General features: G+C 60.5%; 42 protein-coding genes and 3 pseudogenes (1 of these 45 cut by a window edge). 22 read left to right on the top strand and 23 right to left on the bottom strand.

Annotated elements, in window-relative coordinates; translation table 11 throughout:
- Together QF043_RS11845 and QF043_RS11840 are read right to left on the bottom strand one after the other, a co-directional pair.
- A protein-coding gene (locus QF043_RS11845; protein ID WP_307418609.1) for a DUF2252 family protein crosses the window boundary here: on the bottom strand, positions 1–1,177 show its 5' portion. Its footprint begins 8 nt before the window's first position; the window shows 1,177 of its 1,185 coding nt (coding positions 1–1,177); it begins with the start codon at positions 1,175–1,177; its stop codon lies off the left edge, out of view.
- Between the two features lie 73 nt (positions 1,178–1,250).
- Positions 1,251–2,129: a LysR family transcriptional regulator gene (locus QF043_RS11840; RefSeq protein WP_307418608.1), complete on the bottom strand. Its 879-nt coding sequence runs from the start codon at positions 2,127–2,129 to the stop codon at positions 1,251–1,253.
- Positions 2,130–2,260: 131 nt separating this feature from the next.
- On the opposite strand from QF043_RS11840, the gene ampC reads away from it, so the two are divergent.
- Positions 2,261–3,403 carry a class C beta-lactamase gene (gene ampC / locus QF043_RS11835; RefSeq protein ID WP_307418607.1) on the top strand — a complete coding sequence of 381 codons (1,143 nt, stop codon included), beginning with the start codon at positions 2,261–2,263 and terminating at the stop codon, positions 3,401–3,403.
- A 360-nt stretch (positions 3,404–3,763) separates the two neighbouring features.
- On the opposite strand, the gene dctM is transcribed toward ampC, so the two are convergent.
- From dctM to QF043_RS11795, 8 genes are all read right to left on the bottom strand, one after another.
- Complete coding sequence (gene dctM, locus QF043_RS11830; protein WP_017137472.1) at positions 3,764–5,044, bottom strand: C4-dicarboxylate TRAP transporter large permease protein DctM; 1,281 nt, start codon at positions 5,042–5,044, stop codon at positions 3,764–3,766.
- Positions 5,044–5,676, bottom strand: coding sequence for a TRAP transporter small permease (locus tag QF043_RS11825; RefSeq protein ID WP_305453740.1), 633 nt, complete (start codon positions 5,674–5,676; stop codon positions 5,044–5,046). The genes dctM and QF043_RS11825 overlap by 1 nt, the downstream gene beginning before the upstream one ends.
- Positions 5,677–5,851: 175 nt before the next feature.
- Entirely contained in the window at positions 5,852–6,835 is a 984-nt protein-coding gene (locus QF043_RS11820) for a TRAP transporter substrate-binding protein (protein WP_307418606.1), read from the bottom strand.
- A gap of 240 nt (positions 6,836–7,075) precedes the next feature.
- Positions 7,076–7,891, bottom strand: a complete 816-nt coding sequence (locus tag QF043_RS11815) for a CoA ester lyase (protein WP_307418605.1) — start codon at positions 7,889–7,891, stop codon at positions 7,076–7,078.
- A 15-nt stretch (positions 7,892–7,906) separates the two neighbouring features.
- Positions 7,907–9,100: a CaiB/BaiF CoA-transferase family protein gene (locus tag QF043_RS11810; protein ID WP_307418604.1), complete on the bottom strand. Its 1,194-nt coding sequence runs from the start codon at positions 9,098–9,100 to the stop codon at positions 7,907–7,909.
- 9 nt (positions 9,101–9,109) lie between these two features.
- Positions 9,110–10,459, bottom strand: a complete 1,350-nt coding sequence (locus QF043_RS11805) for an MmgE/PrpD family protein (RefSeq protein WP_307418603.1) — start codon at positions 10,457–10,459, stop codon at positions 9,110–9,112.
- 10 nt (positions 10,460–10,469) lie between these two features.
- A complete protein-coding gene (locus QF043_RS11800; protein ID WP_017137477.1) occupies positions 10,470–11,633 on the bottom strand; it encodes an acyl-CoA dehydrogenase family protein in 1,164 nt (387 codons plus the stop codon).
- A gap of 28 nt (positions 11,634–11,661) precedes the next feature.
- Complete coding sequence (locus QF043_RS11795; protein WP_307418602.1) at positions 11,662–12,480, bottom strand: MaoC family dehydratase N-terminal domain-containing protein; 819 nt, start codon at positions 12,478–12,480, stop codon at positions 11,662–11,664.
- A 264-nt stretch (positions 12,481–12,744) separates the two neighbouring features.
- On the opposite strand from QF043_RS11795, the gene QF043_RS11790 reads away from it, so the two are divergent.
- A complete protein-coding gene (locus QF043_RS11790) occupies positions 12,745–13,644 on the top strand; it encodes a LysR family transcriptional regulator (RefSeq protein ID WP_065931327.1) in 900 nt (299 codons plus the stop codon).
- On the opposite strand, the gene QF043_RS11785 is transcribed toward QF043_RS11790, so the two are convergent.
- Genes QF043_RS11785 through QF043_RS11770 form a run of 4 tightly spaced genes read right to left on the bottom strand, consistent with a single transcriptional unit; the run spans position 13,631 to position 19,868 of the window.
- The gene (locus QF043_RS11785) at positions 13,631–16,525 is read right to left on the bottom strand and encodes a bpX6 domain-containing protein (RefSeq protein WP_307418601.1); all 2,895 of its coding nucleotides are present in this window, start codon (positions 16,523–16,525) and stop codon (positions 13,631–13,633) included. The two genes, QF043_RS11790 and QF043_RS11785, sit on opposite strands and share 14 nt — an antisense overlap.
- The gene (locus QF043_RS11780) at positions 16,518–18,323 is read right to left on the bottom strand and encodes a hypothetical protein (RefSeq protein ID WP_307418600.1); all 1,806 of its coding nucleotides are present in this window, start codon (positions 18,321–18,323) and stop codon (positions 16,518–16,520) included. The genes QF043_RS11785 and QF043_RS11780 overlap by 8 nt, the downstream gene beginning before the upstream one ends.
- Complete coding sequence (locus QF043_RS11775) at positions 18,310–18,756, bottom strand: hypothetical protein (protein ID WP_307418599.1); 447 nt, start codon at positions 18,754–18,756, stop codon at positions 18,310–18,312. Before QF043_RS11775 ends, QF043_RS11780 begins: the two co-directional genes overlap by 14 nt.
- Positions 18,753–19,868: an AAA family ATPase gene (locus QF043_RS11770; protein ID WP_307418598.1), complete on the bottom strand. Its 1,116-nt coding sequence runs from the start codon at positions 19,866–19,868 to the stop codon at positions 18,753–18,755. Before QF043_RS11770 ends, QF043_RS11775 begins: the two co-directional genes overlap by 4 nt.
- 91 nt (positions 19,869–19,959) lie before the next feature.
- Between QF043_RS11770 and QF043_RS11765 the strand changes: the two genes are divergently transcribed.
- From QF043_RS11765 to QF043_RS11745, 5 genes and pseudogenes are all read left to right on the top strand, one after another.
- Entirely contained in the window at positions 19,960–20,448 is a 489-nt protein-coding gene (locus QF043_RS11765; protein ID WP_307418597.1) for a GFA family protein, read from the top strand.
- A 136-nt stretch (positions 20,449–20,584) separates the two neighbouring features.
- Complete coding sequence (locus QF043_RS11760; RefSeq protein ID WP_307418596.1) at positions 20,585–24,610, top strand: hypothetical protein; 4,026 nt, start codon at positions 20,585–20,587, stop codon at positions 24,608–24,610.
- Positions 24,611–24,632: 22 nt separating this feature from the next.
- Positions 24,633–24,788 (top strand): annotated as a pseudogene (locus QF043_RS11755) (GFA family protein); the annotation flags it as partial.
- Between the two features lie 94 nt (positions 24,789–24,882).
- On the top strand, positions 24,883–26,706 hold the full coding sequence (locus QF043_RS11750; protein ID WP_307418595.1) for a serine hydrolase: 1,824 nt from the start codon (positions 24,883–24,885) through the stop codon (positions 26,704–26,706).
- Positions 26,707–26,723: 17 nt separating this feature from the next.
- Positions 26,724–27,515, top strand: a complete 792-nt coding sequence (locus QF043_RS11745; RefSeq protein WP_307418594.1) for a MipA/OmpV family protein — start codon at positions 26,724–26,726, stop codon at positions 27,513–27,515.
- A 150-nt stretch (positions 27,516–27,665) separates the two neighbouring features.
- Here QF043_RS11745 and QF043_RS11740 read toward each other — a convergent pair whose 3' ends face one another.
- Positions 27,666–28,943 carry an ATP-binding protein gene (locus QF043_RS11740; RefSeq protein ID WP_307418593.1) on the bottom strand — a complete coding sequence of 426 codons (1,278 nt, stop codon included), beginning with the start codon at positions 28,941–28,943 and terminating at the stop codon, positions 27,666–27,668.
- Positions 28,944–29,651 (bottom strand): winged helix-turn-helix domain-containing protein, encoded by a 708-nt coding sequence (locus QF043_RS11735; protein ID WP_305453761.1) that lies wholly within the window; start codon positions 29,649–29,651, stop codon positions 28,944–28,946.
- Positions 29,652–29,807: 156 nt separating this feature from the next.
- Between QF043_RS11735 and QF043_RS11730 the strand changes: the two genes are divergently transcribed.
- The gene (locus QF043_RS11730; RefSeq protein WP_307418592.1) at positions 29,808–31,007 is read left to right on the top strand and encodes an MFS transporter; all 1,200 of its coding nucleotides are present in this window, start codon (positions 29,808–29,810) and stop codon (positions 31,005–31,007) included.
- Here the strand turns inward: QF043_RS11730 and QF043_RS11725 are convergent.
- Complete coding sequence (locus QF043_RS11725) at positions 30,963–31,565, bottom strand: tRNA-(ms[2]io[6]A)-hydroxylase (RefSeq protein WP_058421365.1); 603 nt, start codon at positions 31,563–31,565, stop codon at positions 30,963–30,965. The genes QF043_RS11730 and QF043_RS11725 overlap by 45 nt on opposite strands.
- 150 nt (positions 31,566–31,715) lie before the next feature.
- Between QF043_RS11725 and QF043_RS11720 the strand changes: the two genes are divergently transcribed.
- Positions 31,716–32,579, top strand: coding sequence for a universal stress protein (locus QF043_RS11720; RefSeq protein WP_307418591.1), 864 nt, complete (start codon positions 31,716–31,718; stop codon positions 32,577–32,579).
- Positions 32,580–32,718: 139 nt separating this feature from the next.
- Here the strand turns inward: QF043_RS11720 and QF043_RS11715 are convergent, their stop codons facing one another.
- Positions 32,719–33,189, bottom strand: coding sequence for a DUF1289 domain-containing protein (locus QF043_RS11715; protein ID WP_058421388.1), 471 nt, complete (start codon positions 33,187–33,189; stop codon positions 32,719–32,721).
- Between the two features lie 394 nt (positions 33,190–33,583).
- Here QF043_RS11715 and acnB point away from each other — a divergent pair, with 394 nt between their 5' ends.
- On the top strand, positions 33,584–36,193 hold the full coding sequence (acnB, locus tag QF043_RS11710) for a bifunctional aconitate hydratase 2/2-methylisocitrate dehydratase (RefSeq protein WP_069786358.1): 2,610 nt from the start codon (positions 33,584–33,586) through the stop codon (positions 36,191–36,193).
- Between the two features lie 260 nt (positions 36,194–36,453).
- On the opposite strand, the gene QF043_RS11705 is transcribed toward acnB, so the two are convergent.
- From QF043_RS11705 to QF043_RS11695, 3 genes and pseudogenes are all read right to left on the bottom strand, one after another.
- Positions 36,454–38,100, bottom strand: a complete 1,647-nt coding sequence (locus tag QF043_RS11705) for a SulP family inorganic anion transporter (RefSeq protein ID WP_307418590.1) — start codon at positions 38,098–38,100, stop codon at positions 36,454–36,456.
- On the bottom strand, positions 38,090–38,278 hold the full coding sequence (locus QF043_RS11700) for a ParB-like protein (protein WP_307418589.1): 189 nt from the start codon (positions 38,276–38,278) through the stop codon (positions 38,090–38,092). The genes QF043_RS11705 and QF043_RS11700 overlap by 11 nt, the downstream gene beginning before the upstream one ends.
- A gap of 125 nt (positions 38,279–38,403) precedes the next feature.
- Positions 38,404–39,682: pseudogene (locus QF043_RS11695) on the bottom strand (serine/threonine transporter).
- Positions 39,683–40,097: 415 nt separating this feature from the next.
- On the opposite strand from QF043_RS11695, the gene QF043_RS11690 reads away from it, so the two are divergent.
- From QF043_RS11690 to QF043_RS11655, 8 genes and pseudogenes are all read left to right on the top strand, one after another.
- A complete protein-coding gene (locus QF043_RS11690; RefSeq protein WP_307418588.1) occupies positions 40,098–40,598 on the top strand; it encodes a DUF4822 domain-containing protein in 501 nt (166 codons plus the stop codon).
- 57 nt (positions 40,599–40,655) lie between these two features.
- Complete coding sequence (locus QF043_RS11685) at positions 40,656–41,102, top strand: hypothetical protein (RefSeq protein ID WP_307421364.1); 447 nt, start codon at positions 40,656–40,658, stop codon at positions 41,100–41,102.
- A gap of 133 nt (positions 41,103–41,235) precedes the next feature.
- Positions 41,236–41,850 (top strand): TetR/AcrR family transcriptional regulator, encoded by a 615-nt coding sequence (locus QF043_RS11680; RefSeq protein ID WP_307418587.1) that lies wholly within the window; start codon positions 41,236–41,238, stop codon positions 41,848–41,850.
- Between the two features lie 182 nt (positions 41,851–42,032).
- A complete protein-coding gene (locus QF043_RS11675) occupies positions 42,033–42,557 on the top strand; it encodes a cysteine hydrolase family protein (RefSeq protein WP_307418586.1) in 525 nt (174 codons plus the stop codon).
- Between the two features lie 95 nt (positions 42,558–42,652).
- Positions 42,653–43,603: a 2-hydroxyacid dehydrogenase gene (locus QF043_RS11670; RefSeq protein ID WP_307418585.1), complete on the top strand. Its 951-nt coding sequence runs from the start codon at positions 42,653–42,655 to the stop codon at positions 43,601–43,603.
- A gap of 90 nt (positions 43,604–43,693) precedes the next feature.
- Positions 43,694–45,586 carry a pilus assembly protein TadG-related protein gene (locus QF043_RS11665; RefSeq protein ID WP_307418584.1) on the top strand — a complete coding sequence of 631 codons (1,893 nt, stop codon included), beginning with the start codon at positions 43,694–43,696 and terminating at the stop codon, positions 45,584–45,586.
- A 130-nt stretch (positions 45,587–45,716) separates the two neighbouring features.
- Positions 45,717–46,785, top strand: a pseudogene (locus QF043_RS11660) (phosphotransferase family protein).
- Between the two features lie 22 nt (positions 46,786–46,807).
- The gene (locus QF043_RS11655; protein WP_056860254.1) at positions 46,808–47,575 is read left to right on the top strand and encodes an SDR family oxidoreductase; all 768 of its coding nucleotides are present in this window, start codon (positions 46,808–46,810) and stop codon (positions 47,573–47,575) included.
- A 143-nt stretch (positions 47,576–47,718) separates the two neighbouring features.
- On the opposite strand, the gene QF043_RS11650 is transcribed toward QF043_RS11655, so the two are convergent.
- The gene (locus QF043_RS11650) at positions 47,719–48,348 is read right to left on the bottom strand and encodes a DNA-3-methyladenine glycosylase I (protein ID WP_307418583.1); all 630 of its coding nucleotides are present in this window, start codon (positions 48,346–48,348) and stop codon (positions 47,719–47,721) included.
- A 217-nt stretch (positions 48,349–48,565) separates the two neighbouring features.
- Here QF043_RS11650 and QF043_RS11645 point away from each other — a divergent pair, with 217 nt between their 5' ends.
- The 4 genes from QF043_RS11645 (at position 48,566) to QF043_RS11630 (ending at position 52,159) form a co-directional block, all read left to right on the top strand.
- Positions 48,566–49,891, top strand: a complete 1,326-nt coding sequence (locus QF043_RS11645) for a C4-dicarboxylate transporter DctA (RefSeq protein WP_169986452.1) — start codon at positions 48,566–48,568, stop codon at positions 49,889–49,891.
- A gap of 172 nt (positions 49,892–50,063) precedes the next feature.
- Positions 50,064–50,765: a FadR/GntR family transcriptional regulator gene (locus QF043_RS11640; protein ID WP_017136644.1), complete on the top strand. Its 702-nt coding sequence runs from the start codon at positions 50,064–50,066 to the stop codon at positions 50,763–50,765.
- 17 nt (positions 50,766–50,782) lie between these two features.
- Complete coding sequence (locus QF043_RS11635; RefSeq protein ID WP_307418582.1) at positions 50,783–51,481, top strand: GntR family transcriptional regulator; 699 nt, start codon at positions 50,783–50,785, stop codon at positions 51,479–51,481.
- Positions 51,482–51,538: 57 nt separating this feature from the next.
- Entirely contained in the window at positions 51,539–52,159 is a 621-nt protein-coding gene (locus QF043_RS11630; RefSeq protein WP_307418581.1) for a hypothetical protein, read from the top strand.
- Positions 52,160–52,347: 188 nt separating this feature from the next.
- Here QF043_RS11630 and QF043_RS11625 read toward each other — a convergent pair whose 3' ends face one another.
- A complete protein-coding gene (locus QF043_RS11625; RefSeq protein ID WP_307418580.1) occupies positions 52,348–57,216 on the bottom strand; it encodes an NAD-glutamate dehydrogenase in 4,869 nt (1,622 codons plus the stop codon).
- Between the last annotated feature and the right edge of the window lie 455 nt (positions 57,217–57,671).

Below are 57,671 nucleotides of genomic sequence, written 5' to 3'. Positions count from 1 at the left end.
CCAACGCATACCGCCGACAATGGTTGAGATACCCCTGCTCATGGCTGCCCACCAACTGCACCACACTGGTCCATAACCACGACGGCGCATCCAGTTGTCTGGAGCGGTTTTCCTGCAACACTGCCATCCACTCCTTGCGCGTATCGCGGTCCATCTGCCGCGCATGGGCGATGCCGACCACGCGGGCCAGGTAACCGGCGGCGTGCATGGCATCGATCTCGCTCAATTCGTCCAGTTCCAGTTTCATGTCCTGGGGCAACAGTTCACGGATGAAGAAACCGTGATCGAGAAAACGCGTGGCCAGCATGCGCTCGCCCAGGCCCGGTGACAGCTGGCGGGCGCCTTCCACCACGCGTCGGCCATTGTCGCGCGGCATTTTCGCGCGTGCCGCCCGGGGCGCGGCGGCGCCGACGGCTTCCTTGATGTCGATCAGGCAATATTCCTGGTCGTCCTTGTCGCCCACGCCCAGCAAGGCCGCATAACGCAGCAAGCCGAGGGAACTGCAGCCCTTGACCCAATAGGCCGAGTCGAGCAATTGCACCTTGGCGTCTTTGGGGCGACCTTTTAGCGAAGTCACTAACTGCTGGATTTCATCCGAGGCGCAGACGTTCTCCAGCGCGCTCTTTTCCGCCCGCGACAATGACCAGAAGTGCTTGCCCAGCGCAATGGTTGGCCGCGCACTTTCAATGCGTTCACGCGCCAGGTTTTTCCAGGTGCGCTCCACCGCGCTGCGCATGCCGGCCTTGACCTGGGAGGGACGCGGCGGCGCTTCATCGGGCTTGTCTTTGAAGGCTTGCTCGTAACCCACCATCATTTCTTCCAGCATGCGCGCGGTGGTCACGCCCGGCAGGTCCGAGCCGCGTGCGGCGGTGGCCAATGACAGCGCCAGGCGCACCAGGTCATGGGCCGGGTTGCCGATCACGGTTTGGTCGAGGTCGCGGATATGCATGTCGATACGGCCTTTGGTATCACCCGTCGGGCCGAGGTTGCCCGCGTGGCAATCGCCGCAGATCCAGATCGCCGGGCCATGGGGCAAGCGGCGACCGGGCTGGCTGTGCAACCACTCGTAAAACTGCACCGTGCTGCCGCGCACATAAGCATGGGCCGAGCGCGCCATCTTGAGGTTGCGCAGTTGGATAAGGTGGGGCATGCGGGCAGACGGGCGCGGAATTTTCATGGAAGCACTCGGTACGGGGTACGGTAGAGGCTGGCCCGCCACAAATGTTTCAATTTGTTTCAAGAATAAAACTTCAGGCTTGGGCGGTGTGCGCTTTCAACCAGCCTTTGAACGCGGCCATGGCTGAGGTTTCGGCCCGCGACTGCAAGCGCGTCAGCCAATAACTGCCGGTGCTGATGCCCACGGAGAACGGTTGGCGAATCACATCACTCTCCAGTTGCCGCGAGAACATCATCGCCGGTGCCAAGGCCACGCCGATGCCCTGCTGCGCGGCCTCCATCATCGCCAGGGACGAGTCGAATACGATGCTGCGCGGCACCGGCGTGTCGGCCGGCAGCCCGGCGGCCTGGAACCACAGGTTCCATTCATCGGCGCGGTAAGAGCGCAATAGTGTGTGCTTGAGCACGTCGTCCGGCGTGTGCAATTGCTCGGCAATCTGCGGCACGCACAGCACGGTCAACGGCGCTTCGAGCAGTTGGCAGGCCTCGGTGCCATGCCAGGCACCGGCGCCGAAGCGGATCGCGTAGTCGAGGCCTTCGGCGGCGACGTCGACGCGATTGTTGTGGGTCGACAGGCGCAGGTCGATAAACGGGTAGCGGCTTTGAAAGTCCGGCAAGCGCGGCAGCAACCAGCCCACGGCGAAGGTGCCCACCGCTCCGACTGTGAGCACTTCACGGTAATGGCCTCCTTCGAACTGGCCTAAAGTCAGCGCAATACGGTCGAACGATTCGCGTACGACCGGCAGCAGGGTTTCGCCTTCGCGGGTCAGCATCAGGCCGCGTGGCAGGCGCTTGAACAAGGTGACATTCAGGTGCGCCTCCAGGCTTTTGACCTGGTGACTGACCGCGGCCTGGGTCACACACAGCTCGATGGCGGCGCGGGTGAAGCTCAAATGCCGGGCGGAAGCCTCGAATGCCCGCAACGCATTCAACGGTAAATGGGAGCGCAGCATGCTTGACCCTAAATTAACTAATGGCTGATGCGAGATATCATCGTTTGCCCGCCGAACTAAATCCACCTAGATTTGCCCCGCCTGCGCAGGCCTTGATCGTCAGCACATCCTTTACATGGAAGCGAACCCGCATGAATCACAGCCTACAAAAAATTCTGTTCAGCGCCCTTTTAGTTAGTTCCGGCAGCTGCATGGCCGCCACTGACCTGCGCACGGTAGTCGATGCCGGCGTAAAACCGCTGATGCAACAGCAAGGGATTCCCGGCCTGTCGATCGCCGTGGTCAACCAAGGCAAGGTCCAATACTTTAACTACGGTGTAGCCTCCAAGGAAACCCAACAAGCGGTGAACCAAGACACCCTGTTTGAAATCGGATCGATCAGCAAAACCTTCACCGCCACCCTCGGCGGCTACGCCCAGGCCACCGGCAAACTCAAGCTCTCGGACACCGCCAGCCAGCACCTGCCCGCCCTGGCCGGCGGCGTGTTCGACCACATCAGCCTGCTGCAACTGGTGACCTACACCGCCGGTGGCTTGCCACTGCAGTTTCCGCAGTCGGCAGACACTGCCCAGGCCATGCTCGGCTACTTCCAGCACTGGAAACCGACTTACGCGCCGGGCGAACGACGCCTGTATTCGAACCCCAGCATTGGCATGTTCGGCTACCTGGCGGCGCAAAGCCTGGGGCAGCCGTTCAACGTGGCCATGGAGCAAACCCTGCTGCCCAAGCTGGGCTTGAGCAATACCCATGTGCGCGTTCCCACGGGTAAATCCGAGCACTATGCCCAAGGCTACGACAAGGACCAGAAGCCGGTCCGTGTCACCCCCGGCGCACTCGACAGCGAAGCCTACGGCATCAAAACCAGCACCCAGGACCTCGCCCGTTACGTGATCGCCAACCTGCACCCCGAGACCCTGGAAAAACCGCTGCAACAAGCGATCGCGACCACTCACGCGGGTTACTACACCGTCAATGGCATGACCCAGGGCCTGGGCTGGGAGCGTTACCCGTACCCGATCAAGCTGCAGGCCTTGCTGGATGGCAACTCCACCGAGATGGCGATGCAGCCGCACAAGGTCAATTGGCTGACCCCGGCACAGCCACAACCGGCCAACGTGCTGTACAACAAAACCGGCTCTACTGGCGGTTTTGGTGGGTATGTGGCGTATGTGCCGAGCAAGGACATGGGGGTGGTGATTCTGGCTAACCGCAATTACCCGAATGCCGAACGGGTGAAGCTGGCTTATGCGATCTTGAGCGCGATGGATAACTGAGACCTGACAAAAACCAAAGGTGGGAGCTGGCTTGCCTGCGATAGCGGTATATCAGTCACCGATTGGCTGACTGAACAACCGCTATCGCAGCATAGGTATCGAGACAACTGCCGGTTAAAACAATGCCTGTGGCACATCGCTTGTTGTGGCGAGCAGGCTTGCCCTGCGTTGGGCCGCGCAGCGGCCCCCAGCAAGGGCACTGAAGTTCTTTCCGAAAGAACTCAGCGCCTGGTTTTGGGGCTGCTGCGCAGCCCAACGCAGGGCAAGCCTGCTCGCCACAGGGGAACGGGGTGCCTTCGAACGTTGTGTAGATACTTATGGCTATCGCAGGCATGCCAGCTCCCACATTTTCAGACCGTATTACATGCCCAGCCAGTGCGGCAGCGCCAGCGAGATAAACGGCAAGTACGTGACCATGATCAAGAACACCAGCAGGATCATCAGCCACGGCAACGCCGCCCGAATCGTCTGCCCGAGGGTCAAGCCGGTCACCGCCGAGGTCACAAACAGGTTCAACCCTACCGGCGGGTGCACCAGGCCGATTTCCATGTTGACCACCATCACAATCCCCAGGTGAATCGGGTCAATCCCCAGCTTCATGGCAATCGGGAAGAAGATCGGCGCCAGGATCAGCACAATCGCGGAAGGCTCCATAAAGCTGCCGGCCACCAGCAACACCACGTTGACCATAATCAAAAAGCCGATCGGCGTGAGGCCTTCGGAGATCACCCAGGCAGTGATTTCCTGCGGGATCTGCTCGGTGGTCAGCACATGGGCAAAGAGCATGGCGTTGGCGATGATAAACATCAGCATGATCGCCAGGCGCCCGGATTCCAGCAGCACCTTGGGGCAATCGCGCAGCTTCATGTCCTTGTACACAAACAGCGCGACAAACGCCGAATACACCGCCGCCACGGCTGCCGCTTCGGTCGGCGTGAACATGCCGCTGTAGATGCCGCCGAGGATGATCACCAGCAACAACAAGCCCCAGAACGCGCGGCGTGCACAGGTCAGCCACTCGCGGAAGGTCGCGCGTGGCTGCGCCGGCAGCTTCTTGATGCGCGCGACGATGTAGATCGCGACCATCAGCATCAGGCCCAGCAGCAAGCCTGGAATCACACCGGCCATGAACAGCTTGCCCACCGAGGTTTCGGTAGCGGCCGAGTACACCACCATCACAATCGACGGCGGGATCAGGATGCCCAAGGTACCGGCGTTGCAGATGATCCCCGCACCGAACTCCTTCGGGTAACCCGAACGCACCATGCCCGCCACGGCAATCGAGCCCACTGCCGCCACCGTCGCCGGCGATGACCCGGACAGCGCCGCAAACAGCATGCACGCCAGCACGGCCGCAATCGCCAGGCCGCCTCGAATATGGCCGACACAGGCGTTGGCAAAGTCGATCAGCCGTTGCGCCACGCCGCCGGTGGTCATGAACGCACCGGACAGCAGGAAGAATGGAATCGCCAGGAAGGTGTAGGCGTCGGAGGTTTCGAACAGCTTGATCGCCAGCGAACTCACCGAGTCCTGGCTGAACATCAGGATCGACACCGCGCCGGACAGCCCCAGGGAAATCGCGATCGGCACGCCGAGGAACATGAACACGAACAACAGCAAAAACAGACAGAGCACGGCCATCAGTGACGCTCCTCATGGCTGCCGGCCAACTTGCTGGCCTCTCCGGCCTCGTCGGCCAGCCCCAACCCGACCTGACGGTGGGTAAAGATGCGATAGAAAATTTCCAGATAACGGATAAACACCAGGGCAAAACCGATGGGCACGATGATCACGATATCGCCCACGTCCACACCGTATTGGTCGAGGTCTTCGGCGCCGATATGCGCGGTCATCACGGCACTCACCCACTTGTAGCTGGCGACCATGAACAGCCCGGCATAGGCCAGGCAGCACAGGCAGGCGAGCATGCCCAGCAGGCGTTGCACCGGGCGTTTGGTCAGCTTGACCAGCGCGTCCACGCCGAGGTGGCCGGCGGTGCGCACGCCGTAAGAGATGCCGAAAAAAATCAGCCAGCCGAACATGGCCTTGGTCAGCGCCACGCTCCAGGTCATGTCCTGGGCCCAGGTCATGGTGTGGTCGCCCAGGGCGTTGAAGAAGTTGCTGCTCCACACCCACTTGTCCGCCAGGGAAAAGAACAGGGTGTAGATGTTGTTGAGCATGACGTAGACGAATGTCACCAGGGTCATGGCGGCCAGCAGGAAGGCGATAAACCCTTCCTCCAGGTGCTCCCAGACGCGCCTTAGCGTTTGCATGGCAAAACCTCGCGAAGCAGAGATAGGTAGGTGCAAGGCTCAGGGTCGAAACCGGGTTCAAATGTGGGAGCGGGCTTGCTCGCGAATACGGTGTGTCAGTTACCGAATGCATCAACTGAAAGACTGCATTCGCGAGCAAGCCCGCTCCCACATTGGATCTCGGTACAACCCGCAATTACTGGTTGGAGGCGTCCGCCGCCTTGATCAGGTCGGCGCCGATCTCACCCTCGAACTTCTGCCACACCGGGCGCATGGCTTCGCGCCACAGCTGGCGTTGCTCCGGGGTCAGTTCAATGATTTCGCTGGTCTTGGCGTCGATGATCTTCTGCCTGGCCGACTGGTTTAGCGCTTCGGCCTGCTTGTTCACCTCCACGGTGACTTCAACCATGATCTGCTCCAGGGGGGTGCGCACATCCGGCGGCAGGCCGTTCCAGAACTTGGCGTTGGTGATCACCATGTAGTCGATCAGGCCATGGTTGGACTCGGTGAAGTACTTCTGCACCTCGTTGACCTTCTGGCTTTCATAATTCGACCAGGTGTTCTCGGTGCCATTTACGGTGCCGGTCTGCAGGCCTTGGTACACCTCGGCAAAGCTCATCTTGCGCGGGTTGGCGCGGATCGCCTTGAACTGCTCTTCGAGTACGCTGGAAGCCTGCACGCGAAACTTCAGGCCACGGGCGTCCTTGGGTTCATGCAGGGCTTTGTTGGCGGAAAGTTGCTTGAGGCCGTTGTGCCAATAGGCCAGGCCGAGGATGTTCTTGTCCTGCATCGAGGTCAGCAATGCCTTGCCCTGAGCGGCCTGGAAACGGTCGACGGCGGCCAGGTCATTGAACAGGAACGGCAGGTCGTAGATCTGTACTTGCTTGGTGTATTGCTCGAACTTGGCCAGGGACGGCGCCAGCATCTGCACGTCGCCGAGCAACAGCGCCTCCATCTCTTTGCCATCGCCGAACAGCGAGGAGTTGGGGTACACCTCGACCTTGACCCGGCCCGGCAAGCGCTCTTCAGCAAGCTTTTTGAACAACAACGCGCCCTGGCCCTTGGGGGTGTTTTCGGCGACCACGTGGGCGAACTTGATCACAATCGGGTCGGCCGCCTGGGCCAGGCCCGCGGCAAATAAAGTGGCGGCGCACAGCAGCGCCCGAGAAAGCTTGAGCATGGGGAATCACCTTCTTATTGTTGTGTTACAGGGCAAGGTGCCTGATGTGACGCGTGTAGTGAATTTCGAATTTTAGATACCTGCGTTCGGCCAGGCCGAACGCCATACTTCAGAACAATGCAGATCGAGTGTGGGAGCTGGCTTGCCTGCGATGGCGGTGTGTCAGGCAGTCGATTCATGGGCGGGTCCATCGCTATCGCAGGCAAGCCAGCTCCCACATTTTGCTCTCGGTTGTGTCAGTTAGAGTTGGGCAGCGAGAAGCCTTTGTGCGCGCAGCAACACTGGCGCATCCACCATCTGCCCATCCATCTGATAAGCCCCGGCCCCATGGGCACCCGCCTCTACTACGCGCTTGGCCCAGGCCAGGTCTTCGGCGCTGGGCGCCAGTGCCGCATGAATCACCGCCACCTGCTTGGGATGGATGCACAGCGCCCCGGCAAAGCCCATTTCATACGCATGCCGGATCGAACGGCGCAAACCCTCAGGGTCGTCGATGGCCGGGTGCACGCCATCCAGTGGCGCCACCAAACCGGCAGCGCGCGAATGCACGATCAACGCCAGGCGTGCCTGGTCGAGCGCGAACTGCGCGGCGGCAGAGCCGCTGCTCAGGTTCAGGTCCAAGGCCAAATCCAGACCACCAAATGACAGGCGCTCAACCTGCGGCGCATGGGCAATCTCAGCCACCGCCAGCAAGCCCTTGGCGCTTTCGATAATCGGCCAGATCACCTTGCCGGCAGCCGCCACCACGGCAACCTGGGCCGCGCTCTCCACCTTCGGCAGCAGCACACCCGCCACATTGGCGTGAGCTTTACAGAACGCCACATCCTCAAAATGCTCGGCATGCTCCGGCGCATTGATGCGCACCCACACCTGAGCCTGTGGATGCGCGTGCAAAAACACCCCGAGGTTATCCCGCGCCTGGCGCTTGAGGGGTTCTTCTACCGCGTCTTCAAAATCCACAATCACCGCATCGGCGCCACTGGCCAGGGCTTTGGAAAACCGCTCCGGGCGGCTGCCGGGCACAAACAGGGCCGAACGAACTAAAGGCTTTGGCATCAGGTGAATTCCTTATTAAATAACGCCGCGTGCGCGCAGGCCGTCGATGGTGTGCGCCGAAAACCCAAGCTGATCGAGAATGCCCTGGCTGTGCTGGCCCAAGGCGGGAACAGCGTCCATGCGCGGGGTAAACGCGGCGTTGCGCGCCGGCGGCAACAGCGACGGCAGCGGCCCGGCAGGGCTTGCGACTTCACGCCAGCTGTCACGCGCCTTGAGCTGCGGGTGGTCCCACACGCCTTGCATGTCGTTGACCCTGGCACTGGCGATCTGCGCGTCTTCCAGGCGTTGGATCACGGCTTGCGCGTCCAACTGCGCAAAGCTGTCAACGATGATCTGGCGCAGCGCCTCACGGTTGGCCGAGCGCTTGAAGTTGGCCGAGAAACGCTCATCGGTGGCCAACTCAGGGGTGAGCAGCACCTTGTCGCAGAATGCCGCCCATTCGCGTTCGTTCTGCAAGCCGAGCATCACCGTGCCGCCGTCGCCGGTGGGAAACGGCCCATACGGGTAGATCGTCGAATGCGCCGCCCCGGCCCGTGGTGGTTGGGGCGCGCCGTCGAAGGCGTAATACATCGGGTAGCCCATCCACTCCACCAGGCTTTCGAGCATGCTTACGTCGATGCGGCTGCCCTGCCCCGTCTTGCCGCGCAGCAGCAAGGCCGAGAGGATGCCGCTGTAGGCGTACATGCTGGCGGAAATATCGGCGATCGAGCAACCGGCCTTGGCCATCTGGTCTTCACCCGGGCCACCGGTCACCGATAAAAAGCCGCCCTCGCTCTGGATCAGCAGGTCATAGGCTTTCTTGTTCTCGTAAGGCCCGCCTTCGCCATAACCGGAAATATCGCAGACGATCAGCCGTGGAAAACGCTCATGCAGCGCCTCAAACGACAGGCCCATGCGCGCCGCCGCGCCGGGCGCGAGGTTCTGCACCAGCACGTCGGCATCCGCCAGCAGGCGTTGGAGGATGTCGTCGGCCTCGTCCTGCTTGAGGTCCAGGGTCAGGCTTTCCTTGGAGCGGTTGGTCCACACAAAGTGCGAGGCCAGGCCGCGCACGCGCTCGTCATAGCCACGGGCAAAGTCACCGGCACCGGGGCGTTCGATCTTGATCACACGGGCGCCGAGGTCCGCCAGCTGGCGGGTGCAGAATGGCGCAGCAATCGCGTGTTCCAGGCTGACGACGGTGATGCCGTCCAGCGGTCGTTGGTTAGTCATAACGCTTCCTCAAAGCCAGTGGGCCATGGACGCTGCATCGCGCAGGTTCCAGACCTTTTCGATCAGTGCATTGGCCTGCGCCGGTGCGCGCGCGCCGCTGAATTGGGTAAGGCGCTGGAACTTATCCGCCAGCTCCACCCGGCTCAGGGTGTTGCCGGGGTCGCCCTTGGGTTCGTCAATGGCACCCTGCAGCGTGCGGCCATCGAGCGTGGTGACGGTGACGCGGCCCAGCCAGCGCTGCGGGTAGGCGCCATCGACTTCTGCATCGAGGGCCATGCTGACCTTGTCGCGAAACGCCGAGACGGCGGGGTCGGTCAGCGCGTGTTGGTGGAACTCGGTGAGCCCGGCTTTTCCGTGCACGGCGATCAGGCCAAGCACGGTGCCCATGGAGAATTTGGCCTGATGCACAGTCGCAGGCGTGGTCACGCGGCCGAGCACGTCGATGGCACCTTGATGGACACGTGTTTCGACCGTGGCGATATCTGCAGCGCACAGCCCTTCGCGCTGCATCAGATCCAACAACGCATCGGCGGCCGGATGAGTGTGACGGCACGAGGCGTGGAACTTGAACGAGGTTTCCAGCAGCGCCCAGCGGCTGCCGAGCTCGGCCGATAACTTGCGCGGCTCAGCGTCGCTGGACATGCCCGCCGCCAGGCCCTGGTCGCCTTCCAGAATATTGCGTGCGCCGGTGAGACCGTCCGCCGTCAAATACGCCGCGAGCAAGCCATCCGCCGAGGCCTTGGCCGTGTGCAGTTGCTTGGAGTCGGCGGCATCGCGCAAAAACTCCCACAACCCGGCGGCCTGGGTGCCGGCGCTGCCGAGCAGGTTGATGAACTGCTCCTGGCTAAAATCCATTAGCTTGCCCACGGCAACCGCCGCCGCCAGGGTGCCGACGGTGGCCGTGGTGTGGAAGATGCGGTAATGGGAACGGCCCATGAATTCACCGATGCGGATACCGGCTTCATAGCCCGCCACCGAGGCCAGCAGTAATTGGCGGCCGGATTTGCCAAGGTCCTGGGCGGCAGCCAGCGCGGCCGGAAACACCACGGTCGCCGGGTGCAGCACCGAGCTGTTGTGCAGGTCATCCTGCTCCACCAGGTGCGAGGATGCGGCGTTCACCAGCGCGGCAAAATATGCACTGGTGCTGCCGCCATTGACGATCACTTGGGCGGGGCCGCTGTTGGGGCCCATCTTTTGCGCATAACGTTCGAACAAGGGAATCGGGTGCGCGCCCTTGCTGGCCAGCGCCGAAGCCAACCAGTCCAGGTACAGGTCTTCGGTGCGTGCCAGGACCTTTTCCGGCAATTGTTCGTAGTTCAGGTCCGCAAGGAACCGACACAAGGCGTGGGTATGGCTCATGGTCAGGCCCTCAGAAGCTGCGTGGCAATTCGAGCAGGTGCTCGGCCACGTAGGACAGGATCAGGTTGGTGGAGATCGGCGCGACTTGATAAAGGCGTGTCTCGCGGAATTTGCGCTCCACGTCGTACTCGCAGGCAAAGCCGAAACCACCGTGGGTTTGCAGGCAGGCGTTGGCGGCTTCCCAGGACGCCTTGGCGGCCAGGTACTTGGCCATGTTGGCGCTGGCCCCGGCATTCTTGCCGCTGTCGTATTCCTCACAGGCACGCCAGCGCATCAGGTCCGCCGCTTCGATTTCGATATGCGCCTCGGCAATCGGGAACTGCACACCCTGGTTCTGCCCGATCGGGCGGCCAAACACCACGCGGTCGCGGGCGTAGGCACTGGCCTTTTCGATAAACCAGCGGCCGTCACCGATGCACTCGGCGGCAATCAGCGTGCGTTCGGCGTTGAGGCCGTCGAGGATGTATTTGAAGCCTTTGCCCTCCTCGCCGATCAGGCTGTCGAGGGGCAGCTCCAGGTTGTCGAAGAACAGCTCATTGGTTTCGTGGTTGACCATGTTGGCGATGGGTTGCACGGTCAGGCCGTTACCGATGGCTTCGCGCAGGTCGACCAGGAAGATCGACATGCCTTCAGACTTCTTCTTCACTTCGGCCAGCGGCGTGGTGCGCGCCAGTAGAATCATCAAATCGGAATGCTGGATGCGCGAGATCCAGACCTTCTGCCCATTGATCACGTACTTGTCGCCACGCTTGATCGCGGTGGTCTTGATTTTGGTGGTGTCGGTGCCGGTGGTGGGCTCGGTCACGCCCATCGATTGCAGGCGCAATTCGCCGCTGGCGAGCTTGGGCAGGTAGAAGCTTTTTTGCGCTTCGCTGCCGTGGCGCAGCAAGGTGAACATGTTGTACATCTGGCCGTGCACGGTGCCGGAGTTGCCGCCGCAACGGTTCACCTCTTCGAGGATCACCGAGGCTTCGGCCAGGCCCAGGCCGGAGCCGCCGTATTCTTCAGGGATCATCGCCGACAGCCAGCCGGCGTCGGTCAGGGCTTTGACGAAGGTTTCGGGGAAGCCTTTTTGTTCGTCGATCTTGCGCCAGTAAGCGGCATCGAACTCGGCGCACAAGGCGCGCACGCCTTCGCGGATGGCATTGAGTTCTTCGTTGTCATTGGGGTTCATTAACGGCTCTCCGCCTGTTGTTCTTGGACTATTCGAAGTGGATTTGAGCGGTCTGCGCCAGGCCGCCGGCGTTGCCCGCCCACACCTGCGCCACACCGGTTTCGGTCACGCGCCCACCGACCACAAATGGCTGCGGCGCAATCAGCGGGCGCACGCCGCGATAAGCGAAATGGCGCAGCGTCGCGTCGGGATGGGCGCGGCAAAACGCGCGCAGGCTCAAGGTAGCGATCAACGGGCCGTGCACCACCAGGCCTGAATAACCTTCGGTGTCGGTGACATAGGGGTAGTCGTAGTGGATGCGATGGCCGTTGAAGGTCACGGCGCTGTAGCGAAACAACAGGGTTGGCGTGGGGCTGATCGACTCCTGCCATTCACTTTCGGGCAAGGCGTCGTCGCTGCCCTGTTTGGGCGGCGTCGGTTCGCGGTAAACGATGTCCTGTTCTTCGCGGATCGCCAGGCGACCGTCCTGGGAATAGTCATGCCGCACGGTGACAAACAGCAGCGAGCCGGTTCGCCCGGTCTTTTCTTCGACCTGGGTGATGGTCGACACGCGCGTGGCGGCCTCACCGGCGCGCAAGGCGTACAGGAACTCGATGCGCCCACCGGCCCACATCCGATTGCGGTTGTCGGCCGGCGGCAGGAAGCCGCCACGGGCCGGGTGGCCGTCAGTGCCCAAGGCCGATTCCGGCAGTGGATCCTGGAAAAAGCACCACTGCCACAGCGGCGGCAAATCGGCGCCCTGTTCCGGCACAGCTTCGCCAAAAGTGGCGGCAATGCGTTTGAGCAGGTTATGGCTCAGGTGGTCGTGGGCGGTCTCGCTTCGGCCGATCCAATCAGTGGCGCTCATCGGGTGCAGGTCCTCGGGCAGTGAATGTCTGCCCCGGATCATGCAAGCGCCTGCCCGTTCTGAGAATTTGCATTTCAATAAACCAGCGTTCGGTTATGCTGAACGCCAACAGTTACGCCACCTATCCATTGTGGGAGCGGGCTTGCTCGCGAATGCGCAGTGTCAGTCGATACATCTGTAGCTGATACACCGCATTCGCGAGCAAGCCCGCTCCCACATTTAGATCTTTGTTGTGATGAAGTCCGTGTTCACACAGGAGCCGCCATGCATTTCGATCTCGCCGACCTGCGCCTGTTTATCCATATCGCCGAATCCCCCAGCCTCACTCAGGGCGCCAAGCGTGCGTTTCTCTCGCCGGCCGCCGCCAGTGCGCGGATCAAGGCGTTGGAGGGTCAGTTGGACACGCGCCTGCTGTACCGCGACAGCCGTGGCGTGGAGATCACCCCGGCGGGCGAGCGGCTGCTGCACCATGCGCGGCTGATCATGCGCCAGGTGGACTACCTCAAAAGCGAGTTCACCCAATACGGCGTGGATTCGGCCGGGCATATCCGCATCTTCGCCAACACCACCGCGGTGACCGAGTTTCTGCCGGAGGTGCTGGCGGGCTTTCTGTCCCAGCGCCCGGGCGTGACCGTCGACCTGCAGGAGCGTTTGTCCCGCGATATTGTGCGTGGCGTGCTTGATGGCACCAGCGACATGGGCATCATTGCCGGGCCGGTTGAGGCGGCGGGTTTGCAGGTGTTGCACTTCAGCACCGATGAATTGGTGCTGATGGTGCCCGTCGGTCATCCGTTGGCCGACCAGCCGTCGGTAACGCTGGAGCAAACCCTGGCCTACCAGCACATCGGTTTGCACGAAGGCAGCACGTTATTAAGTTTTTTGCGTGAACACGTTGATCGCCTGGGCAAGCATTTATCGCTGCGCATTCAGGTGTCGAGCTTCGAAGCGATCTGCCGGATGGTCGAGGCCGGCGTAGGCATCGGCATCATTCCCGAGTCCGCCGCCGTGCGACACAGCCGGACCATGCAGTTGGTGACGGTGAAGCTCGATGAGCCGTGGGCGATTCGCGAGCGCAGTATCCTGGTGCGCGAGTTGGAAGCGTTGCCCGGCACCATTCGGGCGTTGATCGCCACCTTGATGCCGGACACCCTCAGTGCAGGCTGATGTTGCGCTGGCTGGCGTTATCGGTATTGATATGGCTCAGTCGGCCCTGCCCATCGAACAGCAACAGATCAGACCCCAGGCGGCGAAGCTGGGCCGGCGCTTGCGGCCAGTGCAACGTGACGCAAAGCCGATCGCTGGCACGGTGGATCACGTGCCAGCACGTGTCCTGCTGCTCAACCCGATAACTGATCAGCAACCAGTCCTCAAATAGAAACGGGCTGACGGACTCATCCCATTCTTCATCCGGCAAGTTACCGGGCAACCTGTAGCCCTTTCGAATCCCGCGCTGCTTAAGTACCAGAACGGGCGTTTCATCATCGTGCTTGATCAGATACTGCGCCGATTCAGCGGTGGCACTGGGAACCTGGAAGTCCGTCGCTACGATGTCAAACGCGCTTTCGCGGCTGACCAGACGCCGCTCCGGCAGACGATAATGCCACAGCATCAGGCACCCGCCCGGCGCCGACAACCACAGGTATTCGTTGTGTTCATCCACCTTGATGGCCCGCACCGGCTCCGGTAGATCACTCACATGCCAGAGCGTTTCAAAGCCACGATCAACATCCACCACGCGCAACTGCGGGCCTTTGCCGATGGTCCAGTTGCTGCCATCAAAGGCGTTTGCATAGACATCCATGGCCAGCATACCGAGGTCTTTGGCGACTCGATTGACCAGGTCCAGTTTGCTCACGCGCCATACATTCCCCCGCCAGATCAGCACCAACGCAACCTGTCGGCTATGGGCAATAACGATTTTCTGCGCCGGTACAGCAAAGTGAAACAACGCTGTGCCCGCCGCATCCACCACCATCACGCCCGCCTCGCCCAGCGCCACCAGGTAACGCTGGTCTTCAAGCGGCGCGGCGTCGAAAATCGGCCGGCTGCCAGCGGCCGGCGCGGACCACTCGCGGGTTTCACCCAAACGCTCCAGCGAGACCACGGGCGTACGCTTGAGCGCCTGGCCCGGCAAATCCGCCGCAAGCGCTTTATCGCGACTCATCTTGACCAGCGCTTGTAGCTGGTTATGCGTCAGCTGGCCTTGATCGCTGAATTGATCAGCCAGAATCGCCTGCACGGTGGCACCGGCCAGCCAGGCCAGGGCGGTGGTGTTGGCCTTGTGCAGCAATAAGGTCTGCGCCAGGGCGGCGCGTTCGCTGGCGCGCGCGGGGTCGTCACGCAATTTCTCGACCCACGGCCCGTAAGCGTGCAGCGTTTCGGGCAACAGGATCGCGCGTTTAACCAGTGCCTCAATACCCAAGCGCCCGCCGGCCGCCTCGGCGTTGAGCAGCCATTGCGCGGCGCGTGGGCGCTCTGCGGTCAGGCTCCAAATAACATCGACGGCTTGCAACCACAGGCCTTTGGCGATCAACGACTCGGCCCATTCCAGGCGCAAGCGGTCGGCGGCTTCAGGCGACTTGGCCTGGAGCATCACCACGGCGTCGGCGAACGCATTGTCGCGCCGCGCCACCAGCACGGCGCGCTGCCACTGCTCGGCCAGGCACAGCAGGCGCACGATCACCGCAGCGGGCATGTCCCAGGCCAGAGCCAGGTCGGCGGCCTGCTGATAGCGCGCATGTTTCTCCAGGTAATCGAGGGCTTGCTGGTGCTCTTTGAGCAATTCGGCAAGGACAAACACCGCTTCCTCGATACGACCGGCACGGTCCAGGCGCTCAAAAGTCTGGCGGTAGACCTGGCGCAAATGCTCGGCCAAGTCGTCTTCAAACAGCATCGAGCGCGCCGGGCCATCCTGCTGGCTGAGGCTCAAATCCTCGCGACGCTGAGGCGTACCAAAGCTCTGTTCACCGCTGGAGGCCCCGCCGTTCAAAGGGATGGCGTGACGCAAGGCTTCTTCGAAATTGCCGTCTTCGAACATCTCCAACATGCGCTGCATGTAGGCGGCCTGGCGTTTGCCATACAGTTTGGAAAGCTGGGAATGCTGGGTCAGCCGGGTCAACAAGCGGCGCCATGCGGCAGGTTTGTGCCTGCGCGGGGTGGCACGCGCAGCGATGCCTGGGTTAGCGGGTGCGCTGACCACCGGCCGGGGCGCCGCTTTAGCGGGTGCCGATGCGCCACGGTGCAGAAAGCGGTTCAACCCGAACAGCAGCGCGGTAATCACAACCATCCAGATCAGCGCGCTCAGGAGCATACCGCTGAGGGACTGTGTGTGCGTGGCCAGCATGGCGGCAGCATCGCTCTGGCCGAAGAGGCGGATCAGCCCCCCCAACAGCAGCAAGCCAATCACGATTTTCAGCACCGGGGAAGAAACTTCACGGGTGCTATTCGTGTTGTTTTGCGCAGGCGATGCGCTGGCGCCAGCCCCTTTACTCGACGTGTGACGCGCACGCGCACGCAGCGCTTGCATGATTGCGTCACGCTCCGGGCTGACGGGCTCCAGCGGCCCACCGAGGATTTCACGCAGGTCGGTGATCACTGCATCCGGCAGCGTTGCCGGCAACGGGGTATGGCAGTCAAACGTGTCGAGCAGCGTGTAGGTGCTGATGTCGAGCCACAGCCCGGGCGTCAGCACGTGTGCATCGCGCAGCTGCAGTGCATGGATCTGGCTGCCGCGCACCAGCCACAAGTCGGCAACGGGCAGCCCGCGCAATTCCTCAGGGTGCAGCGCGGCAGACGACAAGCCCAGGCCCTGGCGGATCAGCGGCCAGCCGTGCAGGCTTTCGCAATGTACTGGGCAAGGTGTGTGGAATTGCAGCAAGTCGCCGTCGGCAAAGCGGTAGGCACGCGCGTCGATTTGCCAATACTTGAGGATCAGGCGCCTGCGCTCGCCTTCATCAAAACGCTCGGCGGCAAACCATAGGCCGTCAATCTGTTGGTGCCCGGTAAGTAGCGGGCGGCGAATCAGCATCCGTTCTGGCTCAAGCATTGGCCGCTTCCTGGGTGAGCTGCGGTGCCTGGTTGCACATCACTTGCAAACGCATGGAGCGCTCGGCAACCGAGTAAACCAGTAATTCGCGGTCAGTGGTCAGTACGGCGATCAAACCGCTCATGGGGCAAAAGCTCGCGCGGGCAATCGGCGCCGGAGTGGTAAACAACGTGCGCTGTTGCCCCTCGGCGTACAGCCCGACGCTGTGCTGGTTCGGCCCCAGCAGCACCAGTGAGTAGAGCTGTCGTTGGGCGAAAGCATGGTGCAGGCCGATGGCTTTCCAGCCCGGCGCCAAGTCGATCTGTTCGTGTTTCGCCGGAAAGCTTTCATGGGTCACCAGGCGCCAACTCTGGTGGCCGTCCTGGGTGGTCAGCAGCGCGCAACCACCGCAGTACTGGCGCCAGTAAAAGTTGGCAGCCAACAACACCTGGCTGACGCCCGCTGCCGAGCCGACCGCATGCCCATTGGCGCGTAAACCGTCAGCAGACCCGGAATACGCGACAATCTGCCCGCCTTCGCTGCGCGCATAAGCGATGGTCAAGGGGTCGACCTGCACCAGGCTCATTACGTCATCCGCCACCTGGCAGAGTTGACGCGACTTCCAGTAGGCGAGCCGCCCCTGGCTGTCGAGCACGTACACACGCACGGAGTTCTGACTGTGCAGCCAGACACTCGGCAGGAACGTCGCGGTGCCCGGTGGCAGTTGCAGCTGTTCACGGGGGGGCTTGTCGACGGTGGGCATACCGGGAATGTTCCAGAATGTCAGGCTGTCGTTGTCGCTCAACACAGCGCCGAGGCTGCGGTGGTGAAAGGTGGTGCTCAATACGCGCTGATGCTTGCCCCACAGACGGCGTCGAACCTCCAGCGACTTTTTCTGGTTTTTGTGCGGCAGCTTGATCACCACCATGCCCGCCTCATCGAGCAGGCGCAGCGCCACATAGTTACCGGCGCTGGAGATTACCGGCGGCAAAGTCAAGGCTACGCGTGGCACCGCACGTGCGAGGTTCGGCGGCGGCGCCTGGACTTCATCGTCAAACTGGCCTTTGAGCAGTTGCACCGCACGCGCCTCATCCGGCATAGGCAGCAGCACGCGCCGCACCGACCCGGCCTGCACCTCGAATGACAGGCTGTGCCCATCCAGGCTGCGCTGCACCTGCACCCGGTGCGTACAGGTCTTGGTCGAGTCCTTGGACAAGCGTTGCCCGACTGCCCAGCACTCACCCAACGTCTCACCCTGCGTGGCCAACCATTCCTGCCAGGCGTGCCAGTGCGCCGGGGCGACACTTTCATAGGTGCGCGCCTTGAGCAGCTGCTTGAGCTGCCCCGCGCTATCGAATTCATGCAGCAACGGCTCGCCTTGCAGGATGCCCCAACGCAACTGCGCCCCTGCCTCCTCGGCACGCCGGGCCAGCAGCATCAGCAAGGCAATATGCACCAGCCGCGCGGCGCCCCACTGCAACGGGCCGGCGTCGAATAGCACGACAATCAGGCGGTTGGCTTCACGGGCGCGGTACTGCGGCGCCAGGAACATATGCTCGCCGCCGACAGCGCGGCGCATAAACTCATCCGGCACTTCATCGGCCAGCAGCCATTCGCTGGAAAGCAGGCGCTCGTAAGGCCCGCGGCGTTGCAGGTCACCCACGCCATCCGGCTCAGGCACTCCGCCTTGCTGCCTACCGCGCAGTGGCCCCAGCACCGGGTTAAGGCGCCCAAGCAAGTCGGCGAACAGCGGCAGATGCTGCGGCGCAAACCACTCCAGCCACTGGCGCCAGGGTTGCAGGGCTTCAGGCAGTTGCATGGCTGGCTCCCCAATGCGTCGCGATGCGCTGAAGGTGTTCAACCGTGACCGGCAACAGGCGATCCAACGGCACTACGGCGTGTGGTTCGCGCCACAACAATAAGGGCGAGCGCTTGAAACGCGCCGACAGCGTCTGGCCGAGCAGGTCTACTGGCACTGTCGGCTCCCAACTGGTGGGCAGCCATACGCCAGGCGCGCCGGGGTGTACTGCAGCGTATTCGACGCCGTCGACCCACGGCAAATCCGCCGCCGGCCCAGTGACGACCAATACATCGCCGTTGGCGGTAGCGTGCAAGCGGGCAGCCTGTTCATCTGCGAGCAGCAGCAAGCGCGCATGCAAACGTCGCGCGGCGTCGCCCCATGCGACGGCGGCTTGAGGCTCGGCAGGCACCTGCCTTGGGCGCCAGGTCCAGGCGTAGTGGTCGGCACTCATGGCGTGAGCATTCGGGACAGTTGCCCGCGTACCTGCTGCAAGGGTTCCGGCATTGTCTGGCTATTGAAGTTGGCGTCGATCTCGCGCAGCAGCCCTTCGAGCGCCGGGCTGTCGGGCGGCTCGCTGCGGGCCAGGTAGTCTTGCGCAGTTTCCAGCAAGCGATTCAAGCGCGACATCGGTTGCAAGGTGGCCTCTTCGACTGCGCTGAACAAATGGCTGTTGCTGGACGCGGCAAACAGGTCGCGCAGCACCTCGCGGCCATGCTGCTGAGTCTCTTTAGTGGGCAGCACATACAGCAGCGGCCACAGATCTGCCTCGCTGGCTTGCAGCCGCCCGCCCAGCAACGCGGCGGCCGCGATCAGCCGTTGAGACTTGACGATACGGCGGTCCGACAACTGTATGCCGGCTTCGCGCAGGCGCCGAATCGCCTGGGCCAGGGCTGGACGCACCGCGCCCAGGTCGGCGTTTTTCAGGGCCTGGCTCAGCGTGTCCAACTGGGCCAGCCCCAGCAACTGTTGCACCGGCCGCTGCTCCGACTGCCAACCGCCCGCCAGCATGGCTTCCAGTTGATTGTCCGGCACCGACTCAACAAACAGGTGCAACAGGAAGCGGTCGCCAAACGCCGCCAGTGCTTCATCCTCCGGCAAGCCGTTGGCCGCGCCGACACACACCCGCAACGGGCATTGAATTTGAGTGTGGCCACGGCGAAAGCGGCGCTCGTTGAGCACGCCCAGCAAGGTATTAAGGATGGCGGTCGAACCCAGGAAGACTTCATCGAGAAACACGATATCGGCCTCCGGCAGCATGCCGCTGACGTCGGTTTCCACCGTGCCTTCGCGCAATTTCTTCAGGTCTACGGCACCAAAAAGCTCCGACGGCTCAGTGAAGCGCCCCAGCAAGTATTCGAAGTAACGCCCGCCCATGGACTGCGCCACACGGCGTACCACGGCGCTCTTGGCCGTGCCAGGCGGGCCGATCACCAGAATGTGTTCCTGAGCGACCGCCGCCAGCACAATCAACTCGGCCAATTGCTCGCGCCCGACCAAGCCCTCGGTCGCCTTACGCACAGCGTGGCGGATTTGCGTGGCAGCGCTTTGCAACTGAGCAATCATGGGTATCTTCCCTGAAACCAAAGCGGGGAATCTTGCCTGAGGCTAAGGTATTAGCAAAGCGTTGTTACAACCTGCCTTGAGGAGTCAGCTCATGCAACTCGAAGGATCCTGCCATTGCGGCGCCGTAACATTCACCCTGAACAGCCAGCATCCCTATCCTTATCAGCGTTGCTACTGCTCCATCTGCCGCAAAACCCAAGGCGGCGGTGGTTATGCGATCAACCTTGCCGGCGATACACAAAGCCTGAAGGTGCAGGGACGCAAGCATATCTCGATCTACCACGCCAGGCTCAAGCCCGAGGGCGCCAGCCGTGCGCATGCCAGCAGCGCCGAACGGCATTTCTGCTCGCAGTGCGGCAGCGCGTTGTGGCTGTTCAGCCCGGAGTGGCCGGAGTTGATTCACCCGTTTGCTTCGGCCATCGACACGCCGTTGCCGGTGCCGCCTGAGCATACGCACCTGATGCTCGGTTCGAAGGCGACGTGGGTGGAAGTCAGTGTGCGCAAGGGCGATTTGCAGTTCGACGAATACCCCGAAGAATCCATCGCCCAGTGGCATGAACGTTTGGGGCTGACGCGTTAACAGGCTTTAACTTCAGCGATAAGAGAACCATCTTGTGACAATCAAGCCGGAACCAAGGTTGGGGGTCTGACTACAGATAGCGCTATATCACGTAGGCAAAGCGTGATTAATACTGTCATCCTTACGGAGCCTATTTATGTCTGTGAACGCCCAATCCTTTGCGGCAACGTCTTCCACGCTCTCGGCATTCCCCAGCCAACAGCTACCACTAAATACAGTCTCATCAGACCCGCCTGACGTCCAAAAAACCGCTGTGTCCTCGCAGCATGGCTTGATCAAAACCACGTCGGGCAATACAGCCGACAAGGAGCTGGCAGCCTCTTATGCCACTGCGCTGGTCGATGCGGCGCAGAATCAAAATCCGGCTGACTTGAGCAAACCGACGATACCTGTGCCTGTGAGTTCTAAGTTCGGGCAGTGGCGCCAGCATCTCGATAACCTGCTCGCAGGGCCAGATTTTAAGCAATGGGCCGACCAGCATAATATTGACCTCACCAAACCTATTCGCATTACCCCTCCAACCGACACGTCGGCAGGACACATAACGGTCACCGTCAAATCCGTTAACGTCCATTACCCCGAGGACTATCTACGAACATTTTCAGCGGTTATCGGCCAACAACTGCCGGACTCGTGGCGGCTGATCATGCAGGCGGCCCGCGTCATGGCTCCCAACCAGCCCGTGGTCGAAGTGCAGCCCGCTGACAGGTCTTCGCCCAGCGCACACGCGGAGCGCCCTGCCACGCTGTCAGAGATCATGGCGTTTCACGGCGAGCATGTTCCTGTTAGCAAAGATAAGGCCGTTGAACGAGCCAATCAGCTTAAACAAACCGACATGTTTCCTATGCCTGATACCTCTCTTTCAACTGAGCAACTTAAGAAGGGCTCCGAGGAAGTGCTGGAGCAGCAGCAGAACACATTGGGCGATATCCACAACAAGTACCAATTGCTTCAGCAATTGAGTAAAGCTATCGATTTCGCAACCCCGCCACCTGAACCCGTTAATACGCTCCCGCACTTCAAAAGCTCACTGCCCACACCCGAGGACGCCGAGCGCAACGAAAAAGCCCGTATCCGGGAGTTCTTCAAGAACAATCACCTGCAGATCGACCCTGCTTCCCGGTACTTTCAAGATGAACAATTAGTGCCAGGGAACAAGGTCAGCGTTGAACAATTCCTCGCCAACATCGGCTCTAATATTCCAGAAACAATAGATGAAATAAACACTCTGATTGCGACCCTCAGGCAAGAGGTTCTGCCGTCTACGCCTCTTGGTAACTTGGCAGGCGCCTTAGGCTGGCAAGTACCCGTCACTTTGGATGAGAAAAAGCTGGCGCACTCTCACGTTACGTATAACAACCTGGGACTGCCAGGGCTGGGTACCGACACTAAAAAGGGTGATGTTCTTGATTACCTGACAGACGGTGATAACCGCAGTTTTCCTGAGTTTTCCGATCCGGCCGACCTACTCAATGCAATTGTCACGTCGCCCAAAGCCAAGGAACTGGAGGCTGCCCTGCAAAAGAAAATGGGGACGGCAGAGGATAAAAACAGTTCAGACTGGGTCTTGGCGACCATGTACCTCGGGCTGGCTCAACCCTCGTGGCTTGACCCCAACAAGAGAAATGAAGTAGCCGGGTTCGATCTGGCCGATAAGGCCTTTTACGGCAAACCGTTGGAGCAAATCCATACCAAGCTGTTCGTACACTTGAAGACCACGAAACGCGCCACACAAAAATACGCAGCTGTGGCGTCACATCTATTGCTCTCGCAGGCTGCACCTGAACTGTTGGTTAAAAACATACCCAGCAGTGTGACGTATGGTTCGCCGACCTGGTTCAGTTTGAAAACAACGGTAGCCTTCATAGAGGCGAAGAGCCCTGGAAGCAGCGCAAAGATGACGTTTGATCAAGTCGTCAAATACGGGAGCCTCGAACCCACTAACGCCGAAGATGAAGCGCTGATGAATAAGGTAAAACAGGAGGCACTGATCGATTGGGCGTTAATGTATGGAGTGCTAACCCCCTCCACCACAGGACACTACTCCGCCGCACAACTGAATGCTGCACAGGATACGTTCTCTGAGGTGATGACCGGGCTGACAACCATCAGCACGGACCTGAGTGCACCGTTGCCCACGTTGAAAGACAAGGCACTGGAAATAATGGGCAGGCAAATTAAAAATGTCGACCTTGAAGCCAACGTGATCACCAGTGACGCGGACAGAACCAGCAATTCGCTTGAATCATCGGTGTTGGACGTCAAGCATGGGCCCTACTCCATGTTGGACCTGAGCCTTTCCGAACACCTCCCGGACCTGAAAGACAACAAAAAATGGTATTCAACCGATCAGCAAAAAGTCCCAACCTCCGCGATCAGTGCGCTAGGCCTTATTCCTCAGAACATCAAAGAAAGTCACGCTGCTGAGCTTGCAGATTTCGACCGTAACAGGAAGAAATCGCTAACCAATCTTAACGCGCATTTGATTGCGCAATTGCCGCTGTCCGATCGACAGCAACTGGAATATGGGAGCCTTGAAATACTTCGCAAAAGGCCAATTCAGGAATTCAAACCCAACGGAATCGCAAGTGTCACGGCTACGTCGTACCCCGCCCCGGACAAAAGCAACATCGAGGAGCCCCTGTATATCAAAGCGACCTTTAATAAGAAAACAATTACCTATAAATTCGACCCTGCGAACAATTTTATAGGCAGGAGCCCTGTCACCGAAGGCTTACAGGAAGAATGGCAAGAGAAACACAAAAAATCGCCAGTCGGGTATACACGTACAAACGTAATCGTCGAACCGCTCGTCGATAGCCAGGTGAAAGACAGTGATTTACGCGGCACCGCTGCAGATGACGCCTCGATTCCCGCGTCGTATACCAGCCCACGTACTCGATTTCTCAGCGAACTGGTGACCCGATATTCCTACCAGGACGCTGACCTGAAAGCCCTGACGGAGGCCGCCCATCACACCACCAGGTTTGATGACGAAGACGATGAGCACAAGAGAAACACGGATCTTTTATTTAGCCCTCTACCGTTCGTAAACGGAATCAGGAGACTCGCCGAGGGCAATTGGAAAGAGGCAACGGTAGAGCTGGTATTTGACGGTGTCATGTTTCTGGCGGGCGGTGGTTTGCTGAAGAGACTGAGAGGCCTGCCGTCACTACCTGCTCAGCTTAGGCGAGCTCGATCGTTCGGTAGCCCGTTCTTCAAACGCATAAGGAACATCACTTCCTATACACCCAGTCCTCAAGTAAAAAACTGGCTAAGTAACAAAACCGGAAAATATGAACTGTCCAAGTTTGCGTCGCGCCCGGACATCGCCCAGGGCACCTACAAACACGGCACTGCAACACTGTCCACGCCTGCCCAGCTCGACGCAGAAACGGGCAAGTGGTATGCATTTGATCCCGTCAACGACAAGCGAATCGGAAAACCTCTCAATGACTTCAAGCCTGAGACAGCGAGGTATTTTGACAATACTTTAAATAAAGCTGATGACGTCGCCGACGCTACCAGCGGAGTGGTACGCAGGAGAAAAAAGCCTAACCACTTAGAGCAAGGGTTGGCCAGAGACAATGCAATTAACATCGGAGGAGATATAAAAGACTTTACCATCCTTGGCGATGATATCTTTATGTATATCGACAAATATAAAGGCGTTGAGAGACTCAACGTCGTCGCGCACGGAGCGAGACCAACCTATAGGCAACTGCTTGCTGATGAACCCGTCCCCATGATTTTCAACGGCCGGGAAAATTCACCCAGCGAACTATTGGATTTTCTGAAAAGCAAGGGTGTAAAGCCTGAACAGTTTAATAATGTCCGCTTATTGATGTGTGGTTCAGCCAACGGTTCCGCGGACTCTTTCGGCAGTCAGTTTGGGCAATTAATAAAGCGTAATGTTAAAGCTTTTCAGGGGCCTGTTCGCGTCAAAGTTACGCCTGAAAAAGTATTGGCCTCAAAGAAAGAGTTGTTCGTTACAAATCCAGAATTTTCATCAGCGGAAATCAACGAGACAATCCACAGACGACTCCAACTGAGTTTTGCCGCTAGCCCCGAAAAAATCAATCCTCATGCCGTCATCGAGGGCTCCCGAACAGTGAAGGAGATACCGTTCTACTACCGCCCGGTGAAGTTTCCGGCCGCCTAAAACCCGCCAGGCTCTTTTAGTCACGGCATTACCGGTACCGCCGCAACACAGGCACCCGATGCTCGGCGCCAAGGCGCCTTGGGTCGGGGTCAGTGTGCGCAAAGGCGATGTGCAGTTCGACGAATACCCCGAAGAATCCATCGCCCAATGGCATGAGCGTTTGGGGCTGACGCGTTAACACTCTTTGACAGTTTCTCGACAAAGCTCTCAAAGATTGTTGGCCGGCATGGCCCTAGCATTCGAGCATCCAAACCACCATCCGGGTGCTCTTCATGTTTCGCACATTGCGCGGTATTCCGTTATGGGGTTGCCTGCTGGGCACGCTCGGCTGCCACGTGCAGCCGCCTGCCCCGCCGGCGATTCCCAAGGGCGATTACGGCGCGATCATCCGCTACCTGCAAGCGCGCATTCCCAAAGACCTGGCCCGCGAGAATGTGCCCGGGTTGTCGATTGCGCTGGTCAATGGCCAGGAGCTGATCTGGGCGCGCGGCTTTGGCCTGGCCGACAAGGCCCAGGGTGTGCCGGTGACCGCCAACACGGCGTTTCGCGCCGGCGGCATTTCCAAACTACTGACGGCCACGGCGGCCATGCAATTGGTCGAGCAACAGCGCCTGGGCCTGGACGCGCCGATCCAGCAGACCTTGCGCGAATTTTACGTGCGCTCGCGCTTTCACACTGACCCGGCCGCCGCCGACCGCGATATCACCCTGCGCCGCTTGCTCAGCCATCAGTCCGGCTTGCCCAGTGAACATTTGCGCGACGTGCGCAGCACCTATGCCATGAGCCAGATGCCGATGCGCGTGTCGGGCGTGTGGCTAAGCAGCCCGCCGGGCTCGCAGGTGGCCTATTCCAACCTCGGTTATTCACTGGTCGGTGCGGCCATCGAGCGCAGCAGCGGCAAAAGTTTTGAAGCCCAACTGCAAAGCCGCCTGCTCAAGCCCCTGGAGATGAACCAGTCGAGTTTTGTCGGCACCGGCACGCAGTTGAGCTTTCGCGCCCTCGGTTACGAAGACGGCGTGGCCAGTACCGATGCGCAGGTGCGCGACCTGGCCGCCGGTGGCTTGTGGGCCAGCCCCAAAGACCTCAGCCACTACGTGCAGATGCTGTTTGCCCATGGCCTCTATAAAGGCACCCGCGTGCTTGAGAGCCCGTCGATTGATCAGATGTTCACCCAACAAAACACCGGCAATGCCCTGGACTTCGATTGCCAGATGGGCCTGGGCTGGTTCCTCGCGCCCTGCGGCGATGAACCCGTCGCCCCCGGCGTGCGCACCTACCAGCACAGTGGCGGCGGTGATGATTTTGCCGCGCAGTTGAGCGTGCTGCCCGACCAGCAACTGGCGGTGATCATCATGGCCAACGACAGCAACGCCGAAGAACTGGTCGCGCGCCTGGCCACCGAGACCCTGCGCCTGATGCTCCAGGCGCAAACCGGGCAAGCCGTGTGCGCCGACGACTGCCAGGCGCCCAGCCATGGGCTCAAGTTGCGCCAGGTGCCCGCCGCCGTCGACCGCAAGCGCCTGGCGGGGTTTTATGCCACGGCCTGGGGCGTATTCCGGGTCAAGGATGACGGCGATCGGCTGAGCGGTGAGCTGGCCGGCTTTGACTTCGAGCTATTGCGCGACGAGCACGGCTGGCTGCGCGCGCAGAAAAAAATCCTGGGCTTCTGGCTCAAGGACCTCGGTGATTTGGGCCGCGTACAGCTGGACGTGGTCACGGTGCAGGGCCGCCAAGTGCTCACAGCCCGCAGCCATGGCCAACGCCTGGCCATCGGTGAACGCATCGACCCGCCGCCGCTGCCGCTGGCCTGGGCCTCCACCATCGGCACCTATCAGGTGCTCAACACCCATGAACCCGACGCGCCGTTGAGCGGCATCAGCGTGCGCCTGGAAGAAGGCTTCCTGGTGATTCGCGGCCAACTGCACAACGAGCCGCTTACCGATTACATCCTGCTGCCCGTCGACAACGCCCACGCGGTACTGGCCGGCAACGGCTACGGCCTGGGCGATACCGTCAGCCGTCAGGTTAACGGCCTCAGCGCCTCGGGCTACTCCTTCAAACGCACGCAATCGCCCAACGACCTCTTGAATTTTTAACAAGGACAAATACCCGGATGCGCTCAAAAAACTTCCGCCTGTCAATCACCTCACTGTGCCTGCTCGCGGTTGCAGACACTGCGATTGCCGAAGACTGGCAATACAGCCTCAAGGCCGGCGTGGGCAACCTGCCGCGCTACAGCGGCAGCGACGAACGCATGACCGCGCCGCTGCTGGGCGGCAAAGTCGTCAGCCCGTGGGGGATTTTCCTCGACACCGACAAGGGCCTGGGCTGGGGTTACGAAGGCAATGCCCTGAGCTTCAGCGCGTATGTCGGCGCAAGCGCCGCGCGCAAGGATAAAAACGAGAGCCTGCATGCCGGCTCCAAACGCCTTAAAGGCATGGGCGAGATCAAGGCCCGCCCGCAATTGGGCGTCAACGCCAGCTATAACCTGGGTGGTGTGATTGTCGGCGCCACCTTGGAACATGCCCTCAAGGAGAACGACCGCAAAGACACCGGCAAAGCCTACACCCACCTGGAACTGAGCCTGGGCACCCACCTGTATGAAGGCCGCTACGGTTCGGTGGATGCCAGCCTCAGCAGCCACTTTGGCGACCGCAACTACTTGCAGACCTGGTATGGCGTAACCACCGGCCAGGCCGCGCAAAGCCGCTTCAAAGCCTACAAGGCCGGCGCGGGCAATATCAGCAATGGCCTGAACCTGGTGTGGAGCCTGCCGATCAGCGAACACACCCAGTTCTCGACCTTGCTGGATGTGCAGTACCTGGCAGATGAAGCGGGCAAGAGCCCGATTGTGGAGCGACGGTTGCAGACGTCGGTGATGGGGGTTTTGGAATACACGTTCTGATCGGCTAGCCGATCAGAACGTGTGGGAGCGGGCTTGCTCGCGAATGCGGTGTGTCAGTCAATAATTCTTTAACTGATGCACCGCATTCGCAGGCAAGCCAACTCCCACATTGAAGGGGTGATCACACCCATTCCCTGCCGGCTTCAAGGGTTACTCGGCGTACGCCCAGGTCATTCTGAAGGACGCCCCGCCCCACTCCGAATCCAGCACTTCCACCTGCCCGCCGTGCCACTGGCTGACGCGCTTGACCAACGCCAGCCCCAAGCCAAAGCCGCCGGTGCGGCGATCGCGGCTGGCATCCAGGCGCAGGAACGGTTCGAATATCTTCGACCGCCCCTCCATCGGCACACCAGGGCCGTCGTCATTGACCCGCACTTCGTAGCCATTACCGAACTTGACCAGCGACACCTCTACACGGCGCTCGGCATAACGAATGGCATTGCGCAGCAGGTTGATCACTGCACGCGCCATAAAGCGCGGCTCGATCTGGATAAAGTCGACCTCACAGGTGCGCAACGACAACTGCACCCCGGCTGCCTCGGCTTCCAGCGCCACGCTGCCGATCACGCTGTCGAGCCAGCTGTGGGCTTCGATATTCTCCCGAGTGACCTGGGTGGCACCGCGCTCCAGGCTGGCGTAGGTCAACAGTTCGGAGACCATTTCTTCCAGCTCGCCAAGGTCAGCGTACATATCGGCGATCAGTTCGCGGCTCTGGCGTGGGTCGGCCTGTTGCTTGAGTTGATCCAGCTCAAATGACAAGCGCGCAATCGGCGTGCGCAACTCATGGGACACCGCGTTGGTCAGTTCGCGCTGGTTGGCGATCAGGCTTTCGATACGCTCGGCCATCTGGTTGAAGTGCCCGGCCAGCTCGCGCACGGTGGAACGGCGTGGCAGCAGGATGCGCGAGCCGAGGTCGTTATCGCCAAAACGCTGCGCGGCCAGGCGGATATGCTCGAGGTCGCGCCAGTGCGGGCGTACCCAAAAATACAGGACGATGGCCAGGCTTACGCCCAGAAAGCCATAGGCCCACAGGTACAACCATTTGGGTTCTTCCGGCAGCTTGATCTGCAGCAGCTGCGGGCCGCCATCAATGGTGGCCAGGAATTCCATGAAGTCGCCGCGCACCACCAGTTGGCCGCCGGCCAACAATTGTTGCTCACGGTCATTGAGCGCCAGGGTGTCGCGCGGCACCAGCTTGAGGCGCAAACCATAATGCGGTTGCAGTTCCGCCAGGCGCGCATCGCGGGCCGCGCCCTGCACCGGGCGCAGTTGCTCCACCAGCCCGTAGGCCGGCCCGCGCAAGGCTTCGCGGTTATAGACCTCGTTGGCCTCGGGCAATAACTCGTCGAAGGTGTAGTTGACCAGCCAGATTGCCCCGGCCAACCCCAGCGCCAGGATCACATACAGGCGCAGAAACAGGCGCAGCATCTAAACCTCCCACGCAAACGGATTGAACAGGTACCCCTTGCCCCAGATGGTCTTGATGCACACCGGTTCGCGTGGGTTGTCGTTGAGCTTGCTGCGCAACTTGCTAATGTACACGTCGACACTGCGGTTCAGGCCGTCGAAGGCGATGCCGCGCATGCGGTTGAGAATGTCGTCGCGCGAAAGGATCTTTCCCGAGTTGCTGGCCAGCAGCCACAGCAGTTCGAACTCCATGGTGGTGAGGTCAATGGCCTCGCCGCCCAGGCTGACGCCACGGCAGCTGCGATCAATCGACAGCCGGCCAAACTCCAGCGCACCGCGCACTGTGGGCTCCGGCACCTGGCGGCGCTGCAGGGCACGCAGGCGCGCGAGCAGTACTGGCGGCTTGATCGGTTTGATCACGTAGTCGTCGGCACCCGACTCCAGGCCCAGGATATGGTCCAGGTCGTCTTCCTTGGCGGTGAGGATGACGATAGGCGTGTCGGACACATTGCGAATCCCCCGGCACACATGCAGCCCGCTCTGGCCCGGCAGCATCAGGTCAAGCACCACGATTTTTGGCTTGAAGTCGAGAAAGGCCGCCAGCGCCTCATCGCCCCGGTGCACCACGCGCACCTCGAAACCGTGTTGCGACAGGAAGTGCGCGATCAGCCCTGCCAGCTTTTCATCGTCCTCAACGAGCAGGACCTTGCCCAGACCCAGGTTTTCCATAAGTTCTCAGTGTGGATGCGCGGATTGAAGTGTGCGCATTATAGGTGGCAAGCTGGCCGACTTAAGCAACTGGCCACTACCGCCGGACGAAGCTTCATGCTTTTAAGAGTTTTTAACAAATAGCCTGCAATCTTTTACGCCACTAACAGGAGTTATATGCGCAAGGACTACCTGGCTTTTTTTATCTCGCTGTTCCTGTCGCGGCTGGCGGACCAGATTCTGTTGTTTATCGTGCCGCTGATCGTATTCCAAACCACCAACAGTGTGTCGTGGGCCGGCTTGGCGTTCTTCGTCGAGTCACTGCCGCGTTACCTGGCGTTCCCGGTGTGCGGCGCATTGTGCGACAAGTTCTCGCCGGTGCGCATCCTGCATATCAGCCAGGTTTACCGTGCATTGGCGTGCGTGCTGGCGGTGGCGTTGTATGGGGTGTTCGACGGCATCTATTGGCTGGTGATCCTGTCGGCGCTGTGCGGCGTGTTGACGACCCAGGGCATCATGGCCCGCGAAGTGGTGATGCCGCATATCTTCAAGCATTACACCTATGCCAAGACCTTGTCCTACTCGCAGATCGCCGACCAGAGCGGCCTGGTGCTGGGGCCGCTGGTGGCGGCGCTGATGCTGGAGGTGTGGGCCTGGCCGTGGGTGGTGGTGGGCATTGCCGGGCTGTTTGTGCTGGCAGACCTGGCGATGCTGGTGTGGCAGCGCAACACCACGGTCAGCCTGGAGAGCTTTGAGCAGCATCAGGATATCTGGCTGCAACCGCTGCGCATTGCCTTCGGGCACATTCGCAAACTGGCGGAACTGAAGCGAATCATTGCCCTGGCGGTGGGCGTCAACCTGATCATCGGGGTCACGCTGGCGACGTCTGCGGCCATGGTCACTGGCCTGTTCGACGCGGGCAAAGATGCCTATGCGTTGTTGCAGGCTGCGGGCGCGGTGGTGACCATCGTTATTCTGTTTTACCTGGCGCGTTCCAGCCTGCCGTTGAAGGTGCTCGGCGGTTTGTCCTATTCCATGATTGCGGCGGGGGCGTTGATCATGGCCGTCAGCCCCAATCTGTGGGCTTACACCCTGGGGTTCCTGCTGATCACCGGCTTCGACAAGATGTTCAATGTGTACATGCGCAGCACCCGCCAGCGGGTGATTCCGGTGCAGGACTTCGGCAAGACAGTGGGCGTGATCACCTTGCTCAACAACCTGGCGCAGCCGCTGGCGGGCCTGTTGATCGCCGTGCTGGCGGCGCCGCTGGGCACGCAAACGGTGATCCTGTTGCTGGCCGGGATCACCGCGCTGATCGGCGTGGCCGTCGCCTCAGGCTGGCACGCCACTGTGAAAGCGGAACTCGATGTCGGGTGACTCGATCAGTTCCTGCTCGGCAGCGCGCACCCGTTCGATCACCTGGGCGATGTCCTTGGCGTCGCCGTACTGGTAGGCGAGCTTCAGATAACCCTGGAAGTGCCGAGCCTCGCTTTTGAGCAAACCGAAGTAGAACTTGCCGAGTTCTTCGTCCAAATGCGGTACCAGGGCTTCGAAACGCTCGCAACTGCGCGCCTCGATAAAGGCGCCGACCACCAGCGTGTCTACCAGCTTGACCGGCTCATGGCTGCGCACCACCTTGCGCAAACCCGAGGCGTAACGGCCAGCATGCAGTTGGCGCAGCTCGACCTTGCGCTTTTTGATCAGGCGCATGACTTGTTCGTGGTGCACCAGCTCTTCACGGGCCAGGCGCGACATCATGCTGATCAGGTCCACATGGGCGTGGTACTTGGCGATCAGGCTGAGGGCGGTACTGGCGGCTTTGAATTCGCAGTTCTTGTGGTCGATCAGCAGGGTGTGCTGATCGGCCAACGCGGCCTGGACCCAGGCGTCGGGGGTGCGGCAGCCGAGGAATTCGTGGATTTCGGGCAGGTTCATCGGGCTCACGGGCAAAAGGATCACTAAAGGCCGGCGATTATACCGACCCCGCCGCAGACCACCAGCCACCGGCCTTGATGTGCATCAACATGACGTCTGGCGGGCAGCAACTATAGTTGTTCCAGGCCCACCCTTTTGGAGACCCCGACCATGCAAGCCATTCGCAGCATCCTGGTGGTTATCGAACCCGAGCATTCCGAAAGCCTGGCGCTCAAGCGCGCCAAGCTGATTGCCGGGGTCACCGGCGCGCACCTGCATTTGCTGGTGTGCGACAAAAAGCACGAGCATTCGGCGCTGCTGAGCCTGCTCAAGTCCGGCCTGCAGGAGGACGGCTACAGCGTGACCACCGAGCAGGCGTGGAATGACAGCCTGCATGAAACCATCATCGATGTGCAGCAGGCCGAAGGCTGTGGCCTGGTGATCAAGCAGCACTTTGCCGACAGCCCGCTGAAAAAGGCCCTGCTGACGCCGGCAGACTGGAAACTGCTGCGTTACTGCCCTACCCCGGTGCTGCTGGTGAAAACCTCGACGCCCTGGGCCGACAAGGTGGTGCTGGGGGCGATTGATGTGGGCAACAGCGACAGCGAACACCAGGCGTTGCACAACACCATCATCGACCATGGCTTCGATATTGCGCGCCTGGCCAAAGCGCAGCTGCACGTGATAAGTGCCCATCCGTCGCCGATGCTGTCGGCGGCAGACCCGACCTTCCAGCTCAAGGAAACCATCGAGGCGCGCTATCGCGAGCAGTGCAAGGCGTTCCAGGCCGAGTTTGATATCGACGACACCCACCTGCATATCGAGGAAGGCCCGGCGGATGTGTTGATCCCCCATGCAGCCCACACTTTGCAAGCGGCGGTGACCATTATCGGTACGGTGGCGCGCACTGGGATTTCCGGCGCATTGATCGGCAATACGGCGGAGGTGGTGCTGGACGCGGTGGAAGGTGATGTGCTGGTGCTCAAGCCGCAAGAGTTAATGGATCATCTGCAAGAGCTGGCGACCAAGGCCTGACCTGACATAGCCTCCTCAGACCATGGAGATCAAATGTGGGAGCGGGCTTGCTCGCGAATACGGAGTGTCAGTCACCGAATTATTGACTGATCTACCGCTTTCGCGAGCAAGCCCGCTCCCACATGTTTGATTTGTGTTGTCAGTCCGCCAACGCATCTCTGAGGAACCCCGGCGCGATGTAGCGCTGGTAATGCGCCTCGGACAAGATAAAGAACTCACGATCGATGGCATCCCGCAGTTCCGGTAGCGCCCACTCACGAAACTCCGGCAGCAGCACCATGCCATAGGCTTCCAGGTTGGAAATCACCCGCGCGCCTCGGGCGATCAGCTGGTAGGCCCAGCAGTACTCGGACTGGTGTGGCACAAAGCGAATCTTGCGCTGCTCAAGCTGCCCACGCAGCATCTTGGGGTCAAAGACTTCCAGTTTGCCCGCCATCACTTGCACCAACAGCTGTTCCAATCGCAGCCATACCGCGCGTTTTTCTTCTTCGTTATAGCCATTCCACTGGATCACCTCATGGTGAAAGCGCTTGCAGCCGCGGCACACGAGATCGCCGTAAACCGTGGAGCACAGGCCGACGCAGGGGGTCTTGATGGCTTGGTTAGACATGGGCAGCGCACACAAATCAGCGAAACGATGCGCCATGTTAGCCCTTTGTCTAAGGTTGATCACCCAGCAAACTTGGTTAGGTAACTTACCTTTAGATTTTTTTTGCCGTAGAATCATCCGGCCTTGTAAGGCGCCAATAATCCGCTGGAAGCTGTTTTCAAAGCGTCACGAGCACAGTCGTTCCTTCAGAACGGTGTTGGCGCAGGTTCGACCCGGTAGGTCAGAGCCTGCGCCAACCCTCATCAGCTCCGTTCTGCAGGCGTAAAACTTTGAAAGCAGCTTCTGTGAGGAATGCCGGCAGCGCTGGCTTTGCGGCCCAAAAAGCCCCCGAGCGCATGCGTGCCGTTCATTTCTGGATGAGCGTCCCGTGGGACCACTGATGAGGGTAATAACTGTGCTTGAAGCCTACCGCAAACATATCGAAGAGCGCGCAGCACTGGGTATCGTTCCCCAGCCGCTTAACGCCGAACAAACCGCAGGCCTGGTCGAGCTGCTGAAGAATCCTCCGGCTGGCGAAGAAGAATTTCTCGTTGACCTGATCACCAACCGTATTCCACCAGGCGTTGACGAGGCTGCCTACGTCAAGGCCGGCTTCCTGTCCGCCCTGGCCAAGGGCGAAGTCACTTCTCCCCTGATCGACAAGAAACGCGCGGTTGAACTGCTTGGCACCATGCAAGGTGGCTACAACATCGTGACGTTGGTCGAGCTGCTGGACGACGCCGAGCTGGCCCCTGTCGCGGCCGCCCAACTCAAGCACACCCTGCTGATGTTCGATGCGTTCCACGACGTGGCCGAAAAAGCCAAGAACGGCAACGAGCACGCCAAAGGCGTGATCCAGTCCTGGGCTGACGGCGAGTGGTTCCGCAACCGCCCGACCCTGGCCGACAAGATCAGCCTGCGCGTCTTCAAGGTCACCGGCGAAACCAACACCGACGACCTGTCCCCTGCCCCGGACGCCTGGTCCCGCCCTGACATCCCGCTGCACGCCCTGGCCATGCTGAAAATGGCACGCGAAGGCATCGTACCGGACGAGCAAGGCAAAACCGGCCCGATGAAGCAGATCGAAGAGATGCGCGGCCAAGGTTTCCCGATTGCCTACGTCGGCGACGTGGTCGGTACCGGTTCGTCGCGTAAATCGGCAACCAACTCGGTATTGTGGTTCTTCGGCGACGACGTACCGTACGTGCCGAACAAGCGCGCCGGCGGTTTCTGCTTCGGCAGCAAGATCGCCCCAATCTTCTACAACACCATGGAAGATGCTGGCGCACTGCCAATCGAATTCGACGTTACCAACATGAACATGGGCGACGTGATCGACCTGTACCCGCATGCTGGCAAAGTCTGCAAACACGGCACCGACGAAGTCCTGACCACCTTCGAAATGAAGACTCCGGTGCTGTTGGACGAAGTTCGCGCCGGCGGCCGTATCCCGCTGATCATCGGCCGTGGCCTGACCGACAAGGCGCGCGCCGAACTCGGCCTGGGCCCTACCGACCTGTTCAAGCTGCCTGAAGCCCCTGTCGACACTGGCAAAGGCTTCACCCTGGCCCAGAAAATGGTCGGCAAGGCCTGCGGCCTGCCAGAAGGCAAAGGCGTTCGTCCTGGCACCTACTGCGAGCCGAAGATGACCACCGTGGGTTCTCAGGACACCACCGGTCCTATGACCCGTGATGAACTCAAAGACCTGGCGTGCCTGGGCTTCTCGACCGATCTGGTAATGCAGTCGTTCTGCCATACCGCGGCTTACCCCAAGCCGATCGACGTGACCACCCACCACACCCTGCCTGACTTCATCATGACCCGTGGCGGTGTATCGCTGCGTCCAGGCGACGGCATCATCCACAGCTGGCTGAACCGTATGCTGCTGCCGGATACCGTCGGCACCGGTGGTGACTCCCACACCCGTTTCCCGATGGGCATCTCGTTCCCGGCCGGTTCCGGTCTGGTCGCGTTCGCCGCAGCCACTGGCGTAATGCCACTGGACATGCCGGAATCGATCCTGGTGCGCTTCAAAGGCAAAATGAAACCTGGCATCACCCTGCGTGACCTGGTTCATGCCATTCCTTACTACGCGATCCAGGCTGGCCTGCTGACCGTAGAGAAGAAAGGCAAGAAGAACGCCTTCTCCGGCCGCATCCTGGAAATCGAAGGCCTGAACGACCTGACGCTGGAACAAGCCTTTGAGCTGTCCGACGCCTCGGCTGAACGTTCGGCTGCCGGTTGCACCATCAAGCTGTCCAAGGAATCGGTCACCGAGTACCTGAACTCCAACATCACCCTGCTGCGCTGGATGATCGGCGAAGGTTACGGCGATGCACGCACCCTGGAACGTCGCGCCCAAGCGATGGAAGCCTGGGTTGCCAACCCGGAGCTGATGGAAGCCGATGCCGACGCCGAATACGCCGAAATCATCGAGATCGACCTGGCCGAAATCAACGAGCCGATCCTCTGCGCACCCAACGACCCGGACGATGCCCGTCTGTTGTCCAGCGTTGCCGGCGAGAAGATCGACGAAGTGTTCATCGGTTCGTGCATGACCAACATCGGTCACTTCCGCGCTGCCGGTAAACTGCTGGAGCAGGTCAAGGGCCAGCTGCCAACCCGTCTGTGGCTGTCGCCGCCGACCAAGATGGACGCTCACCAACTGACCGAAGAAGGCTACTACGGCATCTACGGCAAAGCCGGCGCACGCATGGAAATGCCGGGCTGCTCGCTGTGCATGGGTAACCAGGCACGTGTAGAGCCGAACTCGACGGTGGTGTCGACTTCGACCCGTAACTTCCCGAACCGTCTGGGTGATGGCGCGAACGTCTACCTGGCCTCGGCTGAGCTGGCGGCAGTTGCCTCCACGCTGGGTCGCCTGCCGACCGTCGAAGAGTACATGGGTTACGCAGCGAAACTGGACACCATGGCCAGTGACGTTTACCGCTACCTGAACTTCGACCAGATCGCCGAGTTCCGCAAGATCGCAGCGAGCGCCAACATCCCGGTGATTCAGGCCTAAGATGTGGTGATTTAAAAAACGCCGCGCATCGCAAGATGCGCGGCGTTTTTTTATGCCTGGAATACGATATTCGTCACACCGAAAAACAACTGTGGGAGCGGGCTTGCCTGCGATAGCAGTCGTTCAGTTAATTTATCTGTATCTGACACACTGCATTCGCGAGCAAGCCCGCACACGTTGACTGCCGGCAGTTTTGAATATGAGGTCGGCTGCAGATTTGCAGGCACTGTAGAGCTCCCACATTGTTTAATCACTTGCACTCACGGCCTGGTGTGCAACGCCAACTGCACCGCGCCATCGACACTCAAGGCACTCAGCAAAACCTGTGGCGCAACGGCTTCAGGCAAGGCTTGCAGTACTTCCAGCGCCGCGTGCCGCACCCGCGCCAGTACCAGCCGCTTGCCCTCCCCATGCACCTGCGCGAAAAACGCCGCCAGCGCCTCGATACTGGTGCCGTCAAGGTCAGGAGACTCTTCCAGGCTCAACACCACCGCATCGACCGGCGACTGACGCATCAAGCGCAACGCCGCGCCCAGGATACGCTCGGCATTGGCGAAGAACAGCGCTTCGCTGGGCCGCACAATCAGCAGCCCAGGCACTTGCACCGCATCGGCATGGTGTTGTCGATCAACAAAGTCATGACTGTCGCCCAAGCGCCCCAGCACTTGAATATCCGCCGACGACATCTGGCGCAACATCAACACCACGCTGATCGCCACCGACACCAGCAAGCCATCCAGCACGCCCAACACCAAGACCGCCGCCACCGCGCACACCACCAGCAAACGGTCACGGCGCCACAGGAAATAACGGCCCAAGGGTTGCAGGCTCAAACCGCGGCCCAGCGCGTAGATGACGATGGCGGCGAGCACCGGCTCCGGTGTTAACGCCACATACGGCAACACCGTCAACACGATCACCAGCACCACCAACGCCGCAACGATGCCCGCCAGGCGCGAACCGGCGCCGGCTGCCTCATTCGCAGAGGTGGCCGAATAGCCTGCGCCGGCGGGCATGCCATGCAACAACCCAGACACCAGGTTCGCCGCGCCCAGCGCCAACAGGTCACGATTGGATGACACCCGGTCGCCATGTTTAAGTGCGAACGAGCTGATAGAGCCATAGGACTCCGCATACAGGATCATGACCAAGGCAAATGCCAACTCGCCCAGGCGCAACCAATCCGCGAACGGCAGCAGCGGAAAATGCCCCAGCTCCAGACGCAGATCAATCATGCCGATCAAGGCCACGCCTTGGGCCTGCAAGCCCAGGTACTGCCCGGCGACGATCCCCAGGACCACCACGAGCAAGCCGCCCGGCAAGCGCGGGATTCGCGCGCACAGCCATAACACTGCCAATGCTGCCGCGGCAACCAGTGCCGCCGGCCAGTTCCAGTGCGGTAATTGCTCCAGCAACTGCGGCAGGAAGCGAATCAGGTTGTTATCAGTCAGGTGTACGCCCACCACACTCGCCAGTTGCTTAAGGATGATGGTCAGCGCCAAGCCGAAGGCAAAACCGCGCAACACCGGCTTGGCGATAAACGACGTCACACCGCCCAACTTGAACAAACCGGCCAACACAAACAGCACGCCCGTGATCAACACCAGCCCGAAGGCCAGGGACAGCCTCAGCGCCGGATCATCTCCGGCCAGGCTGGCGGTTGCAGCCGCCAATACCGCCGCCGAAGAAGACGTGGCCGAAACAATTGCAAATCGGCTGGTGCCCAACAGGCCGTAGCACACAAGCCCGGCAAACAAAGCGATAACACCCGCCTGCGGCGGCAACGCAGCGATGCTGGAATACGCCACAGCCTCCGGTAGCAGTAAACCGGCGATGGATAACCCCGCAAGGATGTCCTGAGTACGATTGGGTGGTACGGCAACGGGCGTAGCGGTTTCAGTTTTCAATCGGCCCAACCCATCCAGGCAAATACCCGTGTTTATCGAGGGCGGCGGCGCGCTCCTTGCGCTTGAGTTTGGTCCTGGCGTCGCGCTTGGCAGCGACTTCAGCCATGCCGACCGTCAATTGTGCCGGGTGCAGTTTTTCCAGTGTGCCTGTGACCAGTTGCGGGCGGGGCCGAGCCATGGGTATCTCCAAAGGGAACCAACACGTCGACAGCTTAGCCCTCATTGCCATCGGGATTTTTTTCGGACACAAAAAAAGCCGACTCACGCAGTGCGCGAATCGGCTTTGCTACCTGCTGCCGGTTATCAGGACAGCAGCGAATACACCAGCGCAGTAATCGCGACCAGGCCTACAGCGGTGACAAACACATTCGACGCCTGCCCACGGTACTTGGCCATGGCCGGCACCTTGCGGATCGCGTACATCGGCATCAGGAACAGGATCGACGCGATGATCGGGCCACCGAGGGTTTCAATCATGCCGAGAATGCTCGGGTTGAGTGTGGCGACCAGCCAGCACACCACCAGCATGAACGCGGCGGTCATGCGGTCCAGGGACTTGGCAGCCGGACGACGCCCGGTTTTCAACACCAGCCCCTTGAGGCCTTCACTGGCGCCGATGTAGTGGCCCAGGAACGACTTGGCAATCGCCACGAATGCAATCAACGGTGCAGCGAAGGCGATGGTCGGGTTGTCGAAGTGGTTGGCCAGGTACGACAGGATCGACAGGTTCTGCGCTTTCGCTTCGGCCAGTTGTGCCGGCGACAGGGTCAGCACGCAGCTGAACACGAAGAACAGCACCATTACCACCATCAACAGGTGCGCGCGGCACAGGATCTGCGAGCTGCGTTCATCGGCATTGGCGCCGTACTGGCGTTTCTGGTCGACCGCGAACGCCGAGATGATCGGCGAATGGTTGAACGAGAACACCATCACCGGAATCGCCAGCCACAAGGTATTGAGCAGCGCGGACGGCGCCGGCACTTCGCTGGCAGTGCTGAGGATGCCGCCGGTCCAGTGTGGGACCAGGTACACCGCCAGGAACAGCAAGGCAACGATAAACGGATACACCATCAGGCTCATGGCCTTGACGATCACTTGCTCGCCGCAACGCACCACGGCCAGCAAGCCGAGGATCAACACAAAGGCCAGGATCGCGCGTGGCGGCGGCATGATGTGCAGTTGGTGTTCCATGAAACTGCTGACGGTGTTGGTCAGGGCCACGCTGTAGATCAGCAGGATCGGGAAGATGGCGAAGAAGTACAGCAAGGTGATCAGCGCACCGGCCTTGAGGCCGAAATGCTCTTCAACGACGTCGGTGATGTCGGAGCCGGCACGGCCGGACAGCACGAAACGCGTCAGGCCACGGTGAGCGAAAAACGTCATCGGGAACGCCAGCAATGCCAGGATCACCAGGGGCCAGAAGCCGCCCAGGGCCGGCGTTGATCGGCAAAAACAAAGTACCGGCGCCAATGGCGGTGCCGAACAGGCCGAGCATCCAGGTGGTGTCCTGGCGGCTCCAGCTTGTGAGGGTTGCAGGTGTCGTTGCATAGCGTTCGTCGACGCTATTGGCCTGATCATTCATCCGGTCGGATCTCCGCATTTACACGGCCGGGGCGAGTCAGAAAAACCTGACAGGCAGCGCCTCGACCATAGAAGGGGCCGGATTGTCCGGGATTCTCTCGAATAAGCAAAGACTTAGCTGAGGAATGGTTGAGCGGCGCAGCCGTTCAAGGAGGGTGGCGGACGGCAGCTTTCGTGGGCTGCGAGAGGTTATGGCGTTGCTAAAAATCCGTTAAAAGAAGCAACTTTCAAGAAGCATCCGACATTTAAACCAGACACAACCTACATCTAAATAATATTTCCACTGGAATAGACCATTAACTATTACAAGACCATACATAACTATTGAGCCGCCGCCAGAGCACACACTAAGATCGCCGCGTCCCTCGAACAAACATCATGCCGCGCTCTTAACCAGCAGCCTCAGGAATTCAAGAATGAAAACACTCAGTATTGTATTAACTGGTCTGTGTCTTATCGGCCTATTTAAATCCAGTGAAAGTTACGCAACGCCAACCGCGCCTGAACGGGATATCCAGGCGCTGGCCTCTTCCCCGCAATGGTTGACCACCAAAGTCTATATCGAGGGTGCCCCGGATAAGGACGTCAAGGCCAACTACCCCGGTGTGGTGGGCATTTCAATGTGGGACCCACAGCGCAACCGTTATGAGTTCTTCTATGCCGACACCGGGCTTTCAAAATACGCCGATGGCGGTGGCGGCTACTTCCTCGTCACAGGCGACAAAAATACCCATATTCTGGTGCCCGATGTGGGACCGGTCAAAACCGTGGTCAGGCGACTGGAAAAACTGGATAAGAACGAGTTCACCTACTCGCGCGAAGTACCTCGCGACATGATTGCCAACAACCCTCCTGTTCGAATCTATGTCGTCCATGCGCCTTATATCGGCCCGATAAAAACTGCGCTGTCGAACTAGTCAGCCCTCACGCCTGATGCTACGCCGCTTAAATTCATAGCCTGCAAGGTGCCCAAGATGAAGCCATGTAACGCCCTCACATCTCTGTTAATACCTATGCTGTTGACTGTTGCTCTGTTGCCCGCAGCAGCCACTGCCAACACCGCCGCTCCCCCCAGCGTAAGCACTGTGGCGGCCACCGCTGATAACGCCGTCATGTTAACGGTGTTTCTCAAGCATGATCAGTCTCGGCCCTTGAGTGAGTTGAAGGCACAATTGGCCAAGCAGCAGTTTCACAAAGTATTCCCGCCTGCCGGTGTAGAAGTGGTGAGTTGGAATATAACCATGGGCATCGGGCAGGTTATCGTCCTGCGCCTGCCGGCGTCGCGCCTGGCAGAAGTGAACCTGGCGATCGAAAACACCGCCTGGGGTGCCTACAAAACGCAATTCTTCCCTACCTACGACTTCATGCCCATTGCCCAAGCAGAGCAAACCAAGGCACGGCAGGCACAAACGAGCCAGTAATAGCGCTCCAGGGCTGGCGCTTCAAACATCGCGGCAGCCCTTGGAGAATAGATTCCACAAAAAATCTATTTTAGTATCCCATCCATTCCTGTACTTTTCAGGCACTGCCCGCCTTTATCCTGAGTGCCCAGCCATGCCGCGCGTCTCCCGCAAACAAGCAGAACTCAACCGCGAAATCATTGTGGAGGCTGCCACGCATCTGTTTCGTGAGCGCGGTTTACACGGCATCAGCCTGTCGGACGTAATGGCCGCAGCCGGCCTGACTCACGGCGGTTTCTATGGGCACTTCGCGTCCAAGGAGGCATTGGCGACGGAGGCGTGCCAAAAGGCATTCGAACAATCGAACCTGGGCTGGCAGGAAAAAATCAACCGCAGTGATGATGTGCGCGCCGCCCGTGACGCCATCCTGCGTCCGTATTTTTCCACCCGCCACCGTGACAACCCTGGCGACGGCTGCCCCATCTCGGCCTTCACCCCGGACATGTGCCATGAGCCCGCTGACACCGCGTTGCAACGTACCTTTATTGAGGGTGTTGAACAGTCACTGGAGGTTTTTGCGCAGCTTCAGGATGAAGACCGCGAGGCGATGCTCGCCAAGTACGCAATGATGATTGGCGCGCTCACCCTCGCCCGTGCGACACGCGGCAGCAGTTTGTCAGATGAATTCCTTGAGGCTGCAAGAAACACCCTGCTGCAAGAGCAGAACTCGGACAGCGCCGTTGACAGCCACGTGCCCTCCCCAGCATGATCAGGCCATGAACTTAATTCAGCCCTGCCTCACCCGCACCACCACCACGACCGCTTATGGCGGGTCGTGCGGTTGCTGTGGGTGCCAGAGCTAAAGACACCCAGCAACAACCCAAGGCCCCGCCAGTAATGGACGGGGCCTTTTTATTGCCCCGCCCGCTGGCCACTGCAAGGAGCAAGACCATGGCAAACGCCCTGTTGATCATTGATATGCAAACCGGTTTATACGACGGGCCGGAACACCCCTTCGAGCGCGAGCGCGTGCTGGGCACCATCAACCAGCTTATCCAGCGCGCCCGCAACGCCGGCGCCCCCATCTTCGTCGCCCGCCACACCGGCCCTGCGGGGTCGCCGATTGCCGCTGGCAGCCCGCTCTGGCAGCTGTGGCACGGCCTCGATGTGGACGCAGCGCGTGACCACCTGTTCAATAAAACCCGCCCCAGTTGCTTCCTGGGCACTGAGCTGGCGCACCAACTGGCGGCAGCGCAGGTTGACGAACTGGTGGTGGTCGGCATGAAAACCCAGTTTTGCATCGACACCACGTGCCGAGTAGCAGTGGAGCTTGGGTTTTCGGTGGTGCTGCCCGAGGACGGCCATACCTGCATGGACACCCCGACCTTGTCGGCCCAAACGATCATCGAGCATCACAATGCGACCTTGGCGGGAGCATTTGTGAAGCGGGTGAAAGCGCTGGATATTGAGTTCTAGCGCCACCTGTGCGGGATTTTTCTGATTGAGCAAATCGCTCCGTCTTACAAATCCCGCATACTCCTCCTATCAAACCCTTCAGGAAGAGCCTTCCGATGCCCACCACTGTTCTGGTCCTGGTTGAAACCATCAACGAATACCTGCAAATCATCGAGAGCAATGACTTTCATGTGATTCTGGCGCCGACGCCAGCCGAGCGCGCCCAAGCGATCAAGGCCCACGGCGCGCAGATCAAGGCGGTACTCACCCGTGGCCCGTTGGGGCTGTATGCCGAAGAAATCGCGGCGCTGCCGTTGCTGGAGATTATCTGCGTGATCGGCGCAGGTTATGAGCACGTGGATCTGCAAGCGGCAAGCAATCGCGGGATCGTGGTCACCAACGGTGCCGGCGTGAACGCGCCGTCAGTGGCTGACCACGCCATGGCCTTGCTGTTGGCGCTGGTGCGCGGCATTCCCCAGACTGACGCGGCGGTGCGGCGCAGCGAATGGCCGAAAGTGATGCGCCCGTCCCTGGGCGGCAAGCAATTGGGCATTCTCGGCCTCGGCGCAGTGGGCATGGAGATTGCCAAGCGTGCCGCCCTCGGTTTTGGCATGGAAGTGAGTTACCACAACCGCCAGCCCCGCGATGATGTGGACTACACCTACTGCGCAACCGCCGTGGAGCTGGCGCGCACCTCGGACTTCCTGATCCTGGCCACGCCGGGCGGGGCCAGCACCCGCCACTTGATTGATCGCCACGCCCTGGACGCGTTGGGGCCGAACGGTTACCTGGTGAACATCGGACGTGGCAGCGTGGTGGCGACCGCCGACCTGGTGGCTGCGCTGGAACAACGCCGTATCGGCGGCGCCGCATTGGATGTGTTCGACGATGAACCGAAAGTGCCCGACGCCCTCAAGCGCCTGAGCAATACCGTGCTCACCTCCCATGTCGCTGGCCTGTCGCCGGAAGCGGCCCACGACACCGTGCAACGCGTGGCCGATAACCTGGTGGAATACTTCGCCGGCCGCCCGGTGCTGACACCGGTTACCCTGCCGCCGCGCAACTAGTAGCGATTAGCCAGCGCCGGCGCAAAACCTGACTACACTGCTTGCGGGTAAGCTCAGGACGTCGGTGCAGGACCGGCGAAGGAACGCACAATGATTGGCCATGGATTCGGCCCGGCCCGCCAGCGCGGCGCCATCGGCCTGATAGGCGCGTTAACCCTCGGTATTGCGCTGCTGTTTCTGCTGCTGGTGGTCGACAGCGGTCGCCTGTACCTGGAGAAGCGCAAATTGCAGCGTGTGGCCGACACCGCAGCGCTGGAGGCGGTAAGCCGCAGCGGCACATGCGCGGCGCCTGCCCACAACGCTGCGCAGTTTGCAACTGAAAGCGCGGCGCGCAACAACTTCAACCTCGACGACAATCGCACGCTGGCCACCGCCTGCGGCACCCTGGCCACTGGCGCAGATTTTATGCGCACGTTCAGCGCCGACCCGAGCAAAACCGAGGCTATCCGGGTGGTTGCCACCCATCGCGTGCACACCAGCCTTGCCCATGGCGTGCTCACCCTGTTCTCGGGCCAGCCCGTCAACCTGACAACGCTGCTGAGCGCCACCGCCGTCGCCGCCGCGCCAACCCCCACGGTTGCCCAGCTCACGGTTCGCAGCACCTTATTGACCGTAGACAGCACCCAGTCTGTCGCCCTTAACGCCTTGATCGGTGGACTGCTGGGCGGCAAGTTGCAGTTGGACGCAGTGGGCTGGAATGGCCTGCTCAATACCGATATCAGCTTGCTCAAGTACCTGGATGCGCTGGCCATCGAATTGAAAGTCAGCGCCGGCAACTACGACCAGTTGCTCAAGACCGACGCCACCGTCGGCCAACTGATCCAGGCGGCCATTGATGTGCTCAAGCTGGGTGGTGATGCGGTCAACGTGGTGATCAACAACCTGGAAGCCATCAAGCTGATTGCACCGGGCACGCAGATCCTGCACCTGGGCGACCTGATCAATATCCAGAATGGCACCGACAAAACTGCATTGGATGTGAACCTGCAACTGTTCAACCTGATCCAGGGTTTTGTGCAACTGTCGAACAAAGCCAGCGCGGTTGCCGTGGAGTTGCCGGTCAATGTGCTGGGCCTGCTCGGCGTGACCGTGTCGACCAAAGTGATCGAGCCCGGGCAGGTTTCCAGCATCGGCAACCCCAAAGATATCGCCAGGCAGCCCATCTATGTGCGCACCGCCCAAGTGCGCACCTTGATCTCGGTAAAATTGCCGATCGTCACCCTGGTCAACAACCTGCTGGGTGGCGTGGTGCAAGCGCTCAGTGACCTGCTCGGCGGCCTGTTTGGCTTGCTCGATCCCAATTGCTGCCTGGTTGCCAGCCTGGAAATCGGCGACACCCTCGACATCGCCCTCGAAGCCGCCGGCGGCAGCGCCAGGGTCACCGGCTACAGTTGCGACAGCGGTAAAAAGTCGTTGTCGGTACTCGGCGAAACCTCGGCATTGCGCGCGATGATTGGCCAGGTGGACCCCAAGAACCTGTACTCATCCACCGAGACACTCAAGGTAGACGAGTACCCGCTGGTGGATATCGGCACTAAAACCTGCAAGCGCGGCACCGCCGTGTGCGGCAACAGGCAGGCCTTTGCGGCGGGCGGCCTGGGCATCCGAGTCGACAGCGACGTATTGAAAACCGCGCGTGCGCACACCTACACCGACCCGCCCGCGATCAACCAGCAACCGCTCTATTACGCATTCGCCAGTTCGAACGCGGTCAGCAGCCTCAAGGAAACACTCACCGGCATACACCTGATCAACCACCCGCCCAAAATGGCCAGCCTGTTGGGCGCCGTGCTGGGCCTGGTCACGGGCGTGGTCAACGGTTTGCTCACCACCCTGGGCGGTTTGATTGCCGGGCTGCTCGGTCCGCTGCTCGACCCCATCGTCAACAACCTGCTCGCCGGCCTGGGCATCGACCTGGCAAAAGTCGAAATCGGTGCCAACCTGTCGTGCAACCCCGGTGGCCGGGCGATGCTGGTGATCTGAGCACATCAGGCCCGCTGATCATCGTCCAACACGCTAACCTATTAAGCCGCCCCGACCTTGTCGCTGGGCGGCGGTGCGCATTAGATTAGCCAATAGTCCAAGGCCTTTAGAATAAGCAGAAGGGATAAGCATGGCGCTTAACGACCAATCGACCCAGATTCGCCCCGGCGAAGAACTTGATGCCAGCCTCATCGATCCCTACCTCAAGGCGCATATTCCGGGCCTTGCCGGCACGGTCAAGATCAGCCAGTTCCCCGGTGGCGCGTCGAACCTGACGTACCTGCTGGAATACCCCGGCCAGGAGTTCGTGCTGCGCCGCCCGCCGTTTGGCCACAAAGCCAAATCCGCCCACGACATGGGCCGCGAATACCGCATTCTCAATCAGCTCAAGGACGGCTTCCCGTATTGCCCCAAAGCCTATGTGCACTGCCTTGATGAGTCGGTGATCGGCGCCGAGTTCTACGTGATGGAGCGCGTCAACGGCATCATCCTGCGCTCGGACCTGCCCGCCGAACTGGGCCTGGACGCGGCCAAGACCGAGGCACTGTGCAAAAGCTTTATCGATAAGTTCGTCGAACTGCACCAAGTGGATTACGCCGCCTGTGGCCTGGCCGACCTGGGCAAACCCGAAGGGTATGTTGAGCGCCAGATTCGTGGCTGGAGCGACCGCTACGAAAAAGCCCTGACGCCCGACGCACCCAGCTGGGAAACCGTGCGCGCCTGGCTCAACGACAAGATGCCGGCCGACCACCCGACCTCCAGCATCGTGCACAACGACTACCGCTTCGACAACGTGATCCTCGACCCGCACAACCCGATGCAGATCATCGGCGTACTGGACTGGGAACTCACCACGTTGGGCGACCCACTGATGGACTTGGGCAACACCCTCGCCTACTGGATCGAAGCCGCTGACCCTGCGCCCGTGCAACTGATGCGCCGCCAGCGCCAGTAACGCGCCGGGCATGCTCACGCGCCGCCAATTCGTCGACTATTACGCCGAGCGCTCCGGCATCCAGATCGACAATTTCGACTTCTACTACACCTACGGCCTGTTCCGTTTGGCCGGCATTGTGCAGCAGATCTACTACCGTTTTTTCCACGGCCAGACCCAGGACAAACGCTTTGCGCAGTTCATCCATATGAACAAGCTGCTGGAGCAAATGAGCCTGAATGTCATCGCTAAATCAGCCCTCTGACTACAAGAGCAAGGAACCCAGCATGTCCAAGACCCACCTGTTCGACCTCGACGGCAAAATCGCATTTGTTTCCGGCGCCAGCCGTGGCATCGGTGAAGCCATCGCCAAGCTGTTGGCCCAGCAAGGTGCGCATGTGATCGTCTCCAGCCGCAAGCTCGAAGGCTGCCAGCACGTGGCCGATGCGATCATCGCCGCCGGCGGCAAAGCCACCGCCGTGGCCTGCCATATTGGTGAAATGGAGCAGATTACCCAGGTGTTCGCCGGTATCCGTGAGCAGTTCGGTCGCCTGGATATCCTGGTCAACAATGCCGCAACCAATCCGCAGTTCTGCAACGTACTGGACACCGACCTGGGTGCGTTTCAGAAGACCGTTGACGTGAACATTCGCGGCTACTTCTTCATGTCGGTGGAAGCCGGCAAGCTGATGCGCGACAACGGCGGCGGCAGCATCATCAACGTAGCCTCGATCAACGGCATCTCCCCGGGCGTGTTCCAGGGCATCTACTCGGTAACCAAGGCCGCCGTGATCAACATGACCAAGGTGTTTGCCAAGGAGTGCGCGGCGTTCGGCATCCGTTGCAATGCGCTGCTGCCGGGCCTGACCGACACCAAGTTCGCCTCGGCGCTGGTCAAGAACGACTCGATCCTGAAGATGGCCCTGGCGCAGATCCCGCTCAAGCGCGTGGCCGACCCAAGCGAGATGGCCGGTGCGGTGCTGTTCCTGGCCAGCGATGCGTCCAGCTACACCACCGGTGTGTCGCTGAATGTGGACGGTGGTTTCCTGTCCTGACCAGACCTTCCAGGCCCCGCGAACACCCTGTGGGAGCAAGCTTACTGTGGCGAGCAAGCTTGCTTGCGCCGGGGTGCGAAGCACCCCCAAAAATCGGGAGACTGCTGCACAGTCCGACGGGAGCAAGCTCCCTCGCCACACACTTAGGGGCGCTTGAACTGTTGGCGTAGCGCCTCTATGCGCGGTCGGCACACACAGCCTTCCAAGTGATCATTGACCATGCCCATCGCCTGCATCAGCGCGTACATCGTGGTGGGGCCAACAAAGGTCCAGCCGCGTTTCTTCAAGGCTTTGGACAAGCGCACCGATGCCGGTGACGTCGGGTTGCCGGTCCAGTAAGCCATGTCTACCACCGCCGGGCGTTCCTCTGGCATAGGTTCAAATGCCCACAACCAGCGCGCCAGCGAACCGGTGTCGTCCACCAGCTCACAGGCCCGGCGCGCGTTGTTGATGGTCGAGACGATCTTCGCGCGGTTGCGCACGATGCCTGGGTCGTTCATCAGCCGCTCGATATCGGCCTCGCCGTATTGCGCAACGCGGCGAAAATCAAACCCGTCGAACGCCGACCGAAACTGCTCGCGCTTGCGCAAAATGGTGATCCACGCCATGCCCGCCTGAAAACCTTCCAGGCAAATTTTCTCGTACAGCTGGGTATCGTCTGCCACCGGCACGCCCCACTCGTGGTCGTGGTAACGCGGATATTCAGGTGCGGCAGTGCGCCAGGTGCAGTGCGTCTGGCCTGCTGCGTCGGTGGTCAGCCCGGGTCTGTCCATGTGTCACCTCGCCAATCAAGGCGCGGATGATAAGCGAAAAAAATTATTACCTGCCAACCGCTCAAGCATCACCCTTACCGACCAACTGGTCAGACCGGGACCTGGCAACCGCCGAATATTTACTTGTGATTTGAAAAAAACCCGGCGTAGACTGGCCGCGCACTGGACATACCGGTAAGACCACAACAATTAAGCCCTGGAACCACCAGGGCACCGAATAGAGATCCCTCCCATGCTCAGATGGTGCTCGCGTTCGATTTTCCTGCAAGTCGTGATTGGCCTGATGTTAGGCGTTATTTGCGGCCTGGCCCTTCCCGAATTCTCCTCGCAACTCAAACCCCTGGGTGACGGCTTTATCAAGCTGATCAAAATGCTGATCGGCCTGATCGTATTCTGCGTGGTGGTCAGCGGTATTTCCGGTGCCGGCGACCTGAAGAAGGTCGGGCGCATTGGCTTGAAGTCAGTGATCTACTTCGAAGTGCTGACCACCGTCGCCCTGGTGATCGGCCTGATCATGGCGTTCAGCACCGGTATCGGCCAAGGCGCCAATATTCACTTGGAGCAACTGTCGTCCGCCGGTCTCAATGAGCTGGCCGACAAGGGCCAGCACATTCGCGGCACCAGCCAGTTCCTGATGGACCTGATCCCCAACTCGGTGATCGGCGCCTTTGCCGACAACAACGTGCTGCAAGTGCTGCTGTTTTCGGTGCTGTTCGGCAGCGCGCTGAACCTGGTGGGCGAAGCCGCTTCCGGCATCTCGCGGCTGATCAACGAACTTAGCCATGTGATCTTTCGCATCATGGGCATGATCGTGCGCCTGGCGCCCATCGGTGTATTCGGCGCCATTGCCTTCACCACCAGCACCTACGGCCTGGATTCACTGCAACACCTGGGCAGCCTGGTGGGTTTGTTCTACCTGACCTGCTTTGCCTTTGTCGGGCTGGTGCTGGGCCTGGTGATGCGTTTGTCTGGCCTGCGCATGCTGCCGCTGCTCAAGTACCTGCGCGAAGAGCTGCTGATCGTGATGGGCACTGCCTCCTCCGACGCGGTATTGCCGCAGATCATGCGTAAACTCGAGCACTTGGGCATTGGCAGCTCCACCGTCGGCCTGGTGATTCCGACCGGTTACTCGTTCAACCTCGACGGTTTCTCGATCTACCTGACCCTGGCCATTGTGTTTATCGCCAATGCCACCGGCACGCCGCTGTCAATGACTGATTTGCTGACCATCCTGCTGGTGTCGTTGATCACCTCCAAAGGTGCCCACGGCATTCCGGGCTCGGCGCTGGTGATTTTGGCGGCCACGCTGACCGCGATCCCGGCGATTCCGGTGGTGGGCCTGGTGCTGGTGCTGGCGGTGGACTGGTTCATGGGCATCGGCCGCGCGCTGACTAACCTGATCGGCAACTGCGTGGCCACCGTGGCCATCGCCCGTTGGGAAAAAGACATTGATATCCAGCGCGCCAACAAGGTGCTCGACGGCGAGCAAGGGTATGCCTTCCAGGCCAAGAAGCCGGTGCTGCCGGCGCATCAGGAGTTTTAACCCAGTCAATGAGCGACATAAATCAAATGTGGGAGCGGGCTTGCTCGCGAAAGCGGCGGGTCAGTTGATAAATCCATTGGCTGACACTGCGCATTCGCGAGCAAGCCCGCTCCCACATGTTGATCATCGCTAATTTGACCATCGTATTGGCAACATCCAAGGAGACGTAGACGTGATCAGCACTTCAACCGTCGTCAATTCAGTCGTAGAAAAACTGCGCGCCGCACTCAAGCGGGGCCAGTGGCGCCAGGGCGACATGCTCCCCGGCCAGCGTGAACTGGCCGAGCAGATGGGCATCAGCCGCCCGAGCCTGCGCGAAGCCGTGATCGTGCTGGAAACCCTCGGCCTGGTGCGCTCGATGCCCGGCAAAGGCGTGGTCGTGCTGGAAACCAGCGTCAGCGAACCACAGTCCAGCGACGCTGTGGCCGACGCCAGCCTCGAAGATATCCTGCAACTGCGCTACACCCTCGAACCCTTTATTGTCGGCCTGGTGGCCCAGTCCATCAGCAGCAAGGAAGTCGGCCAGCTGCGCCTGACCTTGATGGACATGCGCGAAGCCCTGGATGCCGGCGACGCCGAAGCGGGTATGAACGCTTACATCGGCTTTCACGAAGAGCTGTTCGCGCTGACCTCCAACCCGATCTTCCAGAACGTGGTGCAGCAGACCAGCAACGCCCTCAAGCAAAGCGCCCAGGTACTGCGCAATTCGCCCGAGCACTTGGCCGAACGCCTGCAGGAGAACGACGCCGTGGTGCGCGCGATCCGCAACAAGAACAGCGCCCTGGCCAGCGCCGAAATGCGCCGGCACATCCTCCAGGAAGGCCTGCGCATGGGCATTCGTTTGAATATCCCGGACGACCATCTGGGCAGCTGATTATTTGGAGACCGACCATGAGCGCCCACGCCCTGCAACGCAATGCCGTCCTCCCTGCCCTGCGCCTGGTTGGCGGCAAAAAACTTTCAGTGGATGACATCTACCCGCGCCTGTTCGACGCCATCCTCGAACAACGCATCGCCCCGGCCAGCCGTTTTACCGAAGAGAGCCTGGGCGAAACCTTTGGTGTGAGCCGCAGCGTGATTCGCCGTGTGCTGGCCAAGCTGTCCCATCAGCAAGTGATCATTCTGCGCCCCAACCAGCGTGCCCAGGTGGCGGCGCCGGATGCGCAACAGACGCGGCAGATCCTGGAAGCACGACGGATGACGGAGATCACCGTGGTGCAGTTGGCGTGCGCCCAAGCGACCACCACGCAGATACGCCAGCTGCGTGAGTTGATTGCACGGGAACGCGACTGCATCGAACGCGACCAGCGCGGGCCGGCCATTCGATTATCCGGGGAGTTTCATCTGCAATTGGCGCAGATGGCAGGCAACGCACCGTTGGCGCAATTCCTCAACAGCCTGGTGCCGTTGACGTCATTGATCATTGCGCAATATGAAGCGAAAGCCTGCACCTACTGTGCGTGGCAGGAGCATCTGGCGATTGTCGATGCGGTGGAGCAACGCGACGTGCGCAGCGCGACACGCCTGATGAGCCGGCATCTGGATCACCTGGAGGACAAACTACTCCCGCTTGGGAAACGCCCGACATAACGAGCGCTCGCTAAGCAGCAGAATGCATTCATTCCTTACATCAAGGCCCACATACGGATGAATACTTCTATGCAACCCCTCGGCTTTACGTTGCTCGCAGCTCTTTTCATACCATCGCTCACGGTTTACGCACACGCCGGTGACGACGTCATCATCACACCCGCGCACCCCGTCTGGTTGCTTGAGCGCCCCGACGTCGACAGCCCGATGTTGACCACCGCACGGACTTTTGGTGACAGCGCTTACAACGACTTCCACACCAGGGCCAGCCTGGAAATCAGCTGCCACCCGGGAAACCCAACGGCCGGGCTGGCGCTGCAGATAACCCCGGAAACGCTGGGCTTGGACATTGAGCCATTTCATGGCAAAGACGCCAGCACCAATGGGCCGTTGCGTGTGACCACGGGAGCACGCACGGCCATTGAGCTTTCGGTCAGTGGCGTCTGGACTTACGCCGGGTCTTTCCAGGTAGGGACGGTCTTTGCGTTCAGCGCCCAAGTGCCGCGCGATGAACTGGCCTACTGGGCCACTGATGCCTCACGGGGCCAGACGCTGAAACTTTGGTTGGCGCCTGCCAAGGCAGGCGGCAAACCGCTGACGGCAACCTTCACGTTGCCGGCAAACAACGATGGGTTGAAAAAAGTTATCCAGCCGTGTTTGGGTGCTGCCGGCGCGTGAGAACGCCTGGATACAGTGTGGGAGCTGGCTTGCCTGCGATAGCGGTCTTTCAGTAACAGGGAGGCTGCTGACCCACCGCTATCGCAGGCAAGCCAGCTCCCACATTGGGTGTGTGGAGTTTGATGAATGTGGCGCCAACAAAAAGCCCCCGCCTCTCACGAGGCGGGGGCTTTTGTTTTACCGAGGGATCAAGCCGGTTGCAGCACCGACTGACCGCTCAATGCCAGGTCGAGCAACTCACGGTTGGCGACCGCATACATGGCGTAGTCCGTGCCGACTGCTGCACGGATTTCGACCATCATTGCGCGCCAGCGATCGGCCATGTCCTGGTGCTGCTCAAGCCACAGGGCCACACGGGCCTCCATGTCTTGTGGCGCATCGGCCATTTGCAGAACCGAAATGGTGATCGCCCGTTGCTGCCAGTCCACATCGTCGCGGAACGCTTCGCGGGCCTGGGCCTGCCAGTTGTTGGCCACCGGCAGATCGCTGATCTGCTGCAGGTACCACGGCAAGTCCAGGGCGCTGCCGACGGCGAAGTAGGCCTTGGCCACTTCGGCGGCGTCATGCCCGGTCACGTCGGCGGCTTCGATGATTGGCAGCAAGGTGTACAGGTGAGTCGTACCTGCAACCATGCGCGCCAACAACTCGGGTACGCCAGCTTCGGTGTAGGCCTGGTAGCGGTTCTGCCAGCCTTCGCGGGTCGGGCCTTCCAGCAGTTCGTCGAGCTTGAGGCCCAACGCCGCCAGGTGCGGACCGAAGTGCGCGGTGTCGCGGCCAGCGTCCTGCTCGTTGCGACGGCTGCGCAGGAACCAGCGCGTAGCGCGACGGCCCAGGCGCATCAGCTCATCCATCAGCTCCAGTTGCACGTCGGCGGACACCTGGTGGTCCAGGGCTTCGATCTGACGGAACCAGTGCGGGAGGTGGAAAATGTCACGCACGATCACATAAGCGCCGGCCACGTTCGCCGGGCTCATGCCGGTCGACTCTTTGAGTCGCTGAACGAAGGTGATGCCCATGTGGTTGACCAGGTCGTTGGCGATCTGGGTGCTGACGATTTCGCGCTTGAGACGGTGACGGCGCATGGCTTCGCCGAACTTGGCCACCAGGCTCGGCGGGAACGCGGTCTCCATGTCACGGGTCAGGTAGTCGTCATCCGGCACCAGCGACTTGAGCAAGGCTTCCTTGAGGTCGATCTTGCTGTAGGAGATCAGCACCGACAGCTCGGGACGGGTCAGGCCCTTACCGGCGGAGGCACGCTCCACAAGCTGCTCTTCGGTCGGAAGGTACTCGATGGCGCGGTCCAGCTTGCCACGGCCTTCCAGGTCGCTCATCAGGCGCTTGTACTCGGCAGCACGCTCGTAAGCCTTGCGCGCGGCCAGGGACAACGCCTGGGTCTGCTTGTAGTTGTTGCCCAACACCAGGTTGCCGACTTCGTCGGTCATGCTCGCCAGCAGCTGGTTACGCTGCTTGTCGGTCATGTCACCGGCCTGCACCACTTCGTTGAGCAGGATCTTGATGTTCACTTCGTGGTCGGAACAGTCCACACCACCGGCGTTGTCGATGAAGTCGGTGTTGGAACCGCCGCCATTAAGGCCGAATTCCACACGGCCCAATTGGGTCATGCCGAGGTTACCGCCCTCGCCCACTACCTTGCAGCGCAGTTCGTTGCCATTGACGCGCAGCGCGTCGTTGGCCTTGTCGCCCACGTCGGCATGGCTTTCGGTGCTGGCCTTGACGTAAGTCCCGATACCGCCGTTCCACAACAGGTCCACCGGCGCCTTGAGCAAGGCGTTGAGCAGTTCGGTCGGGGTCAGCTTGTCGGCCGAGATGTCGAAGCGTTCTTTCATCTGCGGCGAAATGGCGATGCTTTTGGCACTGCGCGAGAAGATCCCGCCGCCTTCGGACATGATGCTGGTGTCGTAGTCGGTCCACGCCGAACGCGGCAGCTCGAACAAACGCTTGCGCTCGACGAAGCTGGTCGCCGGGTTCGGGTTCGGGTCGATGAAGATGTGCAGGTGGTTGAAGGCCGCGACCAGTTGCAGCTTGTCGGACATCAGCAAGCCGTTACCGAACACGTCGCCGGCCATATCGCCGACGCCCACCACCGTGATGCTGTCTTCCTGCACGTTGATGCCGCGCTCACGGAAGTGACGCTGCACACCCACCCACGCGCCCTTGGCGGTGATGCCCATTTTTTTGTGGTCGTAACCGGCCGAACCACCGGAAGCGAACGCATCGCCCAGCCAGAAGCCGTAGTCGATGGCAATGCCGTTGGCGATGTCGGAGAAGGTCGCAGTGCCCTTGTCCGCCGCAACGACCAGGTACGGGTCATCGTCGTCATGCCGCACGACGTTGACCGGTGGCACCAGGGCGCCGTCCTTGAGGTTGTCGGTAATGTCCAACAGGCCGGAGATGAAGATGCGGTAGCAGGCGATGCCCTCGGCCGCGATCTCGTCACGGGTGCCGCCCAATGGCAGGCGACGCGGAAGGAAGCCACCTTTGGCGCCCACCGGCACGATCACCGAGTTCTTCACCTGCTGGGCTTTTACCAGGCCGAGCACTTCGGTGCGGAAGTCTTCTTCACGGTCAGACCAGCGCAGGCCGCCGCGCGCAACGTTACCAAAGCGCAGGTGCACGCCTTCAACGCGCGGCGAGTACACGAAGATTTCAAACTTCGGCACCGGCTTGGGCAGCTCGGGAATCGCACGCGGGTCGAACTTGAAGCTGAAGTACGACTTGTTCTGGCCGTTGGCGTCGGTCTGGTAGAAGTTGGTGCGCAGGGTGGCCTTGATCAGGTCCAGGTAGCGACGCAGGATGCGGTCTTCGTTGAGCACCTGAACATCGTCCAGGGCCGTGAGAATCGCTTGTTCCAGACGTTGCTGCTTGTCTTCGAGGTCGTCGGCGGTGAGCTTGCGCGCCAGGTAGAAGCGGGTCTTGAACAACCGGGTCAACTCGCGGGCGATGTCGGTGTGGTTGTTCAGGGTGCTGGCGATGTAACCCAGGTCGAAGCCCAGGCGGATCTGCTTGAGGTAACGGGCGTAAGCACGCAGCAACGCCACGTCGCGCCAAGGCAGGCCGGCGGTGAGTACCAGACGGTTGAACGCATCGTTTTCGGCATCGCCATGCACGATGTGCACGAACGCGTCCTGCAGGGTGTCGTTGAGCTGCTGGATATCCAGGTTCACGCCTTCGGCGGCGATGAACGCAAAGTCATGGATCCAGAACTCACGGCCATTGGCATGACGCAGGCGGTACGGGAACTCACCCAGCACACGCAGGCCGAGGTTTTCCAGGATCGGCAGCACGTCGGAAAGCGCCAGTGGCGTGTCGGCGTGGTAGAGCTTGCAATGCAGCTCACGCTGGCCGGAGACCTGGCCCAACGGCTGGTAGAAGCTCATGACCAGCGGGTTGGCTTCAGTCAGGCTGTTGAGGTGCTGCATGTCGACCACCGCCGAATGCGCAGCAAAACGCTCGCGGTAACCTGCCGGGAAGCCTTTCGGGAAGTCCGCCAGCACGTTGGTGCCCTGGGCTTCGCCGAAGCTTTCGACCACCAGGCTGGCGTAGTCGTCCTGCCAGCTGCGGCAGGCCTGCACCACTTCTTTTTCCAGTTGAACCGGGTCGATGTCCAGGCGGTTCTTCGGGTCTACCCGCAGAATCAGCTGCACACGGGCCAGTACGGACTCGGAGAAGAAGGTCCAGAACTCGCAGTCCGAAGCTTTCAGGCGATCCATCAGCACTTGCTGGATCTTCTGGCGCACTTCGGTGGAATAGATATCGCGCGGCACGTAGGCCAGGCAGTAGCAGAAACGACCGTACGGGTCCTTGCGCAGGAACACGCGGATCTTGTTGCGTTCCTGGATCTGCACGATCGACATCACGGTGTTGAACAGTTCGTCGACCGGGGTCTGGAACAAGTCATCACGCGGCAACACTTCAACCACCTGGGCCAGTTCTTTGCCCAGGTGCGCCTTGGCCTGGAAGCCCGAGCGGCGCTCGATTTCCGCGACTTTACGGCGAATGTAAGGGATCACTCGCACGCTTTCGCCGTACACCGACGACGTGTAGAGGCCCATGAAGCGGTGTTCCTTGATGACCTTGCCGTCGGCGCTGATCTCACGGATCGACACATAGTCCGGGTAAGCCGGGCGGTGCACGCGGCTTGGGTGCGCGGCCTTGGCGAACGACAGCACGGTCGGTTCACGCAGGTAAGCCACGGCGTAGTCTTCGATGCGCGTATCTTCGGCGGTGAGGCCGGCACGCAGCAGTTTGGTCAGACCGAGGAAGGAGCCGGTGTCATATTCGATATGACCGCCATCCGCCTCGTCACGTACCACAAACTCTTCGTAACCGAGGAAGGTGAAGTGGTTGCCCACCAGCCATTCCAGGAAGCTCTTGATCTCGGCTTTTTCTTCGCCGTCGATGCCGAACTGGCTCGCGTCGATACCGGCCAGCAGGTCCTGGACCTTGGCTTTCATCGGTTCGAAGTCGGCCACGGCCACGCGCACTTCGCCCAACACTTGCTCAAGCTCTTTGCTCAGCACGTTGAGTTCGGCGGCATTGGCGCAACGGTCGATTTCCAGGTACATCAGCGATTCTTGCTGAATGCCTTCGCCCTGGGTGCCTTTTGGCAGGATTTCCAGCAACTCGCCTTTTTTGCCGCGACGCACGCTGAGCACGGTGGTTTGCAGGGTGTGGATGCTGTAGCCACGGCGGTTCAGCTCGGTGCGTACCGAGTCGACCAGAAATGGCAGGTCATGGTGCAGCACTTCAACCGCGGTGTGGGTCGACTGCCAGCCATGACGTTCGTAATCGGGGTTGTAGACCCGCACTTGCGGTTGGGTGTGGTCAAAGCGCTCAAGCAGGCGCCAGGCAGACAGGGTGCAACCGGCCAGGTCGGAAAGGCGACGCTGGGTCAGTTCGTCCAGGGAAATAATGCCGAAGAATTGCTCAGCGAACAGCGCCACTTGTGGCAGTGCCTGTTCACTGATGTGCTGCGCCAGTGCCGCTTGCAGTTGATGCTGGAAGTCGGACTTGCTGGCTGCGGTGAAGAACGCCATCTGTGGTACTCCGCTTGGGCTTGTTATTGATGGAAGCGTCGCGTGTTATCCCCTTGCGGGGAGACCGTCAGCTCTGTTCGTCGGTAACCATATAACGAATCGAGGTGACAGGTGGGTGAAGCTGGACAAGACAATGAGGTCACATACAACTTCCATAAGATGTACGCCACGCCAGGCGACGGTACGACGGGCAGGTCAGGCTCCCGGCACAGGGCACATCCGTTGCGCAGCTTAACGAGTGTAGGAAGACAGCTGCTTGCGACGCTGCGACATATTCGGTCATCGGTACGCAGGCTTGGGGTTGCGACTTGGGCAACCCGAATTTTTCCGAGGAAAAACCGGCTATTTCCAACCTGTCGAGTATCAAAAATGACTGATATTGCCCGTCAGGTCATGCATTGGTTCTGACACAGAATGCAGCACAAAATTCGCCGCAATGGCACAATTGCCTCGCT

It is taken from the genome of Pseudomonas sp. W3I7 (genome assembly GCF_030816095.1).
GTDB lineage: Bacteria > Pseudomonadota > Gammaproteobacteria > Pseudomonadales > Pseudomonadaceae > Aquipseudomonas > Aquipseudomonas salomonii.
The sequence above is the reverse complement of the archived record's forward strand: the minus strand, read 5'-3'. Positions and strand labels throughout refer to the sequence as shown.

Coding starts and splice junctions, on each gene's coding strand:
- QF043_RS11650 (WP_307418583.1), bottom strand. CDS start 48,348: ATGGACAGACCCGGGCTGACCACCGACGCAGCAGGCCAGACGCACTGC.
- QF043_RS11805 (WP_307418603.1), bottom strand. CDS start 10,459: ATGAGCCATACCCACGCCTTGTGTCGGTTCCTTGCGGACCTGAACTAC.
- QF043_RS11810 (WP_307418604.1), bottom strand. CDS start 9,100: ATGACTAACCAACGACCGCTGGACGGCATCACCGTCGTCAGCCTGGAA.
- QF043_RS11625 (WP_307418580.1), bottom strand. CDS start 57,216: ATGGCGTTCTTCACCGCAGCCAGCAAGTCCGACTTCCAGCATCAACTG.
- QF043_RS11750 (WP_307418595.1), top strand. CDS start 24,883: ATGTTTCGCACATTGCGCGGTATTCCGTTATGGGGTTGCCTGCTGGGC.
- QF043_RS11775 (WP_307418599.1), bottom strand. CDS start 18,756: ATGAGTGCCGACCACTACGCCTGGACCTGGCGCCCAAGGCAGGTGCCT.
- QF043_RS11800 (WP_017137477.1), bottom strand. CDS start 11,633: ATGAACCCCAATGACAACGAAGAACTCAATGCCATCCGCGAAGGCGTG.
- QF043_RS11790 (WP_065931327.1), top strand. CDS start 12,745: ATGCATTTCGATCTCGCCGACCTGCGCCTGTTTATCCATATCGCCGAA.
- QF043_RS11795 (WP_307418602.1), bottom strand. CDS start 12,480: ATGAGCGCCACTGATTGGATCGGCCGAAGCGAGACCGCCCACGACCAC.
- QF043_RS11635 (WP_307418582.1), top strand. CDS start 50,783: ATGAGCGCCCACGCCCTGCAACGCAATGCCGTCCTCCCTGCCCTGCGC.
- QF043_RS11680 (WP_307418587.1), top strand. CDS start 41,236: ATGCCGCGCGTCTCCCGCAAACAAGCAGAACTCAACCGCGAAATCATT.
- QF043_RS11825 (WP_305453740.1), bottom strand. CDS start 5,676: ATGCAAACGCTAAGGCGCGTCTGGGAGCACCTGGAGGAAGGGTTTATC.
- QF043_RS11730 (WP_307418592.1), top strand. CDS start 29,808: ATGCGCAAGGACTACCTGGCTTTTTTTATCTCGCTGTTCCTGTCGCGG.
- QF043_RS11630 (WP_307418581.1), top strand. CDS start 51,539: ATGAATACTTCTATGCAACCCCTCGGCTTTACGTTGCTCGCAGCTCTT.
- QF043_RS11670 (WP_307418585.1), top strand. CDS start 42,653: ATGCCCACCACTGTTCTGGTCCTGGTTGAAACCATCAACGAATACCTG.
- QF043_RS11720 (WP_307418591.1), top strand. CDS start 31,716: ATGCAAGCCATTCGCAGCATCCTGGTGGTTATCGAACCCGAGCATTCC.
- QF043_RS11820 (WP_307418606.1), bottom strand. CDS start 6,835: ATGCTCAAGCTTTCTCGGGCGCTGCTGTGCGCCGCCACTTTATTTGCC.
- QF043_RS11770 (WP_307418598.1), bottom strand. CDS start 19,868: ATGATTGCTCAGTTGCAAAGCGCTGCCACGCAAATCCGCCACGCTGTG.
- dctM (WP_017137472.1), bottom strand. CDS start 5,044: ATGGCCGTGCTCTGTCTGTTTTTGCTGTTGTTCGTGTTCATGTTCCTC.
- QF043_RS11665 (WP_307418584.1), top strand. CDS start 43,694: ATGATTGGCCATGGATTCGGCCCGGCCCGCCAGCGCGGCGCCATCGGC.
- QF043_RS11700 (WP_307418589.1), bottom strand. CDS start 38,278: ATGGCTCGGCCCCGCCCGCAACTGGTCACAGGCACACTGGAAAAACTG.
- QF043_RS11735 (WP_305453761.1), bottom strand. CDS start 29,651: ATGGAAAACCTGGGTCTGGGCAAGGTCCTGCTCGTTGAGGACGATGAA.
- QF043_RS11815 (WP_307418605.1), bottom strand. CDS start 7,891: ATGCCAAAGCCTTTAGTTCGTTCGGCCCTGTTTGTGCCCGGCAGCCGC.
- QF043_RS11780 (WP_307418600.1), bottom strand. CDS start 18,323: ATGCAACTGCCTGAAGCCCTGCAACCCTGGCGCCAGTGGCTGGAGTGG.
- QF043_RS11675 (WP_307418586.1), top strand. CDS start 42,033: ATGGCAAACGCCCTGTTGATCATTGATATGCAAACCGGTTTATACGAC.
- QF043_RS11740 (WP_307418593.1), bottom strand. CDS start 28,943: ATGCTGCGCCTGTTTCTGCGCCTGTATGTGATCCTGGCGCTGGGGTTG.
- QF043_RS11745 (WP_307418594.1), top strand. CDS start 26,724: ATGCGCTCAAAAAACTTCCGCCTGTCAATCACCTCACTGTGCCTGCTC.
- QF043_RS11715 (WP_058421388.1), bottom strand. CDS start 33,189: ATGTCTAACCAAGCCATCAAGACCCCCTGCGTCGGCCTGTGCTCCACG.
- QF043_RS11725 (WP_058421365.1), bottom strand. CDS start 31,565: ATGAACCTGCCCGAAATCCACGAATTCCTCGGCTGCCGCACCCCCGAC.
- QF043_RS11690 (WP_307418588.1), top strand. CDS start 40,098: ATGAAAACACTCAGTATTGTATTAACTGGTCTGTGTCTTATCGGCCTA.
- QF043_RS11685 (WP_307421364.1), top strand. CDS start 40,656: ATGAAGCCATGTAACGCCCTCACATCTCTGTTAATACCTATGCTGTTG.
- QF043_RS11655 (WP_056860254.1), top strand. CDS start 46,808: ATGTCCAAGACCCACCTGTTCGACCTCGACGGCAAAATCGCATTTGTT.
- ampC (WP_307418607.1), top strand. CDS start 2,261: ATGAATCACAGCCTACAAAAAATTCTGTTCAGCGCCCTTTTAGTTAGT.
- QF043_RS11840 (WP_307418608.1), bottom strand. CDS start 2,129: ATGCTGCGCTCCCATTTACCGTTGAATGCGTTGCGGGCATTCGAGGCT.
- QF043_RS11760 (WP_307418596.1), top strand. CDS start 20,585: ATGTCTGTGAACGCCCAATCCTTTGCGGCAACGTCTTCCACGCTCTCG.
- QF043_RS11765 (WP_307418597.1), top strand. CDS start 19,960: ATGCAACTCGAAGGATCCTGCCATTGCGGCGCCGTAACATTCACCCTG.
- QF043_RS11785 (WP_307418601.1), bottom strand. CDS start 16,525: ATGCTTGAGCCAGAACGGATGCTGATTCGCCGCCCGCTACTTACCGGG.